51 protein-coding genes (1 of these 51 running past the window's edge) are annotated in these 57288 nt (G+C 61.5%); 30 read left to right on the plus strand and 21 right to left on the minus strand.

Going from position 1 to position 57288, the window contains the following annotated elements:
• Positions 1–267 precede the first annotated feature (267 nt).
• From R2R70_RS12235 to R2R70_RS12280, 10 genes are all read left to right on the plus strand, one after another.
• A complete protein-coding gene (locus R2R70_RS12235; RefSeq protein WP_410978137.1) occupies positions 268–1035 on the plus strand; it encodes an extensin family protein in 768 nt (255 codons plus the stop codon).
• Between the two features lie 387 nt (positions 1036–1422).
• Positions 1423–1803, plus strand: a complete 381-nt coding sequence (locus tag R2R70_RS12240) for a hypothetical protein (protein WP_199852355.1) — start codon at positions 1423–1425, stop codon at positions 1801–1803.
• Between the two features lie 87 nt (positions 1804–1890).
• Positions 1891–2637: an SAF domain-containing protein gene (locus R2R70_RS12245; RefSeq protein ID WP_131431879.1), complete on the plus strand. Its 747-nt coding sequence runs from the start codon at positions 1891–1893 to the stop codon at positions 2635–2637.
• A 134-nt stretch (positions 2638–2771) separates the two neighbouring features.
• Complete coding sequence (locus R2R70_RS12250; protein ID WP_131431880.1) at positions 2772–4727, plus strand: pilus assembly protein N-terminal domain-containing protein; 1956 nt, start codon at positions 2772–2774, stop codon at positions 4725–4727.
• Between the two features lie 10 nt (positions 4728–4737).
• On the plus strand, positions 4738–5505 hold the full coding sequence (locus tag R2R70_RS12255; protein WP_410978138.1) for a tetratricopeptide repeat protein: 768 nt from the start codon (positions 4738–4740) through the stop codon (positions 5503–5505).
• A 122-nt stretch (positions 5506–5627) separates the two neighbouring features.
• Entirely contained in the window at positions 5628–6935 is a 1308-nt protein-coding gene (locus R2R70_RS12260; RefSeq protein ID WP_159055744.1) for a CpaF family protein, read from the plus strand.
• A gap of 1 nt (position 6936) precedes the next feature.
• Positions 6937–7800 carry a type II secretion system F family protein gene (locus R2R70_RS12265; RefSeq protein WP_159055743.1) on the plus strand — a complete coding sequence of 288 codons (864 nt, stop codon included), beginning with the start codon at positions 6937–6939 and terminating at the stop codon, positions 7798–7800.
• Complete coding sequence (locus R2R70_RS12270) at positions 7797–8678, plus strand: type II secretion system F family protein (protein WP_410978139.1); 882 nt, start codon at positions 7797–7799, stop codon at positions 8676–8678. The genes R2R70_RS12265 and R2R70_RS12270 overlap by 4 nt, the downstream gene beginning before the upstream one ends.
• Positions 8679–8728: 50 nt before the next feature.
• Positions 8729–9895 (plus strand): hypothetical protein, encoded by a 1167-nt coding sequence (locus R2R70_RS12275; protein WP_131431882.1) that lies wholly within the window; start codon positions 8729–8731, stop codon positions 9893–9895.
• 331 nt (positions 9896–10226) lie between these two features.
• Positions 10227–10664, plus strand: coding sequence for an Sbal_3080 family lipoprotein (locus tag R2R70_RS12280; RefSeq protein WP_131431883.1), 438 nt, complete (start codon positions 10227–10229; stop codon positions 10662–10664).
• 153 nt (positions 10665–10817) lie between these two features.
• Here R2R70_RS12280 and R2R70_RS12285 read toward each other — a convergent pair whose 3' ends face one another.
• Positions 10818–11240, minus strand: a complete 423-nt coding sequence (locus tag R2R70_RS12285) for a hypothetical protein (RefSeq protein WP_410978140.1) — start codon at positions 11238–11240, stop codon at positions 10818–10820.
• 278 nt (positions 11241–11518) lie between these two features.
• Between R2R70_RS12285 and R2R70_RS12290 the strand changes: the two genes are divergently transcribed.
• The 4 genes from R2R70_RS12290 (at position 11519) to R2R70_RS12305 (ending at position 16490) form a co-directional block, all read left to right on the plus strand.
• On the plus strand, positions 11519–12244 hold the full coding sequence (locus tag R2R70_RS12290; protein WP_410978141.1) for an SCO family protein: 726 nt from the start codon (positions 11519–11521) through the stop codon (positions 12242–12244).
• Positions 12241–12717 (plus strand): hypothetical protein, encoded by a 477-nt coding sequence (locus R2R70_RS12295; RefSeq protein WP_410978142.1) that lies wholly within the window; start codon positions 12241–12243, stop codon positions 12715–12717. The genes R2R70_RS12290 and R2R70_RS12295 overlap by 4 nt, the downstream gene beginning before the upstream one ends.
• Before the next feature lie 108 nt (positions 12718–12825).
• The gene (locus R2R70_RS12300; RefSeq protein ID WP_410978143.1) at positions 12826–14355 is read left to right on the plus strand and encodes a PepSY-associated TM helix domain-containing protein; all 1530 of its coding nucleotides are present in this window, start codon (positions 12826–12828) and stop codon (positions 14353–14355) included.
• Complete coding sequence (locus tag R2R70_RS12305) at positions 14352–16490, plus strand: TonB-dependent receptor domain-containing protein (RefSeq protein ID WP_410978144.1); 2139 nt, start codon at positions 14352–14354, stop codon at positions 16488–16490. The genes R2R70_RS12300 and R2R70_RS12305 overlap by 4 nt, the downstream gene beginning before the upstream one ends.
• 148 nt (positions 16491–16638) lie before the next feature.
• On the opposite strand, the gene R2R70_RS12310 is transcribed toward R2R70_RS12305, so the two are convergent.
• Together R2R70_RS12310 and R2R70_RS12315 are read right to left on the minus strand one after the other, a co-directional pair.
• Entirely contained in the window at positions 16639–17223 is a 585-nt protein-coding gene (locus R2R70_RS12310; protein ID WP_410978145.1) for an NAD(P)H-dependent oxidoreductase, read from the minus strand.
• 134 nt (positions 17224–17357) lie between these two features.
• The gene (locus tag R2R70_RS12315; RefSeq protein ID WP_107334977.1) at positions 17358–18341 is read right to left on the minus strand and encodes an aldo/keto reductase; all 984 of its coding nucleotides are present in this window, start codon (positions 18339–18341) and stop codon (positions 17358–17360) included.
• Between the two features lie 47 nt (positions 18342–18388).
• Between R2R70_RS12315 and R2R70_RS12320 the strand changes: the two genes are divergently transcribed.
• Positions 18389–19378, plus strand: a complete 990-nt coding sequence (locus tag R2R70_RS12320; protein ID WP_410978146.1) for a LysR family transcriptional regulator — start codon at positions 18389–18391, stop codon at positions 19376–19378.
• Here R2R70_RS12320 and R2R70_RS12325 read toward each other — a convergent pair.
• Both R2R70_RS12325 and R2R70_RS12330 read right to left on the minus strand, forming a co-directional pair.
• On the minus strand, positions 19375–20649 hold the full coding sequence (locus tag R2R70_RS12325; RefSeq protein ID WP_410978202.1) for a Y-family DNA polymerase: 1275 nt from the start codon (positions 20647–20649) through the stop codon (positions 19375–19377). The two genes, R2R70_RS12320 and R2R70_RS12325, sit on opposite strands and share 4 nt — an antisense overlap.
• 8 nt (positions 20650–20657) lie before the next feature.
• The gene (locus tag R2R70_RS12330) at positions 20658–21119 is read right to left on the minus strand and encodes a LexA family protein (RefSeq protein ID WP_410978147.1); all 462 of its coding nucleotides are present in this window, start codon (positions 21117–21119) and stop codon (positions 20658–20660) included.
• Positions 21120–21380: 261 nt separating this feature from the next.
• Between R2R70_RS12330 and R2R70_RS12335 the strand changes: the two genes are divergently transcribed.
• Complete coding sequence (locus tag R2R70_RS12335; RefSeq protein WP_410978148.1) at positions 21381–22616, plus strand: glutamate carboxypeptidase; 1236 nt, start codon at positions 21381–21383, stop codon at positions 22614–22616.
• Between the two features lie 112 nt (positions 22617–22728).
• Here R2R70_RS12335 and R2R70_RS12340 read toward each other — a convergent pair whose 3' ends face one another.
• From R2R70_RS12340 to R2R70_RS12350, 3 genes are all read right to left on the minus strand, one after another.
• Positions 22729–23040 carry a putative quinol monooxygenase gene (locus tag R2R70_RS12340; RefSeq protein ID WP_043332154.1) on the minus strand — a complete coding sequence of 104 codons (312 nt, stop codon included), beginning with the start codon at positions 23038–23040 and terminating at the stop codon, positions 22729–22731.
• A 196-nt stretch (positions 23041–23236) separates the two neighbouring features.
• Positions 23237–24727, minus strand: coding sequence for a CoA-acylating methylmalonate-semialdehyde dehydrogenase (locus R2R70_RS12345; RefSeq protein ID WP_043332153.1), 1491 nt, complete (start codon positions 24725–24727; stop codon positions 23237–23239).
• 161 nt (positions 24728–24888) lie between these two features.
• On the minus strand, positions 24889–26238 hold the full coding sequence (locus R2R70_RS12350) for an aspartate aminotransferase family protein (protein ID WP_043332339.1): 1350 nt from the start codon (positions 26236–26238) through the stop codon (positions 24889–24891).
• Between the two features lie 191 nt (positions 26239–26429).
• Between R2R70_RS12350 and R2R70_RS12355 the strand changes: the two genes are divergently transcribed.
• Together R2R70_RS12355 and R2R70_RS12360 are read left to right on the plus strand one after the other, a co-directional pair.
• Entirely contained in the window at positions 26430–27416 is a 987-nt protein-coding gene (locus R2R70_RS12355) for a LysR family transcriptional regulator (protein WP_410978149.1), read from the plus strand.
• Complete coding sequence (locus tag R2R70_RS12360; RefSeq protein ID WP_410978150.1) at positions 27413–28480, plus strand: LacI family DNA-binding transcriptional regulator; 1068 nt, start codon at positions 27413–27415, stop codon at positions 28478–28480. Before R2R70_RS12355 ends, R2R70_RS12360 begins: the two co-directional genes overlap by 4 nt.
• A gap of 36 nt (positions 28481–28516) precedes the next feature.
• On the opposite strand, the gene R2R70_RS12365 is transcribed toward R2R70_RS12360, so the two are convergent.
• From R2R70_RS12365 to R2R70_RS12385, 5 genes are all read right to left on the minus strand, one after another.
• A complete protein-coding gene (locus R2R70_RS12365; RefSeq protein ID WP_410978151.1) occupies positions 28517–29653 on the minus strand; it encodes a hypothetical protein in 1137 nt (378 codons plus the stop codon).
• Positions 29654–29825: 172 nt separating this feature from the next.
• A complete protein-coding gene (locus R2R70_RS12370) occupies positions 29826–31301 on the minus strand; it encodes a sodium:solute symporter family protein (protein WP_410978152.1) in 1476 nt (491 codons plus the stop codon).
• Positions 31302–31816: 515 nt separating this feature from the next.
• The gene (locus R2R70_RS12375) at positions 31817–32245 is read right to left on the minus strand and encodes a GNAT family N-acetyltransferase (protein ID WP_410978153.1); all 429 of its coding nucleotides are present in this window, start codon (positions 32243–32245) and stop codon (positions 31817–31819) included.
• A gap of 64 nt (positions 32246–32309) precedes the next feature.
• Positions 32310–32972, minus strand: coding sequence for a helix-turn-helix domain-containing protein (locus R2R70_RS12380; protein WP_410978154.1), 663 nt, complete (start codon positions 32970–32972; stop codon positions 32310–32312).
• 364 nt (positions 32973–33336) lie between these two features.
• Positions 33337–34482, minus strand: coding sequence for an aminomethyltransferase family protein (locus R2R70_RS12385; protein ID WP_107334968.1), 1146 nt, complete (start codon positions 34480–34482; stop codon positions 33337–33339).
• A 674-nt stretch (positions 34483–35156) separates the two neighbouring features.
• Here R2R70_RS12385 and glnT point away from each other — a divergent pair.
• The 8 genes from glnT to R2R70_RS12425 all read left to right on the plus strand — a co-directional run bounded on the left by glnT (position 35157) and on the right by R2R70_RS12425 (position 44427).
• Complete coding sequence (glnT, locus tag R2R70_RS12390) at positions 35157–36491, plus strand: type III glutamate--ammonia ligase (RefSeq protein WP_410978155.1); 1335 nt, start codon at positions 35157–35159, stop codon at positions 36489–36491.
• A gap of 117 nt (positions 36492–36608) precedes the next feature.
• On the plus strand, positions 36609–37526 hold the full coding sequence (locus tag R2R70_RS12395; protein WP_054555958.1) for a class II glutamine amidotransferase: 918 nt from the start codon (positions 36609–36611) through the stop codon (positions 37524–37526).
• Positions 37526–38212: a protein glxC gene (locus R2R70_RS12400; RefSeq protein ID WP_225996411.1), complete on the plus strand. Its 687-nt coding sequence runs from the start codon at positions 37526–37528 to the stop codon at positions 38210–38212. Before R2R70_RS12395 ends, R2R70_RS12400 begins: the two co-directional genes overlap by 1 nt.
• Positions 38213–38226: 14 nt before the next feature.
• Positions 38227–39567 carry an FMN-binding glutamate synthase family protein gene (locus tag R2R70_RS12405; RefSeq protein ID WP_107334964.1) on the plus strand — a complete coding sequence of 447 codons (1341 nt, stop codon included), beginning with the start codon at positions 38227–38229 and terminating at the stop codon, positions 39565–39567.
• 656 nt (positions 39568–40223) lie between these two features.
• Positions 40224–40910 (plus strand): dimethylamine monooxygenase subunit DmmA family protein, encoded by a 687-nt coding sequence (locus R2R70_RS12410; RefSeq protein WP_410978156.1) that lies wholly within the window; start codon positions 40224–40226, stop codon positions 40908–40910.
• Positions 40895–41839 carry a PDR/VanB family oxidoreductase gene (locus R2R70_RS12415; RefSeq protein ID WP_107334962.1) on the plus strand — a complete coding sequence of 315 codons (945 nt, stop codon included), beginning with the start codon at positions 40895–40897 and terminating at the stop codon, positions 41837–41839. The genes R2R70_RS12410 and R2R70_RS12415 overlap by 16 nt, the downstream gene beginning before the upstream one ends.
• Before the next feature lie 39 nt (positions 41840–41878).
• Positions 41879–42934: a heme-dependent oxidative N-demethylase family protein gene (locus R2R70_RS12420; protein WP_410978157.1), complete on the plus strand. Its 1056-nt coding sequence runs from the start codon at positions 41879–41881 to the stop codon at positions 42932–42934.
• An 89-nt stretch (positions 42935–43023) separates the two neighbouring features.
• Positions 43024–44427, plus strand: coding sequence for an ammonium transporter (locus tag R2R70_RS12425; RefSeq protein ID WP_107334960.1), 1404 nt, complete (start codon positions 43024–43026; stop codon positions 44425–44427).
• A 243-nt stretch (positions 44428–44670) separates the two neighbouring features.
• On the opposite strand, the gene R2R70_RS12430 is transcribed toward R2R70_RS12425, so the two are convergent.
• The 7 genes from R2R70_RS12430 to purU all read right to left on the minus strand — a co-directional run bounded on the left by R2R70_RS12430 (position 44671) and on the right by purU (position 53004).
• Positions 44671–45516 carry an IclR family transcriptional regulator gene (locus R2R70_RS12430; RefSeq protein WP_410978158.1) on the minus strand — a complete coding sequence of 282 codons (846 nt, stop codon included), beginning with the start codon at positions 45514–45516 and terminating at the stop codon, positions 44671–44673.
• 141 nt (positions 45517–45657) lie between these two features.
• Positions 45658–46353: a hypothetical protein gene (locus R2R70_RS12435; protein ID WP_410978159.1), complete on the minus strand. Its 696-nt coding sequence runs from the start codon at positions 46351–46353 to the stop codon at positions 45658–45660.
• 1 nt (position 46354) lies between these two features.
• The gene (locus R2R70_RS12440) at positions 46355–49363 is read right to left on the minus strand and encodes a 2Fe-2S iron-sulfur cluster-binding protein (protein ID WP_410978160.1); all 3009 of its coding nucleotides are present in this window, start codon (positions 49361–49363) and stop codon (positions 46355–46357) included.
• Complete coding sequence (locus R2R70_RS12445) at positions 49360–49671, minus strand: sarcosine oxidase subunit delta (protein WP_054555966.1); 312 nt, start codon at positions 49669–49671, stop codon at positions 49360–49362. The genes R2R70_RS12440 and R2R70_RS12445 overlap by 4 nt, the downstream gene beginning before the upstream one ends.
• Positions 49672–49766: 95 nt before the next feature.
• Positions 49767–51008 (minus strand): FAD-dependent oxidoreductase, encoded by a 1242-nt coding sequence (locus R2R70_RS12450; protein ID WP_192838123.1) that lies wholly within the window; start codon positions 51006–51008, stop codon positions 49767–49769.
• Between the two features lie 38 nt (positions 51009–51046).
• Positions 51047–51994 carry a bifunctional methylenetetrahydrofolate dehydrogenase/methenyltetrahydrofolate cyclohydrolase FolD gene (gene folD / locus R2R70_RS12455; protein ID WP_410978161.1) on the minus strand — a complete coding sequence of 316 codons (948 nt, stop codon included), beginning with the start codon at positions 51992–51994 and terminating at the stop codon, positions 51047–51049.
• A 131-nt stretch (positions 51995–52125) separates the two neighbouring features.
• Positions 52126–53004: a formyltetrahydrofolate deformylase gene (gene purU, locus R2R70_RS12460; RefSeq protein ID WP_107334956.1), complete on the minus strand. Its 879-nt coding sequence runs from the start codon at positions 53002–53004 to the stop codon at positions 52126–52128.
• A 453-nt stretch (positions 53005–53457) separates the two neighbouring features.
• Here purU and R2R70_RS12465 point away from each other — a divergent pair, with 453 nt between their 5' ends.
• A complete protein-coding gene (locus R2R70_RS12465; protein ID WP_410978162.1) occupies positions 53458–53781 on the plus strand; it encodes a hypothetical protein in 324 nt (107 codons plus the stop codon).
• A 91-nt stretch (positions 53782–53872) separates the two neighbouring features.
• Here R2R70_RS12465 and R2R70_RS12470 read toward each other — a convergent pair whose 3' ends face one another.
• A complete protein-coding gene (locus tag R2R70_RS12470) occupies positions 53873–54775 on the minus strand; it encodes a LysR family transcriptional regulator (RefSeq protein ID WP_043332149.1) in 903 nt (300 codons plus the stop codon).
• A 122-nt stretch (positions 54776–54897) separates the two neighbouring features.
• Here R2R70_RS12470 and R2R70_RS12475 point away from each other — a divergent pair, with 122 nt between their 5' ends.
• The 3 genes from R2R70_RS12475 to R2R70_RS12485 form a co-directional block, all read left to right on the plus strand.
• Entirely contained in the window at positions 54898–55188 is a 291-nt protein-coding gene (locus R2R70_RS12475) for a putative quinol monooxygenase (protein WP_043332148.1), read from the plus strand.
• 99 nt (positions 55189–55287) lie between these two features.
• Positions 55288–56016, plus strand: coding sequence for a glycine betaine ABC transporter substrate-binding protein (locus R2R70_RS12480; RefSeq protein WP_410978163.1), 729 nt, complete (start codon positions 55288–55290; stop codon positions 56014–56016).
• A 138-nt stretch (positions 56017–56154) separates the two neighbouring features.
• A protein-coding gene (locus R2R70_RS12485; RefSeq protein ID WP_410978164.1) for an L-dopachrome tautomerase-related protein crosses the window boundary here: on the plus strand, positions 56155–57288 show its 5' portion. It continues 33 nt past the right edge of the window; only the first 1134 of its 1167 coding nucleotides appear in the window; the start codon lies at positions 56155–56157; its stop codon lies beyond the right edge, outside the window.

The following is a 57288-nucleotide window of genomic DNA, read 5'->3' on the forward strand; positions in this document are numbered from 1 at the left end:
CTCCTGATAGCGGATTGGCGTGCAGAGAGCAGCCGAGGCGTGGCCCCTCAAGGGCATGTGGCTGGTCTGCTGGAAGGCGTCCAGCATAGTGGACAGCCGCGTCTCTGACAGCGCCTCGCCCTTCATTTCACTGTTTCTGATATGGCATATATGAGGCGGTCGATACGTCATGCCATTCACGGTGGTCAGTAACCCTGGTGCAGGCGAAGCCTGGGGCAGGCGAAGCCTGGGGCAGGTGAGGGCCTGCAACGTGTACAGGAGGCGAACATGAACGGTTTGCAGCACAAGCAGCGCCGCAAAGGTATGGGGCTCACATTGATATGCCTGGTGCTCATCGGCCTGGGCGTTGCGGTCCAGCGCGACATCATCGTGCTGGAGCGCTGGATACCCGCTCACTATCTCCCATGGGCGCCACTGCAATTGGAGGACCCGCCCGGCATGGCGACCGGCTGGAAGCTCTCACGCTTGAACGAGAACCCGGCCGCCTGCCGCGCATTTCTCGAGCGGGAAGCCCCGCAACGGGTGACCTTCCTGCCGGACCGCCCCAGCAACAACGGCTGTGACCTCATCAACAGCGTACGCATGCATTCGGCGTCAGGCGCGAGTGGCGAGCAGGGTGTTCGCTTCAACCAGTCCTTCATTGCCAGCTGCCCGCTGGCGGTGAGCTGGCTGCGCTTCGAGCGCCATGGGCTCAAGTCAGCGGCGCAGGAGGTCATGGGGAGCGAAGTGACGCAAGTGTCCCATGTGGGCAGCTACGCCTGCCGCAACATCTACGGACGAGAGAACGCACGTCGCAGTGAACATGCCACTGCGGATGCGCTGGATGTCACAGGCTTCACGCTGGCGGACGGCCGTCAGGTTCGCCTGCCGCGCGACTGGACGGTGCCCGAGGATGAAGATGCCCCGGGCCGCTTCCTGCGTGCCGTGCAGGACGCCGCCTGTGAGAGTTTCGGTACCGTGCTGGGGCCGGATTACAACGCCGCCCATCGTGATCACTTCCACCTCGGCACGCGGGGCTGGCGATTCTGTCGCTAGACGCCGTGTTGCAGTTCGTGTGTTGCAGTTGCTGCGTCTCAGCCACTGCATCGTCAGTCTCTCACGACATTGAAAAGGTTCTCTTCAAGGCTGCCAATATTGACTAAAGAAAGGCACTGATGCGACCCGCATAGTGCCTTTTTTGATTGTCATTTTCCCACTTCTCACGTGCATATCTTCAGCATCGCGAAAGCCTCGCCTTGCTTTTTCTTATTCCGGACACCCTTGATGTGACATTTATCGACACATTGGTTTGCAGTTGGATTTCAAAAAACCGGTTAGTCTTCAATTCGTGGGCAGTAGGTGCAGACAAGTCGCTGCTTGTGGCCACGATCCATTGAACGGGAAAGTGCAGCTGTCGAAGATATCCTCACTGGAGATTCACAGATGAAAAAGACAACCAAGAAGTCCCAGGCAGGTTTCGTGATGACCACCGAGCTGGTGCTGATCCTCTCGGTCATGGTGATCGGCATGGTAGTAGGTCTGGTAACCATGCGCGATTCACTGACTGCTGAAATGGAAGATGTTGCAGAAGCCATCGGTCAGCTTGATCAATCCTACGCTTTTGATGGGTTGGTCAATGCAGAAGGGACCGCCTTCCTGGAAGGATCCGGCTTCGTTGACGCGACTGATGCCAATGCTGGCGACCTCGTAACCTTCGACTTTATCGCAGCGGATTATAGTGAAGCGGCTACCAATGCTGGGGCCAATACCACCGCGGGAAGTGGTGCAGAGAATGCTACCGGTGCGAGTGCCTTCACGCCGTAATAGCTACTCTTGAGGTCGGGGAAGATCGAAGTTTCTCCGACCTTTTTCCCATGATGAGCAACCGTGATGTCCATCAAGGAGGTTGACATGAATATACGTCTCAATGGCAGCACGACGGTCGCCATGGTCGTTTTTCTGGTGTCGACCTCGATGGCAAGCCTGTTGGGGTACCGTCAGTACGAGCGTGTGGGAGCAGAAGAGGTGCTGGTGGCCAATGACCTGATCGCGCAGGGGCAGATCATCACGCCTCAGATGCTGGAGCTCAAGATGATGAAAGATGTGGCGGGAGGGCTGCAGGACATGAGCATGGCGATCGGCAAGGTCATGACACGTAATCGTCTACCGGGGGATGTCATTCAGCCTCAGGACCTGAAGCCCGTGAAACGTCAGAGTCTCTCGCAATATATCCCCGAGGATAGGGTGTTGTTCTCACTCCCAATGGCGAGTCATTCCTTCCCTGTTTCACAGATAAAGCCTAGCGATACCTTTGATGTAATCGGTAGCCTCAACGGGCGAGTACGCGTGATTGCGGAACAGGTTCGTCTGATGGGGACGATGAACAACAATCAGCCGGCTCCAGTGGCGAGCGGTCCGCTGGCATCACTGTCGCCGCAATCCACTGGCAAGCAGACAACCCAGTCATCGGGTCTGGTCATCGCAGCATTACCGAAGGATATCTTTCGCCTTGCAAGCTTGAATTCTCAGGAAAGAGTGTCGTTGGTGTTGCATGGCAGAGATGTCAAACTCCGTCTCCCGATGGCGCCTACCTTGCACACGCGTCAGATCGAGATTTTTCAAGGATTACAGCGCAGAAAGGTGGAGATCGAGTTGTGACTCCTTGGTCGATATTGCGGTGTCATGAGAATGCTTGGCTGGTTTTGAATTTCTGAAAAAGTACCAGAATTTCCCTTTCTTCTGATCGCTTTCCTGGGTCATCCCCCGCCGGATCATCATGGCCTGGAGATAATATGAGCAAACCTTCTGCTTTTCTCGCTGAATGCTCTGGCTTCATCCTGTGCCTGTCGCTTGCCTGCGCGAGTGCAGGCCAGTCTGCCGTTGCCGCTGACGTGAGCGTCGACGCGGTTGACGCTGTCAATCCTGCTGCCGGGCTCATCAATGTGGATACCGCCTACAGCAGCGGCAATTCCCGCTCTCGCACTCTGGTGCAGTGGACTCATGCGCGCCTGGCCTTCGGCAAGGACATAGAGCGCATTGCCGTCGGCAAGCAGAGCATCATCGAGGTCGAGGTGATCGGTGGTCGAGAAGTCCTGATGTTGGGCAAGGAAGTCGGGCGAACTACGGTGATGGTCTGGTACGTCGATGGCAGCAATGAGTCCTTCCTGTTCAGTGTCAGTCCCGACCTGAGCGTATTGAGCAGCGCGCTGCGCGAGATTCATCCCTCCATTTCCATTCACTCCGCGCCGGATCGCCCCGTGCTGGTAATGCGTGGCAAGGTGCCCACGGCGGAGTATCGACAGGCTGCGCAGCAGGCAGCAACGGACTACCTGCTCTCAGGGCAACGCGGTGCGATGCCCTCGATGGCAACCCCCGGCATGCCGGCGGGTGCGAGCACGATGAACATGAATGCGAACATGACGAGCCCGGTGATCAATCTCATCAAGGTGACCCAGAAGCCCAAACCGATTACCGACAAGCTCAAGGAAGCCATTGCGTCCTTGGGCGGGGAGGAGGTCAAGGTAAGGCGGTTGCAGTTCGGTGAGATGCCCAACGACCTCTTCGATACATTCCTGCTCGAAGGCGAAGTGCGCGATCAGGTGGCATTGACGCGGATTCTGAACGTGGCAGCGCGAGTCGTTGGCGGTAGCCCACTGGCCGGAGGAGAAGCCGGGATTGATGTGCTGGCGGATGAATCCGGTGCCTTGATGGGCGATAACGTTCGCTCCAGCAGTTACGGAGGCTCCATCACCTCCGGTAGTGGTGTCGGTGGTGGTGATCTCAGCAACAACATCCGCAACAACATCGCCCGTTCCAAGGTGCTTTCCATCGCTGGCGGACGGCTGATCTCGATGATCGAGGTACGTGATGTGCCCCAGGTGCGAGTGGCGATCCAGATGCATGAGGTCAATCGTTCGCGCATGAAAGCCTGGCGTCCTGACCTGAGCATCATGACTAACGGCTACAACGCCAGTGGGCCGCTGGCACTTGGGGAGACCGGTGCAGCCGGAGCCTCGGGACTTGAGAATGCGCTGCAGATTCTGGACGGGACTCTCATCAACAACCTTCAGATCGGTGGTAGTGACATCGCCTTCGACCTGCTGTTCAGCCTGATGGAGAACGAGGGGATTTCACGCACTCTGTCACGTCCGACATTGACGGTGCTGGCCGGTGAGAGCTCGGTCTTCCAGGTCGGGGGCGAGATTCCCGTACCTTCCGCGTTCGCGCCATCAGGCGTCGGTCAGGATGACACCCTGGGTGCCAATACCAACGGGGTGTTCAGCGGTACGGACTTCAAGTCGTTCGGCGTCCAGCTCAGCGTGCGCGCCCTCGTCGATGAAAATGATCGCATCACGTTGGATGTGTTGCCGACCATCTCGACACCGGACACGCTTCTGACACAACAGATTGCCGACAGTACCGGTTCCGACCTCAACAGCACGGCCTTCAATGTGCGCAGCCTGCGTACCACCACGCGTCTGCGCGATGGCCAGCCGCTGATTCTGGGCGGTCTGGTCTCGCGTGACATGAGCGGCCAGGAAGACCGCGTGCCCGGCGCCAGCGATGTCCCGCTTCTCGGCTGGATGACACGTTCCTTCAATCGTTCCGATGTCGACAAGGAGCTGGTCATCATCGTGACTCCTACCTTGATTCGAGAGCCGATCAACGAAGTCGCCCAGTGGAGTTTCCCGGATGGCGTCAGTCGCCTTGCCGACATGCCGCTGAGCCGCCTCCCATCTTCGCGTTGAGGAGTACGCCATGAACATTCGTGAATCCGTGTGTCGTCTGGGTGTGCTGGGAGTGATGGTGGGCTGGTTGGCCGGCTGCAGCTCTATTGACAGCATGCGGGAATCCCGTCCGGACGCAGGTGATCGCCTCGAGTACCTCAACGAGCGGTATCAACAGTTGATGGTGCAGGGCCGGACCTGTCTGGAGCTGGACGATGTGGCAAGTCCGATGGTGGATTGCCAGCGCCTGTTGCGAGAAGCGGAGCGGCTGCATGTCGAGTATCCGCGCAACCCGGAAGTCCTGTATTTCAATGCGTTGCTGAGTCATGCGGCGGGGCGCGGCGACAAGGCTCAGTTCTTTCTCGACCAGATGAGCATCGGGCCTTCACACCCGCCGGAGGCCTTCGTGCTGCGCAGCCAGCTGGCGCTGGAGGAAGGCAACACGACCCTGGCACGCAACGTGCTCGATCGCGGCATGTTGCTGCTTCCCAATTATGCCGGTCTTTATGAAGGATTGGCGGCCGTGGGCTATGTCGAGGGTCGCTATGATGATGCAGAACAGCAGCTGACGTTGGCGTCCCGCCTTGGGGCTCCCGATTGGCGGGTGGACTATCATCGCGGCTTGATCAATGAAGCACAGGGCCACCTGGCAGATGCCTGCCACCAATTTGATACCAGTCTGGCTCGCAAGCAGGACCACCAGCCCGCGCGAGCACACCTGCTGCGCCTGGCGACAGCGGGGCACTGCCGGGGGGATGCCCTGAAGCAACCGGCCAGTGGCGTGAGGGTTTCCTCATGATTGGCCCATTGTCGCGCATGCGCCGTGACCGAGAGCCCTCGCGTCATGACCCGGCCTCTCAGGTGGACGCTTGCGGGAGTGAAAATGCGTCGAGCTCACGCCTTTCCATCGCGCCGGAGGTCATGGACCGCCTGAAACGTGTGCTGGTCACCCGTCTGGCAGATGAGCAGGGGCAAGCATTGCGCCGTAGCCACTCGACACCACGACATGAGATGGAGAGGGATGAGCAGGGCGGCATGGCAGACGTTCAGCAACGTCTAGCGGATGCCTTGACCACCGTGTGTGACGAGTACCAGATACCTCTGGACCCTGAGAGTCGCCAGCAATTGCTCGATACGCTGACCAACGACCTCTGTGGCTTCGGGCCGCTGACGGAGTTGATGGCCGATGAAGCCGTCAGTGACATCCTGGTCAATGGGGCGGGGCAAATCTGGGCTGATCGTGCCGGAAGTCTGGACCCCACCGAGCTTGCCTTTGATGATGAGGCGCACCTGCAGCGCTTCGTCTCGCGATTGATCGCCCCGCTTGGCAAGCATCTGGATGCCTCCAGCCCGATCGTTGATGCGCGCCTGGCAGATGGTAGTCGTCTACATGCGGTATGCGCGCCATTGACACCGGATGGAACGCTGGTCTCCATTCGCAAGTTTCGACGTCATTACCTTGATCGTCAACGCCTGGTCGCGACGGGCTTCATGAGTGACAGCCTTATCCAATTGCTGGGGGCTGCAGTGGCCGCGCGCGTCAATATCATCATCAGCGGAGGGGCAGGTGTCGGCAAGACGTCATTGCTCAATTATCTGGCAGGGCATATCAGTCATGGCGAGCGCCTGGTCAGCGTCGAAGAGTGTGCGGAGCTCGACTTGCATCATCCGCATGTCGTCAGACTTGAAAGCTATCCGGTGGCAGGGGATTCTCCCCGTCCTCAGGGGCTAGGCGAGTTATTGAGAGCCGCGTTGAGGATGCGGGCCGATCGCATCATCGTCGGCGAAGCACGGGGTGGCGAGGTCTTCGAGATGTTGCAGGCCATGACGGTCGGTCACGATGGCAGTCTGACCACCCTGCATGCCAACAGTGCACTGGACGTCCCTGTGCGAATGCTGTCATTGGCCTTGATGAGCAGCGCTCACCCCGATCGTCAGGTCATCGAGGAGATGGTACGCCTGAGTGGAGCGCTGATCGTACATCTCGAACGCGACGCCGAGGGACATCGCCAACTTGCCAGCCTAGCCTGGTTGGGGGAAGAGCGCCCTCGTGAGCTGCTGCACCGTCGCGCGACCATGACGCCCGGTGAGCCCTGCGGCGAAGAGGCCTATCAGGCCAACCCCGATGTGCTGGATGCCTTCATCGCTCATCTCGAGGCACGTGGCGCCACTCTGGCGCCTGGCGTCAGGGACGGTTGGTGTGAAGGTGTGTCACGACAGGAGGGCTGACATGCTTATCCTGCTGCTGGTCTGCATCGCGCTGTCTTCGCTGTGGTTGATCATCAGCATGATCAGGGCACAGCGTTTCATGGGAGCGGATATGACCCTGGGGCTGATGCACCGCCGAGAGATGTCGCGTCTCGAACGTCTGCTGGCCTTGTTGGACATCAGCATGCGTCCAGTGCTGTTCGTGGCGGGCGTGTGGGGAAGCAGCGTGATGATCTTCGTGATCTTCCTTGGCTGGTTTCCCGGCAACCTGCTGCTCGCGTCCCTCGCGCTGATGACCAGCCTGTTGCTGGTCGGCTTCCTGCTCCACGAATTCGCCAGTCGGCGCATCTTCCGTTTCGAAGGCGATCTGATTCAGGCGCTGGACATGCTCGAGGCCAGTCTGAAATTGGGCGATAACCTGCGTAATGGGCTACGTCTGGCGGGATCATCCTCTCTCAAGGCCGCACGGCGCGAGTTGATGCAGCTGGTCTATCGGCTGGACATGGGCCTGTCACTGAATGAGGCCTGCGCGCGAATGCTGCGTCTCTATCCCTGTGAGAGCGTCAGACTCTTCACTGCTGCAATGATCAGCGCCGAGCGGCGTGGCATGAGCTTCGCCAGTCTGCTTCCCTCGCTGCTGCCCACCCTGCATGAGCGTTACCAGATGCGGCGTCAGCTGCGTGCCGAACTGTCCGGTGCGCGCTATTCCCTGTTGGTCATCGCTCTGCTGCCTTACGCCATCGTTCCCTTCATCCTCTGGAAGGAGCCTGACTGGTTGATACTGCTGCTGGACCATCCTCTGGGCAGCGTACTGTTGCTGGGAGCCGTGTGCTGTCAGATTCTCGGCTTTGCCTGGTTGCGTCAGATGATGAGGAAGCAGCCATGAATGTCTTTTCCGGTATCCCGTCCTGGACGTTTCCCGAGGCTTATCTGCCGGACATCATCATTCTGTGCATGCTTGGCGCTCTGCTGGCGCTCTATCTGGCCTTGCACAGTACTTTCAAGGTGCGCCTGGAGGAGAGCGGAATTGCGGATGTATTACAGGAGCTGTTGCGTAACCCCGATAACATCAGCCAGAACAGATCACTCACTCCGCGTCGGCGCATGCGTCAGGCTGGCCTGAACCCGCGGCGCGTGATCTGGTGGTGGGGGCTCCAGCTGTTGCTGCCTGCCATCCTGGCCTTGCTGATCCTGCGCATGACGGGGGCAAACCTCGGGGGGCTTGCGGGCATGCTGCTCGGCATCGTAGTGCCGCATCTATGGCTGGGACAGCGCAGGCGCGAACGCCAGATACACATCGCGGCTGCTCTAGGACACCTGCTGGCCGTATCGCTGGCGTACCAGCGCCATGGCCTGTCTCTTGCCGCTTCACTGAGGGAGGCCGCGCGTCAGGCGCTGCCACCTCGGCATCCGCTGGCCTTTGAGCTTGAGCTGTTCAGCGCTGAGCTGGAAGGCGGATTGTCGCTCCAGGAAGCTGCTACGCGCATTTCCAGACGAACCGGAAGCCGTGAATTGCATCAGTTCGCCATGTTGCTGGTCGCCGGCAACAGGATGGGCAATCCCTTGCACGATGTGCTGGAAGCCTTCGCGGCCCAGCTGGCGCGTCAACAGAATGAGCGGCAGCGCAAGGCCATGCAGCAACGCAGCGTCAAGGCACTGTTTCCGATGTTGCTCGTCGGTGGCCCATTGTTCTTCGTGCTGGTGATCTTTCCGGCCAGCCTGCGCGTTCAGGAGGTGCTGATCCTGATGAGGGAGCTGTGGTGAGGCGTCAAGGTGGGCATCTTCGCAAGCGCAATCGTCTCGGGAGAAGGCATATGGTGGCAGGACATGATTCGGTCACTCACGCGTGTCGCACACGTCGCAGGCAGGGCGGTTTCATCATTACCATCGAGTTGATCCTGATCACCTCGATTCTGATCATCGGCTCGCTGGTCGGGCTGGCGGCGATACGTGATGCACTCTTCAAGCATTACATGACCCAGCAGTCCCGTGAGCTCGTTGTCGAGGACGCCAATGGACGAGCACTGGGAGAAGTCTTCGATGTCGATGAACATGACGCCCCGCGGATTCTCTATTTCGATCGCAGCCCACCATCTGGCATCAACCGTGCCTTGATCGGGATTCGCGATGACCGCTTCTCCAGTCGAGAACCACTTTATTACGCCACTCCCAATTGCAGTGGAGATCCTTGCATCAAGTCTGCCAGTGATGAAGCGACGGACAGTCGCGACATAGCCGGTGATGTGAATGCTGGCAGTGTCAGCTACCTGCATGCGCTGCAGGGCGGGCCTGTCTATGCCATCGGGCCTGGCGATCCTGCTGCCTTGCCGGGCTTTCTCTATCGCGGGACACCCCAGCAGTGTCCTTTCGATGGCGTTGATGTGCAGTCGCGCTGGATATCGCAGAAAGTGATCGCGGGGGCTCCTTGCGAGCAATTCACCCTGGATGACCCGCAATCCGTCCAGGCTGATACCACCTGTCTGTTGAGCACCGGGATTGTAGATCTATGTACTCCACCCCCCGGCACGGTCGCTCAAGACGATATATTGAGCAACTATATCGGGCCGGTGGATGCTTTGGTGGATACTACCCTGGGTACCGTCAATGCCTTGCCCACCTGCGCATTGCTGGGGGTTTGCGTTCCTGAAGTGGAAGTGGGGACATTGTATTGCCCCGCTGGCACGTCGCTGGATGAGGATGGCGATCTTGTCACAGCGCTGGTGCGTACACTGTTTGATCAGTTGCGTGCCACGACGGACCTGGGGTTGATCGAGCCGCTGCTGGGGGCGGTAACGAACACCTTGCCCGGCGAGTTGACCTGCTCGGCAGTGGAAGATTTCCAGCTGGCAGAAAGTGTTCCATCTGCTGATGACCCGACACGCAATGCACTCGACGCGCTGGTGGCCCCATTCCAGCTACGTGCTCCGACGACGGCCTCCAGTAACTGGATTCGTACGCCGCCCGATGGAGAAGGGCTGTGAGTCGGTACTGTCGAAAGGCACAACCAAGGAGAGGGGAGGATGTCGTGCTACGTATTGAGGCGTATTGAGGCGTATTGAGGCGTCTTGAGGAGTAGTCACGCCATTGCCCTGATGATGGAGATGTTTGCCATAGAGCGAACCGAGAGTAGGGCGTGCAATAAGGACTAAAAATCGTCGATTTCATGATGCATAAATTCTCTCCATTACCCTGAATCAGAATGACTGGCAGATTCCTCGCATTTATTTGTTTTCACTAATACCCTGCGGGCAAGCATACCTTCCATGGCATCTCTCGCGATAAAGCCTCTTGTTCAATGACAGGGAGTCAAGAATGACAGGGATGACGAAGGCGTTATTGGCAGCTTCCATCACCTTCGTGATGGCCGGCTGTACCTCGGTGCAGGTTCAGCCTCTGGAACGCATGTCCTATCTGGATACCGTGTGCATCGAGCGCAATGAGGCCGTGATCGTGCCCGGCTTCCTGAGTGTGATCAAACGGGGCTTCAGTCGCAATGGCTTGAATACGCGAGTCTATGACGCTCCGGTCCCCGGCCATTGTGAAGTGATATTGACGTATACCGCTTTGCGCTCCTGGGACGTCACGACTTATCTGTCACACGCAGAACTCTGGCTCAATGATCCGTATGGCGATGAAATCGCCTATGCGCAATATCATCTTGTCGCAGGAGGTGGCCTGACGTTCTCCAAGTTTGCCGGAGTCGAAACCAAGATGAACCCGGTCATCGATGACTTGCTGGTCAACTACTGACGCCTCAGCCGTGATGGGCATCCAAGCCTTTTCCTTGCACGCCTCACCGGAACGTCATCTCTCGCCATGATGGCGCACTTGATAGCGGGGCCGGCGCTTGTGTCATGCGCCGGCCCCAGCGGAGACTCTCGAGCCATCTGGTGTGCTGGAATCTCAGGGTGCCATGCCCATGCCTCGGCTGATCGTCGGAGCGCAGCGCTCGGGGTTGATGCTGACCACGCGTAGGCGATGCCCATCGGGGAGCACGCAATCGAGCACCTGCCAGGCACAGCCGGGGGCGCTGCTGCCGTGACTCTCGATCAGATGCGCTCCCTGGGCCTGCCATTGTTCGCGGAAGTGGGCAAAGTCCGTTCGCTCGATCTCAAGCGTCAGCTGGCGGCTGTCGGGTTGCTCGGCACTGCGCTGCAACAGCAATACGCTGGTCTGCTTGTCTCGGCGATGGTTCAGCTCCAGGGTCGCGCTGGTGGCGTTGCGCAACAGGATGGGCAGGGCGAGTGTTTCGGTGAAGAAACGGCAAGCGGCATCGAGGTCGCGCACTTCAAGGATGGCTGGGTGCAGGGAAAGGCGCTGAATCATGGCGAAGCCTCATGGCGTGAGGGGAAGAAGGGGTTGGGGGACTGGCTCAATTGCAGGAGCATGGAGATAGTGTCGTGTTCGTCCGGGTGAGACGCACTTTGAATCTGATGATGGTGGTGATGGCTTTACGCTATCTGGGGCCTTGTCGCGCTCGCGAAGGCCCGGGGCAATCGCTGTGGCAACTTGTCGCATTAGTGGTTTCACGGGTGTGAATGGTTAGCATCCCTGTCATCGACCCTGCTGCCTTTACCTTCTCTGCACGCCACGCTGGAGTGTTCATGTCGCCGCGCAAGCTGATCCTGATGGGACTCAGTGCTTTTGCCCTCGTCATTATCGCGTTGATCACGGGGCTTTCTGCTTCGCATCAACCGCGTGATGCGTGGCCGACGACGCTCGAGCTGCCTTCCACGCGGGGACTGCTGCACGCGGACACCCTGTCTCGGGGGGAAGCGGGTCACCTGAGCGTGCTGATTCCCGGCTTTACGCATTGCCCGGACATCTGCCCGTTGTCGCTTGCCCGGCTGCAGATGGCCTGGCAACGCCTTGACGAGACTTCACGTGCGCATCTGCATCCGATGTTTCTGACGCTGGATCCGGCGCGCGACACCCTGCCCGTGCTGTCACGTTATCTGTCTGCCTTCAGCCTGCCGGTGACCGGCCTTCGCCTCCCGTCACAGGACGACACGCGTCTGGAGGAATTCACTCAGCGGCTCGGTATCCAGTTTCAGCGGCGAGAACCCGAGCAGAGTCATCCCCCTGAACACGCGCAAGCGCAGGCGTCGGCCGGTGAGGCCGATTACATGATCGACCACAGCGTGGCGATCTTCGTGATCGACGAGCAGGGAAGGCTGCGTGACACCCTGCCGCTCAGTCAGACGCCTGCGCAACTTGCCGATCGACTGACGTTCCTGCTCCAGACCGTGGCCGCAGCGACGTCTTCTGACAGTGTTGCGACCGTCAACACGAGCGCAAACGCGAACGTGCCGGCCACGGGGGGCGCATGACAGCGACTTGTCCCTCGACTCGCCACGCCAGGCGTGAATCCGTCTCCTATCATCGCGCCCTATCGCGCCTGACTACGGCCAATGGGCATGTCGTCTTCGTGATGCTGATCGCGTTGGCTGCCATGCTGGTCATGCCGCTGGCGGCCCCGCGTGTGGTGATGGTCAACGACCATGCCGTCTTCGAGAGCGTCGGTACCGGGCGTTGGGTGAGTGCCGATAGCGACTGGATAACGCGTGCCGCTCGCGAAAGCGGTTCGCAGGCGCAGATCACCCACAGTTCCGCTGCCTCGGATTGTCCGTTGGCCAGCATGGCGGCCTTCACGCTGGCATTGGTCGCCGTTGCCCTGTTGCTGGCGTTGGGGCGGTTGTCTCGCGCCGCGGCCCCGCGTCCCTGCCTTGTCGCGTTTCGCGACATCAATGTCTATCTGCGTCCGCCCGGGCGCGCGCCACCCCACGATTCCCTCGCGCCATGAATTGCTGGGCCACCTCGCGGTGGCTCTCCATAGTGTTCGGTGACCTCACGTTGACCGGCGGACAAAGTATCCGTCGCGCGTCGTGGCACCTGTCGATGGGTAATCGAGATGAGTTCAACGACCAATACCGACACCGCGGGTCGCGCCGCTCGCGGTTTCAGCGATATCTACCGTGCCGTGTGGCGCTGGCATTTCTATGCCGGCCTGCTGGTGCTGCCTTTCCTGACCTTGCTGGCCGTCACCGGCGGTCTCTATCTGTTCCGTGAAGAGATCGACCACTTCGTGCATGCCGACCTGATGAAGGTCAACACGCCGGTGGTGCAACAGGCCAATGGCCAGGCACAGGCGAGTGTCCAGCTGAGTGAGCAGGTGCGTGTCGCCGTGCAAAGTCTGCCCGGCAAGGCCGTGCGTGTCGTGCCGCCTGCGGCCAGTGACTTGACCACGGAAGTCGATATCGTGGCAGCCGATGGCAGTGGCAAGCAGGCGGTCTACGTCAACCCCTACAGCGGTGAAGTGCAGGGGCAGATGGCCTACCGTGACAGCATCATGTGGACGGTGCGCAATCTGCACAGCCTCGCGATCACCGGCCCCATCGGCAATGCCGCGATCGAGATCGCCGCCGGCTGGAGCATTCTGCTGGTACTCAGCGGCCTGTATCTGTGGTGGCCGCGGGGCCAGAAGGGTGGCGTCGTCACGCTGCGTACCACGCCTGCGCGTCGTCTGTGGTGGCGCGACCTGCATGCCGTGTGTGGCATCTTCGCCGCTGGTTTCATCCTGTTTCTCGCCGTGACCGGCATGCCGTGGTCAATGGTGTGGGGTGCCAAGGTCAACGAGTTGGCCAACGGGCATAACTTCGGGTATCCCGATGGCGTGCGCGTGAATACGCCGATGTCCGATACGCGGCTGGTGGACCAGGAGCGGACGACCTGGTCGCTCGAACAGGCCGTTATCCCGTTATCTTCCTTGCCGGCTGCAGCGACAAGCCCCGTCGTGGACGAGGGAGAGCATGCCGGGCATGGCGGTGGGGGCAGCAAGTCTGGTGCCGAGCAGGCCTCCGGTGCCGCGGGCGTGCCGCTGAGCGCCGCCGCGATTGCCCATGCCGATATCGGCCTCGATCAGGCTGAGCGCATCTTCGCTCGCGAAGGCCTGGCGCCGGGCTATGCCATCAATCTGCCGGGCTCGCCGCAGGGCGTCTACACCGGCTCCATCTATCCGGATGCGCTGGAGCGCCAGCAGGTGGTGCATGTGGATCGCTATTCCGGCGATGTGCTGCTGGACATGCATTACGCCGATTATGGCCCGCTGGGTCGAGCGCTGGAGTGGGGCATCAATGTCCACCTGGGGCAGCAGTACGGGCTGATCAACCAGCTGGTGCTGTTACTGGCCTGTATCGCGATGGTGATGATGAGCGTCGGTGCGGGCGTGATGTGGTGGAAGCGTCGTCCGGTGGGCGGTATCGGTATCCCGCCGCTGCCCAAGGAGCGCAAGCGTATCGCCGGTGTCTGGGGTTTGATGATGATCATCGGTGTCATCTTCCCGCTGGTCGGCCTCTCGCTGATCGTGATGGGAGCCCTGGATTGGGCGTGGATTCGCCTGAGCAACAACAACGACAAGACTGCCATGGAGGCCAACGCATGACACTTTTCCACGTCGTTTCTCGTACTTGTTCACACCGCATGATCCGGGAGGAGCGCCCGTCGCGCTGCCGCCTGCCCATGGCGATCGCCGCTGCCATTGCCGGCAGCAGCGTGCTGCCGGCCTGGGCGGATGATGACAGCATCAGCGTATTGCCACTGATCAATGTCGAGGCGCAAGCGCCGATGGCCAGCCCCGTCGTCGATGTCAGCCAGGGCCATGCCAAGGGCAATCTGGACCTTGGTGAACAGCTGCGTGAGGTCAATGGCGTCAGTGGTTCGCGGCTTGGCAGTCATGGGGTTTCCGCCATCTTCCGCGGCCAGTCCGGTGAGCGCCTGATTCAGGAGGTGGATGGCGCCACGCTCTACCCGGCCTGTCCGGGTGGCATGGATACCACGCTTGGGTATGCCACTACCGGCAGCCAGTCGGATCTCACCCTCTACAAGGGCGCACAGACGGTCAGTCGTGGTCCCAACTTCGCTGCGGGCACCCTTGAGGTCACGCGTCAGACACCTTCACGTGATGACGACGATGGAGTGCACGGCACAGTGGGCGTCGGTTGGCGCAGCAACGATGATGCCACCAGTGAAAATCTGTCACTGACGGCCAAGCAGGGTGACTTCTGGGCGGCAGTGGATCTGGAGCATTCCGAGCGCAACAACTATGAGGACGGCAACGGCGATACCCAGTACGGAGGCTATCGCAGCGACAATGGCAGCCTGCGTGTCGGCGCCTTCGCCACGGAAGATGTCGCCATCGAAGCAGGCGTCGCCGTGGTGCGCATCGATGATGCGCTGTACCCCACGATGGATGCACCGCGCAGTGACATGGACCGCCAGTTCCTCAAGTTGACCGTCGACAACGTCGGGCCTTTCTCGCATACCGAGACACAGATCAACCATGCTCGTGTCGTGCACGACATGGACAACGTCACGCTGCGTGACTTTGATGATTCCAGCTCGAGCATGGACATGAGCTCGGACATGGACATGGACATGGACATGGACATGAGCGACATGGCCATGTTCTCCAGCGCGACCACCGAGACCTGGTATGCCAGCACCCAGGGTGATATCCCGCTGACCGTCGGTGGGCATGACGCGACACTGACACTGGGTGCCGATGCCGAACGGCTCGAGAGCAATACCCACTCCCAGATGGGCATGTCACTGGATAGCCTGTCGGATAGCCAGACCTGGCCAGATGTCGTGCGGACGCGCGGTGGGGTATTCGCGGAACTGGATACCGCGCTCGATGCCGACAATCGATTGGTGACGGGTGCGCGCTATGACGTCTCCATCAGTGATGCGCGAGATGCCGATGAGGTGGTGGGCAGCAATGCCTCGGCCATCTCCGCCTGGCGTACCCAGTACGGCGATGATGTAGAAGCCAAGCAGCGTGACGGGGAGTTCAGTGCGCTGGCGCGTCTGGAGCATCGCTTCAACGATGACCTCAAGGGCTACGCTGCGCTCAGTCGCAGTGTGCGCTTCCCGACGGCCAGCGAGCGCTATTACAACTATCAGTCCGACTCCGACGGGTGGCTGGGCAACCCCGAGCTTGACCCCGAGATCCATCAGCAGCTGGAGCTGGGGCTGTCGGGCCAGCAGGGGGCCTGGCATTACTCGGCGGACACCTACTACAACCGCGTGCATGACTGGATCGAGCTGACGGAAGGGGATTCACTGACCACCTACGACAACGTCGAAGCCGAGATCTATGGGGTGGAGCTGGAAGCCAGTTGGCAGCAGCATGGCTGGCGGCATTCCGCTGGCGTTGCCGCCACGCACGGCACCAACCTGACAGACAGCACTCCGCTGTCACAGGTTGCCCCCTTCAATGGCTATCTCGCCACGCGTTATGACGCGGATCGCTGGTGGGCGGGAGCAAGGTTTGACGCGGCAGCACGCCAATCGCGTATTTCCGACAGCGAAGACGCGACGGCAGGCTTCGGCATCGTCGGCCTGGAGGGCGGCTATCGTGCCACCGACGCCATCGAGCTGAGCGCCGGCATTTCCAACCTGTTCGACAAGGCTTACGCCTACCACGTCAATCGCTTCTACGACGATCCGTTGCAGGGCGATGTACAGGTCAATGAGCCGGGACGTATCTTCTGGACGCACGCCAGCTGGAGCTTCTGAGACCTGTACCCTCTCAATAGTGAGCGCTGGTCGCCGCGATTCACTAGCGCGCGAGAAGCCCGCCATCGGTCATGTCACCGGTGGCGGGCTTCTTGTGTTACGAGCGGGCTCGAGTGCTTTCAGCGCTCGCAACTCATCTCTCGAGCCTTCAGGCGCGGCCGATGTGCTCGCGCAGGTGCTCACGATAGGCCTGGGTGTAGGCGGCGATATCCGGGTTCTTGATCACATCAGTGGCCAGGTAGGTCGGCAGGGCTGTCATGCCGAGGAATTCCATCGCCTTGTGCACCGGGAAGTAGACGCCATCGATGCCCTTGCCCTCGAAGAAGTTGCCTTCTTCATCAAAGGCCTCAAGTGGCGCATTCCAGGTCAGTGACAGCATGTACTGGCGACCCTGCATCAAGCCGCCAGTGCCGTAGCCCTGGGTCGGGCTGGTGCGATGACGACCATCGCTGGCATACAGAGAGCCGTGGCCCTCAGTCAGGATGTCATCGAGATACTTCTTCACGGTCCACGGCAGACCCATCCACCAACCTGGGGTCTGATAGATGATCAGATCCGCCCACAGCTGCTTCTCGATTTCCGCCTTGGCCTCGAAGCCTCCCTCGATGACGGTTTCACGCACCTCATGACCCAGCTCGGCCAGCTCACCGCGCGCCAGTTCATGCAGCGTCGCGTTCAGCTCGCCATTGGAATGGGCAAAGGCCTTGCCGCCGTTGATCAGTAGAATCTTCATGCCGGGTACTCCACAACTGTTGGCTTTTCAGCAATGGCGCACAGCATGAGTGTTCGCAAGTCATTGATAAAGCGGCACTGGCGTAAAACACCTTTGCTGTGGGTGCAACAATCCAGGCGGATTGCGAGCGATATCTATGCATTCACTCCCTTCATGCCCTCTGCGGTGTAACGCTCCCCGATGATGGGTATCTGAGCTGTGGCTTCTTCCAGTAGACGTTGCTCTTCAGGGGTGAGGATAAATGTCGTGGCAGCGGCATTCTCCATGAGATAGCGCTGCTGCTTGGTGCCGGGAATCGGTACGATGTCAGTTCCTTTCGATAGCAGCCAAGCCAGCGATAATTGCGCGGCAGTACAACCCTTTTGATTTGCCATATCGGCAATCACCTCGGCCATCCGGCGGTTGGTTGCCATTGCCTCATCGGAGAAGCGGGGTAGGCCTGAACGGAAATCACCTTCACCGAAGGCATCATTGTGTTGAAAGCGTCCGGTGAGATACCCACGACCAAGTGGCGAGTAGGGAACAAAGCCGATGCCCAGCTCACGACATGTCGGCAAGATGCTTTGCTCGACATCCCGCGTCCATAGTGAGTATTCGGTCTGCACTGCCGTGATCGGGTGTACTGCATGAGCACGGCGCAGTGTTTCCGCATTTACCTCACAGAGTCCGATATGGCCGATCTTGCCTGCCTTCACCAACTCTGCCAACGCAGTGATGGTTTCCTCAATCGGTTGATTGGCATCGACACGATGCACGTAATAAAGATCGATCTGTTCGATACCAAGGCGCTTCAAGGACGCATCGCAGGCAGTACGTATGTACTCGGCGCTGTTATCCAGGCGACGTGCATATTCGCCCGGGTTGCGCACGATGCCGAACTTGGTGGCAATGCGTATCTGTGCTCGATGTTTGGCCAGAACATCCTTGAGTAACGCTTCGTTGTGATGTGGCCCGTAGCAGTCGGCGGTATCCAGGAAGTTGATGCCAAGCTCGATAGCCTGATCAAGAACGCGCAATGACTCAGTGTCATCGCGGGGCCCATAGAATTCGCTCATTCCCATGCAGCCGAGGCCGATGGCGGATACTGACAGGCCATTACCGAGGATTCGATGTTCCATTCGATGTCTCCTTGAGCGTTGGAGTGACAGCGTGCCACTATCCTGGAATGAAAAAAATTGACGAGTTGGATAAGTCGTTTTCCAGAAACGGAAGGCAAGGTTCACGCGGCTGGGTCTGGGATGACACGCGGGTGTTTCTCGCTGTCGCTCGGCTAGGGACTTTGAGTGCTGCTTCACGCGAGCTGAAATTGGGCATAGCGACGTTGTCGCGCCGCATCGAGCGACTTGAACAGGCGCTGGGGATACCGCTGTTCGTGCGTCAGCAAACGGGCTATCAGCTCACGGAGGAGGGGGAGGATCTGCTTGATAAGGCCGAAGGGCTGGAATCAGCGGCCTTGGCTTTTGCTTCGGAGGTCACTACCCAAGCGCAGATCAGCGGGAAGGTACGCTTGGCAACAGCAGAAAATCTAGCTACGGAATTGATCCTGCCGGCATTGCCAGCCTTTTATCAGCGTTATCCTGAGCTATCGATTGAATTGATGACCGATAGTACGACCGTCAATCTTCATCGCCGGGATGCCGATCTTGCACTGCGCATGCTCAAGCCGGAGCGCGGAAACGTGACACTGAGGCGGTTGGGCGTCCTTGGCTACGGGCTCTACAGCAGCGCTGAGTATGCAAGTCAGAGAATCGAGGAGATCAGACCTCTCTCAGCGTCAGGAGTCATGGATTCATGGGCATCTCAATCGTTTTTCCGCGATAGCTTCATCACCTGGAGTGATCATTACTCACACCTACCTGCCTCACAGTGGATCGAGACTGCGCTACAGGGACGAGAACCGGCATTGAGAACGACGTCTCTGAGGTCTCAGGTCGTCGCTGCGCAAGCAGGACTTGGTATCGCGTTATTGCCGCATTTCATTGGCCGTGAGGCTGATTTATGTTGCCTGTCAGCCGTGACGGCAATCGATCAAGACATTTATCTGGTCATGCAGACAGACTTGGCGCATTCACGTCGTGTCCGTGCTGTCGCTGATTTTCTGGTGGAGCTGGTCAAGGACAATGCGACGCGACTGAGTGGCGAGTATTGGCACTAACGCAACCGCTTCAATTCCTTCCAGTTAGTGGTGTAGCGGGCGCTGCGGTGGGCGCAGCGCAGTTGCCAGGCGGCGTCGGGGCGTGCGACGCCCAGGCGCACGGTGCCGCGGCCCATCTTCTGATTCATGGCGTCCAAGGTCGCCATCAGCTGCTGACTGCGTTCACGCCTGGCGATATCCGCTTCGTCGTCGAGTAATGAGAGTTGCTCGCGTGGCTGGTCGATGAGATCGAGCAGCATCACGCCAGCCTTCATGAAGCGATAACCGCGCAGGTAGATATGCTCCAGCGCCTGTTGCGCGGCGGCGAGTATCTCGCGGCTGTCATTGGTGGGGGCGGGCAGCTCGACGATGGTGCTGGGTGAGTATTGCGGCAGGTCGGGTCGGTGGCGATTGCTCTTGAGGAAGACCAGCACGGCGCGTGTCAGGCTGCCTTGGTGGCGCAGTTTCTCGGCGCCGCGTTGGGCATGTTGGCAGATGGCGTCCCTGAGTTCATTCAAGTCACCGGTCATGCGCCCGAAGGAGCGCGAGGTCATGATGCGCTGGCGAGCGTCATCGGCATCATTCATCTCGAAGCAGGGCGTGCCTTGCAGTTCGCGCGCGGTGCGTTCCAGTACCACGGAATACCGCTGGCCGATGGCGCGCGGGTCGGCGCAGCGCAGGTCCCAGGCAGTGTGCAGGCCTTGCAGTGCCAGGCGTTCGACCAGTCGTCGGCCCACGCCCCAGACATCGCCAAGTGGCGTGTCGGCCAGCAGGCGCTGGGTGCCGACTTCATCGGGTTCCAGCACGCAGACACCGCCGAATTCCGGACGCTTCTTGGCAGCGCGATTGGCCAGCTTGGCCAGCGTTCGAGTTGGTGCGACCCCGACACACACGGGAATGCCGGTGAACTTGCGGACATTGCGGTGCAGGGTGCGGCTCAATGTCAGCATCGAGTTGCGATCAAAGCCATCGAAACGCACGAACATCTCATCGATGGAGTAGGGCTCGACCCCGGCGGAATATTCCTCCAGCACCTCACGCACGCGCGCCGACATGTCGCCATACAGCTCGTAGTTGGAGGAGAGCAGGTGGATGCGCCCCTCACGGACGAGTGGCTGTAGCTGGAAGGCGGGGGTGCCCATCTCCACGCCCAGCGCCTTGAGTTCGTTGGAACGCGCGATCACGCAGCCGTCATTGTTGGACATCACGCCGACAGGGCGGCCCTCCAGACGCGGGTCGAACACTCGCTCGCAGCTGGCGTAGAAGTTGTTGCAGTCGACCAGTCCGATCATCGGCGTATTCATACCGCGTATTCGTGGATGACGGAACGCACCACCCCCCAGACCTGGCATTCGAGGTCGAAGATCGCGACCGGCGGATACAGGGCATTGCCGGAGCTCAGATAGGGGCGCTGACCGATCAGCTCATAACGCTTGACCACCACCTCACCCTCGACCAGTGCCACCACGATATGCCCGGGACGGGCATCGATGGAGCGGTCTACCACCAGGGTGTCGTCCTCATAGATGCCGAAGCCTTCCATGCTGTCACCCGCCACCGTCATGAAGAAGGTCGCTGCCGGACGCTTGATCAGCCGCTCGTTGAGGTCCAGCGTGCGCCCCGCGTAATCCTCGGCCGGCGAGGGGAAGCCGGAAATGCCAGCGCGCCCCGTGATGTGAGGGTGCGGCAGCGCACAGGGCTCCGGTGCTGGATGAGGGCGAGCCAGCGAGGCGTGGGACGGTTGAGCGGCAGATACGGTCATGGGTGAGGTCTCCTTTCGATACTGTATTTATATACAGTATCGGCGCTGAGAAGCCCTCAGGCAACCGGTAATCCCTGCGAGTGCTGCACATTCACGAGACGCAGATCAGATGAGGTGCACCTGTGTTCAATGGTGGACGGCAGGTAAAGCTGCTAGCGGGGAAAATTTCCCGGTAGGCCTCGCGTTTGCGTTTGCCTGATATCCGCCTTACCTTCGTTATCCCTTATATAACAATATTAGAGGTGGAAAATGCGGCTTCAGATGTTGGCGGTGGGTTTGGCATGCGGTATGTGCAGTGCCGGTGCGCAAGCGGCGGACTATCAGGATGTGCAGGATGCCGTCGAGCAACAGCGAGCGCCTCTGCTGGAGACGCTGGAAACACTAGTCAACGTGGATTCGGGAACGGGCTACCGTGAAGGCTTGAATGACGTTGAGGCAATGCTGACTCAGCATCTCGAAGCGCTTGGCGCACAGGTGGAAACGCACCCTGCCAAGACCTATGGCGGCAATACGATTGTCGGTCGCCTGCAGGGAGATGGCAGTCGCAAGATCATGTTGATGATTCACTACGACACCGTCTTCGATGAAGGCGTCGCCACGGAGCGTGCCTTCCGTATCGAGGATGGGCGTGCCTATGGCCCGGGCGTGGGCGATGCCAAGGGTGGCGCAGCCGTTATTCTGCACAGTCTCGAGGCGCTGAAGACGCTCGGGTTTGATGACTATGGCCAGGTGACGGTTGTCTTCAATCCTGATGAGGAGAAGGGCTCGCCGGGCTCGCATGACCTGATTCATGAGCTATCGGCAGATCAGGATGCCGTGCTGGTATTCGAGCCTACCTTCGCTGACCCGGGAGTCGATGCCGTCACCGTCGTCACCAAGGGCATCAACTACGCGTTTCTCGAGGTGAAGGGCCGTGCCTCCCATGCCGGTGGCGCACCAGAGGAAGGACGCAACGCCATCATGGAGCTGTCTCATCAGCTGCTGCAGTTGAATGAGCTTGATGATGCGGACAAGGAGACGACGCTCAACTGGACGATCGTCGAGGGCGGCGTCAAGCGCAACGTGATTCCGGAGCATGCCAGGGCGGAAGGTGATATGCGCTACTTCGATAGCAGCGAGTATCAGCGTGTCCTGGAAGAAGCGCAGGCCATCACGAAGAACCAGTTGATCGATGATACCGAAGTGGAGTTTCACCTAGAGAAGGGGCGTCCGCCGCTGCCTGACAATCCGCAGAGTCAGCAGCTGGCCGAGCAGGCCCAGAAGATCTATCAGGAGTTGGGGCAGACACTGCAAGCGGTCGAGATCGGTGGCGGCACCGATGCGGCCTACGCCTATCATGCAGATTCCGATAAACCGGCAGTGCTCGAATCCCTGGGTCTCGTCGGCGGCGGCTACCACAGTGATCAGGAGTTCGTGCTGGTCGATAGCGTCGTGCCACGCCTTTACCTGACGACGCGCATGATCATGCAGTTGTCCGAGGATCAGCCGCAGGAGTGAAGCCGGGATTGTAGCGGTAAATGATATGCTGTCATGACAGCAAACCCGATAAAAAAGCCCGGCCTCCAGGAGGCCGGGCTTTTTTGGGTCTTTCCCAATGCTGTTCTGTCTATCAGCCCGCCGGGCTCAGGATGCGGATATCGCCATCGGCGATCCAGTCACCGGCGTTGTCGCGGAAGCGCTGCATGTGTTCGGTCTCACGGTGGGCCTGCAGCGCATCGTGGGATTCCCAGGCTTCCACCACGGTGATGGTGTCGGGGCGTGGGTCGTTGTCCTTGTCGGCGGCGCGTTCGGAGTCCAGGCACGGGTGGTAGGCGTGGCAGCCATCTTCCTCGCGCACGGTGGGCGCGACGGCGCAGAGTTCATTGAAGACATCCTGAACGTGGCCTTCCTTGGCGGTAACGGTGGCGATTACCCAGATCATCTTGGCTCCTTGTGACGGTGCTGACCGCCGATGTTGTCGGAATTCTCGTGATGAGATGTCCTGACTATGTGGAGCCGTTTCTGGCCACTGCAAGGGGCAGGGGCTGTCTGCCGGCATGACCCCGCGTGATGAGCACACGAAAGCGCCGGACAGCAGGGCTGTCCGGCGCAGTTGTCATCAGACGATGATCAGCGGATCAGGACGGGAAGGCGAACTGGGCGCCTTCACGCAGACCGGCGGAAGGCCAGCGCTGGGTGATGGTCTTGCGGCGGGTGTAGAAGCGCACCGCATCCGGGCCGTAGGCGGACAGATCGCCGAACAGCGAGCGCTTCCAGCCGCCGAAGCTGTGATAGGCGACCGGTACCGGCAGCGGCACGTTGATGCCGACCATGCCGACCTGGATGTGATCACTGAAGTAGCGGGCGGCTTCGCCATCGCGGGTGTAGATGCAGGTGCCATTGCCGTATTCGTGATCATTGATCAGCTGCATGGCGGCTTCCATCGAATCGGCGCGCACGACCAGCAGCACCGGGCCGAAGATCTCTTCCTGGTAGCAGGTCATCTCCGGGGTGACGCCATCGATCAGGGTGCCGCCGACGAAGAAGCCGTTCTCGCCGCCTTCGACCTGCGGATTGCGACCATCGACCACCACCGTCGCGCCTTGCTGCTCGGCGCTGTCGATGTAGCCGACCACCTTGTCGCGATGGGCTGCGGTGATCAGCGGGCCGAAATCATTGCCCTTGTCGCTGTAGATGCCGACCTTGAGGCCTTCCATCTGCTGCTTCATCTGCGCGATCAGTTTGTCGGCGGCGTCATCGCCCACGGCCACCGCGACGGACAGTGCCATGCAACGCTCACCGGAAGAGCCGAAGGCGGCGCCATTCAGTGAGTTGGCCACGTATTCCATGTCGGCGTCCGGCATCACGATGGCGTGGTTCTTGGCGCCACCGAGGGCCTGGCAGCGCTTGCCGTTGGCCGCGGCGCGGCTGTAGATGTATTCAGCGATCGGGGTGGAGCCGACGAAGCTGACCGCCTGAATGCGCGGGTCGTCCAGCAGCGTATCGACGGCTTCCTTGTCGCCATTGACGACATTCATGACGCCGGCCGGCAGACCGGCCTCCATCAGCAGCTCAGCGATGAACAGCGTGGAAGTCGGGTCGCGCTCGGAGGGCTTGAGGACGAAGGTGTTGCCGCAGGCGATCGCCATCGGGTACATCCACAGCGGCACCATGGCCGGGAAGTTGAACGGCGTGATGCCGGCAACCACGCCCAGCGGCTGGAATTCGCTCCAGGAGTCGATGCCCGGGCCGGTATTGCGGCTGTGCTCGCCCTTGAGCAGTTCCGGGGCGCTGCAGGCATATTCGACATTCTCGATGCCGCGCTGCAATTCGCCCAGCGCATCGTGACAGATCTTGCCGTGCTCCTGACCGATCAGGCGGGCGATCTCGTCGGCGTGTTCTTCCAGCAGCTGCTTGAAGCGGAACATCACTCGGGCGCGCTTGATCGGCGGCGTGTTGCGCCATTCCGGGAAGGCGGCCTCGGCGGCCGCGATGGCTTCCTCGACCGTCGCCTTGCTGGCCAGGCGCACCTGACCGCCGACTTCGCCGGTGGAGGGATTGAAGATGTCCTGGGTACGGCCTTCGCTGTGATCGATGTTGCCGTTGATGAGGTGTCCGAGCGTCTTCATTGGGTGGGCTCCCTGAGATGACTTGTGAAATGAATGGCGATGAATGAAGTAGTGTTGATCGTCAGTTCTGAATGTTGAGCGTCAGTCTTGAACGTCGATCGCCAGCCTTGAGCGTCGACCGTCAGCCTTGAGCGTCGACCGTCAGCCTTGAGCGGCAACCGTCAGTCCTGGGCGGCGAAGGCATCGCCGAGGGCATTGATCAGGCGGTCCAGCTCGTCGTGTTCGGTGATGAACGGCAGGCCCAGCTGGATGGTGTCGCCGCCGTAACGCACATAGAAACCGGCCTTCCAGCAGTGCATGGCAATCTCATACGGGCGCCGCGCCGGCTCGCCGGGATAGGCCTCGACCTGCAGGGCACCGGCCAGGCCGTAGTTGCGGATGTCGCTGATGTAGCGCGTGCCCTTGAGCTCGTGCAGCTTCTTCTCGAATACCGGACTCAGCTCGCGGACACGGGAGATGAGCTGGTCGTTCTCGAGCACGTCGAGGGCTGCCAGCGCCGCGGCACACGCCACCGGGTGACCGGAGTAGGTGTAGCCGTGGGGAATCTCCATCATGTAGTCGGGGCCGCCGTTGTCCATGAAGGTCTGGTAGATGTCGCCCTTGACGACCACGGCGCCCATCGGCACCGCGCCATTGGTGATCTGCTTGGCGACGTTGAGGATGTCCGGCGTGACCCCGAATTCCTCGGCGCCGCTCATGGCACCCATGCGTCCGAAGCCGGTGATGACCTCATCGAAGATCAACAGGATGTCGTGCTGGTCGCATATCTCGCGCAGGCGCTTGAGATAGCCCACTGGCGGCGGCAGCACGCCGGCGGAGCCTGCCATCGGCTCGACGATGACAGCGGCGATATTGGAGGCATCATGCAGCGCGATCAGCTCCAGCAGCTCATCGGCGCGCTCGGCACCGGTCCTGGGCATGCCGGGCGTGAAGACATTTTCCTTGAGCAGGGTATGCGGCAGGTGATCGGCATCGACCCCCTGACCGTAGAGCGAACGGTTGGCCCCGATGCCACCGACACTGAAGCCCCCGAAGTTGACACCGTGATAACCCTTGCTGCGCCCGATCAGCTTGGTCTTGGTCGGCTTGCCTTTCTTGCGCCAGTAGGCACGCGCGATCTTCAGTGAGGTGTCGGCACTCTCGGAGCCGGAGCCGGTGAAGAAGACGTGATCCAGCCCCTCGGGCATCAGCGTCTTGATGCGATGCGCCAGCTCGAAGGCCTTGGGATGGCCGTACTGGAAGGCGGGCGCGTAATCCAGCTCGCGCAGCTGCGCGCTGACCGCCTCGGCGATTTCCGGGCGGCAATGGCCGGCACCGCAGGTCCAGAGGCCCGACAGGCCATCGAAGATCTGGCGGCCCTGGGAGTCCGTGAAGTAGGCTCCCTGCGCCTTGGTGATGATGCGCGGGTCCTGCTTGAACTGGCGGTTGGCCGTGTAGGGCATCCAGTAGGCATCGAGCTGCTCCTGGCTCAAGCCTGCCTGGGCGGAAGGGGATGTATCGAAGGCGGTCATGATGTCTCCCACAGAGTGTGTTGTTGTTGGTTCTCGGCTCCTGTCCAACGAGATTAGGAAGTCCTTTTGGTAAGATAAATGCCATTGTCTTTATCTTCAGGAAAGCATTTACTTAACTTTCCGCTGGCGTTCGCTACGCCATCTCGGCGCCGTCTGGCGCGGAACCGTTCAACAACAGGAGGCGCGGGCCTATGCGAGGCGAGGTCATGCGGGGGCAGCTCGGCGATACCGACCTGCGTCTGCTGCGTATCTTTCGCAAGGTAGTGGAGTGCGGTGGCTTCTCGGCGGCCGAGATCGAGCTCAACATCAGTCGCTCCGCCATCAGCATGGCAATGAGTGACCTGGAGACGCGGCTGGGCCTCAAGCTCTGTCAGCGCGGGCGCAGCGGGTTTTCTCTCACCAATGAGGGGCGGGAAGTCCACGAGGCCGCGATGCAGATGCTGGCGGCGGCAGAGGGCTTTCGCACACGCATCAATGGTCTGCATGCCTGGCTCAAGGGCGAGCTGAACATCGGCATCACCGACAATCTGGTCACCATGCCCGAGATGCACATCACGGATGCGCTGAGTGCGCTGAAGGGTCACGGCCCGGAGGTGATGATCAACATCCGCATGATTCCCCCCAACGAGATCGAGCGCGCCGTGCTGGATGGCCGCCTGCATACCGGGGTGATCCCGACGCTCAAGACGCTGCCGGGGCTCGAGTATCGCTCGCTCTATGAGGAAACCTCCTGCCTTTACTGCGCGCGGGGCCATGTGCTGTTCCGTGAACCCCGGGCGGGCGATACCCTCGCGCGGGGGCGTCCGGTGGGCGAGGAAGAGATTCGCCAGCATGATGCGGTGCTGCCGGCCTACGCGCAGACGCCTGCGATCAAGGCGCTGCACGAGCCGCTCAAAGCCGCCGCCTCCGCGACTGACCGCGAGGGCATCGCCTTCCTGGTGCTTTCCGGGCGCTATCTGGGCTATCTGCCCACCCACTATGCCGAGCGCTGGGTGCGCGATGGCCAGATGCAGGCGCTCAGCCCGGTGGCCAACTCCTATGTCACCTATTACAGCGCCATCACGCGCAAGAGCCGCCCACCCAATCTGGTGCTGGAGCGTTATCTGATGGAGCTGGATGCCCTGCGCCAGGCGAAACCGGCCCGAAGAACGCAGGCGGCGAGGGAGAGCAAGCCATGAACAAGCCTAGGCGTGCCGGGGTCAGGGAAGTCGCCCAGCTGGCGGGGGTGTCGGTCGCGACGGTCTCACGGGTACTCAACAACCCCGAAAAGGTGGTGAAGAAGACCGCCGACAAGGTGCTGGCGGCGGCCGACGCGCTCGATTTCCTGCCCAACAATGCTGCGCGTGTACTGTCTCAGCATCAGTCGCGCACCCTGGGGATCGTGATCCCGACCTTCGAGAACCCGATCTACGCCAAGTTCATCGATGCATTGGAAGGCGCGCTGGCGCGGGCGCACTACAGCCTGCTGGTGACGACTACCCAGAAGGGGCGGGTGACGGAATTCGACAAGGTACGCGAGCTGGTCAACATGGGGGTGGACGCCGTGATTCTGCCCGGTGGCAGTCATGCCGCCGAGACACTGGACTACCTGTCACGCTTCTCGGTGCCGGTGGTCTTCAACAGCATCTATCTTCCGGACTCGCCGTTGATCACGGTGGGCTATGACAACTACGGCTTGGCCAAGGCACTGGCGGAGTATCTGATGTCCTTGGGTCATCAGCGTATCGTTATCCTCTCCGAGCCGCTTGCGCACAACGACCGCGCGCGTCTGCGCTACGACGGCGCCGTTGCCGCGCTGCAGGCGCTGGAGGCCGCCCGCGCCGATCGCGAGCATGATCAGTTCGTCGATGTCACCACCGCCGGTGCGAGTGCCGCGATAGGCGAGCTTTCTTGTGAGCCTGGGGGTGCGCTCGATGGCGAAGGGCAAGGCGGCCTGCGGGATGGCATCACCGCCGTGATGTGTCTCAATGACGTGCTGGCCAGTGGTGCCATGCTGGCGCTGCAGCGGCGGGGAATCCGTGTGCCGCAACAGGTCTCGGTGGTGGGATTCGATGACCTGGAAATGGCGGAGTTCCTCAATCCGCCGCTGACGACGGTAGACCTGCCGGTGGAGGAGATGGGCGAAGTGATCGCCCAGGCGTTGATCCGCCATCTCGAGGAAGACGCGCCCTTGACGTCACGCCTGCTGGACGCGTCGCTGGCGATTCGTGGCAGTGCAGGCCCGGCGCCCAGCCAGGGCTGAGCACCTGTTCACGGGACCTGACTGGTAGCGCCTGACTCACAGCGTCTTGTAGTCGACCCAGCCCGGACCATAGATCGGCTGCAACCAGGCGCGGTGCAGGGAGTTGTCCGGCGACTCGGCCTGAAATCGCACGTACTTCCAGTCGCCGTCCAGTTCCAGCTCCCACTCTGCAGCAGCGGTGGGGGCCGTGATCTCGATCAGCTGCGGCGCGTCTGGCTCGCCTGCGCCTGTAGGGTCCACGCCTCGCTGCACCATCGCCTTCCACTTTACCTTGCCCTGTGCGCTGACACGAAAGGTGTAGCGCCCCTGCTGTTCAGACATTGCCAGTGGCGTATCGGCCAGCATCACCCCGGTGCTGGCATAGAAGCGGTTGCGCTTCACGTTGCGCAGGATATCGGCCTCGTTGAGCGCCGCGGCCACCATGATGAAGCCCAGTGGCGCGTAGTTCTCGTAGAAATATTGTTCGCGATAGAACTCGTCGTTGCCGGCAAAGCCTGCACAGCGCACTCCCTCACACAGAAGATCATCCCAGCAGGGCTCTGCCATGTGCGGCGCATAGGGCCTGGCCCCCATGTGTTCCTCCAGGATGGAAAGGCCGTTGTAGACCTCCATGCCCATGATGTTCATCTCCGCGAGGCGCGCACAGGGGTTGAGGAGCGTCTTCTTGATCTGTGTCCACTCGCCCCCCTCGCGCGGGCGGGTGGTCTCGAAGAAGTTGGGGTGGGCGCAGATCGACAGGCCGCCGACCTTGCCCATGCTCAGAACATGCAGATATTTCGAATGCTCGCCGGCGAAATAGCCGTCGAGATAGCCGCCATCGTCGATGGTGTCGTTCTGGATCTCGCGTCCCGGAATCACCACGAAGTCATCACGCTGCTCGCCGCGTGAGAACAGCTCGATGTTGTTGAGGTAGGGGTGAACCGACGTGCACACGAAATCGAAGTGGAAGGGAGCGGCCTGCGAGCGCCGGATCACTTCGTCATGATCCTCGCCATGAATCCGGTCCATCGAAATGCTCTCATCGAGCGCTTCGCGGGTATGCACATGGATATTGCCCTTGAGCCAGCGCGTGCCGGGCTGAGGCTCTGACTCGCTCAGCGGGGCGTAGGGATTATGGACACGATGGGCGGCTGGCCTGTCGGCGCTGGGGGAAGTCGGTACTGCTCGGGTCATGTGAGTCATCCTTGTCATGACGGCGTGCCAGAGAGAACTCTGCTGATCAGTCAGCGGGTGAAGAGATCACAAGCAAGCGGCAAGCCAGGCACCAGGGGCGGTGAAATGGCTCGTGGCAACGACAAGCCCCGAGTCATTTCCTGTCTTCATGGGCCTGGTGATCCGGTGTCGCTCAGATGGCCTTCGAGGCCAGCGCGATATCCGGCTTGGCGGCGTCCGGGAGAGCGCTTGCGGCGTGTGACTCGGCACCATCCCAGTAATAGGCCGCGACATCCTCGCTGGGGCTATGGCGGGTCAACTTGCTGACGACCACCAGCACGACCAGCGAGGTCAGGAAGCCCGGATAGGCGGGGTCGATGCCAGTCGACAGCAGTGGCCAGAGGGCGGTGACACTCAGGGCGCTCGCCATGCTGCTGATGCAGCCCCGGGACGTCGCAGGCTTCCAGAACATCACCGCGAAGAACGGGAAGATCAGCGTGGTGGCCGAGATGCGCAGCGCCCATTGATAGGCCGAGATGATGTCGGTCATCAGGAAGGTGACGCCAAGTCCCAGCACGCTGATGATGACGACACTCAGGCGTGCCGAGGCCATCTTCTGCTTCTCGTTGGCGTGACGATTGATGAAATTGCCATAGAGATCATGCGCCAGATTGGAGCTGCCCTGCAGGATGTAGGAATCCGCCGAGGTCATCAGGGCGGCCAGCAGGCCGACGATGACCAGCCCGCCGATGGCCGGGTGCAGCAACTGCATGGTGACGTAGGAGAAGACGAGATCGGCCGAGGTATCCAGCGGCACGAATTGACGCGCCAGCACGCCGATGCAGTAGGGCAAGAAGGAGATCAACATCACGATGGAGAAGCCTGACACGCCGGCCTTGATGGCCACATCTTCACTTTCGGAGGCGAAGATGCGTTGCCAGGTGCACTGCCAGACGAGGTAGAACGGCGCCACCGTCAGCGCAAAGGTCACTACCTCCATCGTCTTGCCCTCGGGCAGCAGGGCGAGGAACTCGATCGGCGTATTGAGCAGGGCATGTTCCAGCCCCCCGGCATAACTCAGGGCAGTGAAGCCCAGCACCATGATGCCGGCGATCAACAGGATGCTCTGCAGGGCATCGGTGACGATGGCCGCTTCAAGGCCCCCCAGAATGGTGAAGCCGAGAATCAGCGCAAAGGACACGAAGATGGCGGTATTGAACTCCAGCCCCAGCACCACGGTGAGAATGGTGCTCATGCCGATGATCTGGATCGCGGTGGCAGGCACCGAGTAGACGAAGGCTGAGAAGAAGGAGGGAAACAGACTGGCCTTGCGGCCGAAGCGGCGCCCGAACAGGTCCGCCAGGGTATAGAGCTTCTTGCGACGCAGCGGGCGGCTGAAGAAGATGACCAGCATCAGGCTCGCGATGATGCCGGGCAGGGCGAACATGAAGTACCCCGAGAGCCCCTTGGAAAAGCCCATCCCCATCCAGCCGATGAAGGCAGCCGCGCCACACCAGGTGCTGATGGTGGTGCCGGTGATCTTCCAGTAGCCCATGTTCCAGCCGGCAATCAGATAGCTGTCAGAGGTCTTCACCTTGCGGAAGTAGTAGTAGCCGATCGCGAACATGATCACGAAATAGCCAATGATATAGGAGTAGTACCAAGCCATTGTCGAGTCTCCGTTTATTGTTGATTGTTCTATGAAGGTCATGCATGGAGCAGGGCGTACGTGGCGTAGCAGGGACTGAAGCGACCCTCTGATTGTTGGGGATGATGCAGTGGGGCAGGTAGCGGACATGGCCGGGGCAACCATGTCTGGTCTTCGAATGTAACCCGTTACATCGACTCAATCTAGCCGAGAAAAAGGCACTGTCAAAAACATATTTCACCGGCGGACGAAAGTCTCATGCCGGCGCGATGGCAAGATTCTCGTGGGGAGGGATGTCATGCAAGAAGCGTCATCCTCATGCCTCTTCGCGCAGAAAACAGGTGCCGTAGCTGGAGGAAACGACGAAAACTCTGCCGCCATTCAGGCGATACGACTGCCAGAGGAATGAAGAGCTATACAGGTCGCGTCTCGCAACGCTGTCATGGCAGACGATTTTTTCTTCGGCCTGCAGTGGATGATAGCGGGGCGTACTCAGTCCGGAAGGCGGGCGAGCTCGATCAGGAAGGCGTACAGAATCACGGAGTCATCTGAAAGACGCACTGTGTCTTGACCAGCGTAAAGCCGCAGGCGGCATAGAATTTCCTGGCGACATCGCGCGCCTCATGGGTGCGAACCCGCAGGGTCAGCGCCTCGTCGGATGCCCAGGCGATGGCCTGCCTGGCCAATGCCCGCCCTGCGCCTTGTCGTTGCGCCTCTTGTGCGACGGACAGGCCCAGGATCTCGATGAAATCGGCTGAAGCGACACGAAAGACATGCTGGGCATGCAGCCAGCCAATCACTTCGCCCGCCTGTTCCGCCACCCAGATGCGGTCATGGCGTGACGCCAACAGGTGCTCCAGTCGCTGCAGGATCAACGCATCATCGTCGTGGGGCAGATAGCCCAGTGCGGACGCAACGCGTGAAATTCCCTGAGCATCCTTGGGTGTGGCAAGGCGAATCTTCATTGATGTTGTCCAGTCCCCATGACGATGATGATGGATGTTCGAGGGTCTCATTCGTCAGAGAGGCTCATGCATCGTCGTAGTGAATGATCGACAGCAGCTGAATCGGTACCTCGTTCAATTTCTCGGGGCCATGCGGCACACCGGCATCGAAAGCCAGGCTGTCACCGGGCCCCATGTCATAGAACTTGTCACCATGACGGTAGGTGAGGTTGCCGGAAAGCAGGTAGATGAATTCATGCCCGGCATGACAGAAGTTGGGGAAGACTTCGCTGGCGTCATCCATGGTGATCAGGAAGGGTTCGTAGCGCTTCTTGGGGCCTTGTTTGTAGCTCAACAGTTGGTAGGCATGGCCGACTTCCGTGCCGGTGCGCACTACCTGCATGCCTTGTCCGGCCTTGATGTGCTGGGCACCACGCCCGTTGACATCGTAATCGCTGAACAGCTTCGAGATCGGCAGGCTCAAGGCATTGCACAGCTTGTTGAGGGTATCGAGGCTGGTGGATACCTGGGCGTTCTCCACCTTGCTGATCATGCCTTGGCTGACACCGGCGATACGCGAGACGTCGGAAATCTTGTAGCCCTGCGAGACTCGCTGCTGCTTGAGCGCGCGCGCAATGTGCTGCTCGAGTCCCAGGCGTGTCTCGTCGGCTGCCGCGGTGATGGTCTCCTTCACCTCGGACTGCGCGACAGGTTCCGCGGCCAGCGAAGGCGCTTTCGTGTCAGACACTTTCGTGTCAGGCGCTGTCGGTTGAGGTGTATCGGAGGAATGTGAGGATTCTCGCGGCATGGATAACTCCTGTGGCGGAGGTGAATGCGATAAGGACAATGATCAGGCGGGGTGAGAATACGCGTCCTTGTGGGAGTCGTTGCGCGTCACCCGCGTGCGAATATCGGGTGACATTATCAAGTTTACCGCCAACCCTCATCCACGTTTGTGGCCAGTCCTCGGTCTGACTCCATGGCATGTGATGCAAGAGGCCTCCTCGACGCCATGCCGAGGAGGCCTCTCAGGTTTCACGCTATCCAGCATCACGCGATTCGCGCTGTCGCCGCGGGGCTTGAGCTTGTTGCCTCGTGGCTGTGGCGTGCGATCAGCCGCGAGCCAGTCGCTTGGCCTTTTCCGGGTCATCGAAGGGCAGGGAATGGCTGATGGCCGAGAGGCTGGTCTCGCCGTCAGTGCCGGTCTTGAGGGTCAGCGGGGTGCCATGCTCGGCATAGCCGGGCTCGAGACGTGCCAGCGCCATGGAACGATCGCTCAGGCGCGAGTACATGCCCTGGGTGATGACACCGACACACTTGCCGTCGGCGTAGACCTTGTCACCGATCTGGGCGACGTCTTTCGAATCCAGCAGCACGCCATAGACCTTGACGCGCTCCTTGCCCTGCAGCGCGAAGTGTTCGCTGGCGCCACGGAATTCGGTCTTGCCCGGCGAGACGGTGAAGTCCAGGCCCAGCTCCCACAAGGTGTCGCCCACCGGCTGGTCGGGGTACGGGTAGGTTTCGGAATTGTCCGCCGGGTAGAACAGCAGGTGGCTCTCGACCCGCAGCCAGTCAAGGGTACCGAAGCTGCACGGCTTGATGCCCATGTCGGCACCCTCCGCGAGGATCTGTTCCCACAGAGAGGGGGCATCCTTGGCCTTGCAGAAGATCTCGTAGCCACGCTCGCCGGTGTAGCCGGTGCGCGAGATCATCACGTGGCAGCCGAACAACTGGGTCTGCAGATGGTGGAAGTAACGCAGCTCACGGATACCCGGCACGTGACGCTCCAGGAAATCCACCGCGACCGGACCCTGCAGTGACATGTCATGCATGTCGTCATCGAAGGTCAGGCTGACGGCGCGCCCCAGGGCACTCTTGGCCAGCATTTCATTCGCGGTGCCCGTGCCGTGCACCACGAGGTAGGAGTTCGGCGCCAGGCAATAGACGATGCAGTCGTCGACGAACTTGCCGGCCTCATTCAAGACGCTGGCATACACCGACTTGCCCGGATACAGCTTGGACATGTCCCGCGTGGTGACGTAATCCAGCACGGCCTGAGCATGCGGGCCATTGCAGTGGATCTTCTTGAGCCCCGAGACATCCATCAGACCGGCGCGGGTGCGAATGGTCTCGTGGTCATCGGCCGTGTCCGAGACGGCGTAATTCCAGGCGGTGCCCATGCCATTCCAGTCTTCAAGCTCCGCGCCCAGCTTGCGGTGTTGTTCGGCCAGTGCCGAGATGCGCCATGAATTCGCCATGCGTCCCTTTCTCCTGTGAGTCGTGCTGCCTAGCGTAAATGGGGGGTGCCGTAGTCCTGCTGATGCTGGCGATGATGTCGCGCAAGACGCGCATCCGCCGCAGGAGGTGTTGTTGTTCTTTCGCCTCTTCAGGCGCTTCACCAGGGCTTGTGCCTGCTGCTTGCCTTGCCTGATCGCACGAGAGTCGATTCTTGGAAGGAAAGAAACATTCCCCATAGTTAAGCAAGGGGCTTGCCAATTCCGTCAAAGGCCATGGCCACGGCAGCCCTTGAGCGAGTCAGACGCCGATTGGCAGCACGAATCAGGGCGTGAATATTAGCGCTTTGCGTCATGATGGTGCGAAGAGAGGGCTTTGGGCACCGAAATGATGCCTATTTCGAGAAACGGGCAGGAATTCACTCAGGATCACTTGGCGTTTCCTGTGGGGTAAAACGAGCTTGGAAAATAAATTTACATGTAAAACAGGAGGTTGGTGAAAAGCTCTGGGCGGCAACTGGCGAAATGGCATGCTGCATGCTTTTCTTTGGGGGAAATAAAGTTGACCAGCAGGAATCACAAAAACTCGTTTCATCCGCTATCTTGACGTGGCGAGTCACCACAAGGGGTCAGGTTTCCCGGGGTGGCAGACAGTGTCGAGGGAGATGGAACCCGGTCCGCTCTCAGAGGAAACCCAGATGTCACCCGAAAACGCGCAACAGTTCATCAAGGATCACGACATTCGCTATCTGCTGGCGCAGTTCGTGGATATTCATGGCGCTGCCAAGACGAAGTCCGTGCCGGCCAATTGCCTGATGGATGTGGTCGAGAAGGGCGCCGGCTTTGCCGGCTTCGCCGTCAGTGGTCTCGGCATGTCGCCGGAGGGGCCGGACTTCATGGCGCGGGGTGATCTGAGCTCGTTGTCGCTGGTGCCGTGGCAGCCGGGCTATGCGCGCATGGCCTGTGATGGCTACGTCAATGGTCAGCCGTTCGCCAACGACAGCCGCGTGGTGCTGCTCAAGCAGCTGGAGCGCCTGAAGGAGAAGGGCTGGACGCTCAATAGCGGGCTGGAGCCGGAATTCTCGCTGTTCCGCAGGGGGGAGGCGGGTGAGCTGTTGCCGGTGGACGAGAGCGATACCCTCGCCAAGCCCTGCTACGACTACAAGGGCCTGTCGCGTTCGCGTGAATTCCTCGAACGTCTGGTCGAATCGCTGCAGGCGGTGGACTTCGACGTCTATCAGATCGATCACGAGGACGCCAACGGCCAGTTCGAGATCAACTACACCTACAGCGATGCGCTGACCTCGGCAGACCGCTTCACCTTCGTGCGCATGGCCGCCGGCGAGATCGCCAATGACCTGGGCATGGTGTGCTCCTTCATGCCCAAGCCGCTGGCGGACCGCCCGGGCAATGGCATGCACTTCCACCTGTCCGTGTGCGATGACACCGGCCGCAACCTGTTCGGCGATGATTCCGACGCCCAGGGCATGGGCCTATCGCCGCTGGCGTACCACTTCCTCGGCGGACTGCTGGCACATGCTCCGGCGCTGTGTGCCTTTGCCGCGCCGACCGTCAATTCCTACAAGCGTCTGGTCGGTGGTGGCAGCACCAGCGGCGCGACCTGGGCGCCGGTCTTCATCGCCTACGGGGACAACAACCGCTCGGCCATGGTGCGTGTGCCCTACGGTCGCCTCGAGTTCCGCCTGCCGGACGCCGGCTGCAACCCCTATCTCGTGCACGCCGCCATCATCGCGGCGGGGCTGGATGGCGTAGCGCGCAAGCTGGACCCGGGCACGCCCCACAACATAAATCTCTACTCGCTGACCCCGAGCGAATGCGCCGAGAAGGGCATCGAGAAGCTGCCGCAGAATCTGGCGCTGGCCATCGATGCGCTCGAGGCGGACAGCATTCTGCGCGAGAGCCTGGGCGAGGGAATCTGCGCCGAGTTCATGCGCCTCAAGCGCGAGGAATGGCTGGATTACAACGCGCAGGTCAGTGCCTGGGAAGTCCAGCGCTACGCCGAATTCTTCTGATCTCATCCGGCGGCGCTCGCGGATCTCGCGGGGCATGCCAGACGAGGGTCGCCACTGTCACCACCACGCTCAAGACATCAGGCAGGAGACGCCTCCTGCCCGTGAGAGGACATCACCATGTGTGGAATCGTAGGGCTTTATCTCAAGAACCCGGCGCTGGAATCGCGCCTGGGGGAGCTGTTCGAGCCGATGTTGATCGCGATGACCGATCGCGGCCCGGACAGCGCCGGCTTCGCCATCTATGGCGACGAATTTGACGCTGGCATCAAGCTGACGCTGCAAAGCGATGGTGCCGATGAGGATTGGGAGGCGATCGCCAAGGGCCTGGGCGAGCAGGTCGGCACGGTGGCGGACTGGTTCAGCAATGCCAGTGTCGCGGTATTCAAGATCGCCGGGGAAGAAAGTGCCGTGCGCAGCTGGCTTGCCGACAGCGCCCCGCAGATTCGCGTGCTGAGCGTGGGGCAGAGCATCGAGATCCTCAAGGCGGTGGGCCTGCCGGCCCATATCGCCAGCCTCTATGGCCTCAAGGGCATGCAGGGCAGCCACATCATCGGCCATACCCGCATGGCGACCGAAAGCGCCGTGACCCTGCAGGGCAGCCACCCGTTCTCCACCGGGCGTGATCTGTGCCTGGTCCACAACGGCTCGCTGTCCAACCACAACTGGCTGCGCACCAAGCTCAAGCGTGAGGGCATCAGCTTCGAGACCGACAACGATTCCGAAGTCGCCGCCGGCTACCTGACCTGGCGTCTGGAGCAGGGCGACAGCCTGGAAGCCGCGATCACCGGCGCCCTGAAGGACCTTGATGGCTTCTTCACCTTCACCATCGGCACGCGTGATGGCTTCGCCGTGGTACGTGACCCGATCGCCTGCAAGCCTGCCGTGATCGCCGAGACCGATGACTACGTGGCCATGGCCTCGGAATACCGTGCCCTGGCCAGTCTGCCGGGCATCAAGGATGCCCGCGTGTGGGAGCCGGAACCCGGCCGCCTGTATCTGTGGGAAAAAGACACCGCCCGTTCGGAGGCCGCGTAATGATGAAGACACACGATCTGGCCGTTGAAGGGCTGCGCGAATTGAACCAGGCCCTGCACGATGCCGACACCCTGAAGGACGCGCGTGAGTGGCGAGTGGTCAATTCCGACGGCGCCCACAACATCGCCTGCGGCATCAATGACGACATCAGTGTCGATATCGATGGCCATGCGGGCTATTACTGCGCGGGCATGAACCAGAAGGCCAGCGTCACCATCCACGGCAACACCGGGGTCGGGGTGGCGGAAAACATGATGTCCGGCTGCGTGCGGGTCAAGGGCGATGCTTCCCAGTCCGCGGGCGCGACCGCCCACGGCGGCCTGCTGATTATCGAAGGCAATGCCTCGGCGCGCTGCGGCATCTCGATGAAGGGCGTGGATATCGTCGTCAAGGGCAACATCGGGGCCATGAGTGCCTTCATGGGCCAGGCGGGCCGCATGGTGGTCTGCGGCGATGCCGGTGAAGGCCTCGGCGATTCGCTCTACGAAGCGCGAATCTACGTGAAGGGCACGGTCGCATCGCTGGGCGCGGACTGCATCGCCAAGGACATGCGTGCCGAGCACCTGGAAGAACTGGCGGAGTTGCTGGCGAGTGCCGGAATCGATGAAGACCCGGCCAGCTTCACGCGTTATGGATCCGCGCGTCAGCTCTATCACTTCAAGGTCGACAACGCCTCAGCCTACTGATCAGGATGCTCAACATGACCGACGAGACTCAAACACAGCCCTACAACCCGGCACTGCGGGAATCTGCCACCTTCGGCCGCGATGTCATTCATGAGATCCAGCGCGCGGCGGAGACGGGAATCTACGATATCCGTGGCTGGGGCGCCAAGCGCAAGGTGCCGCATTTCGATGACCTGCTGTTCCTCGGCGCCAGCATGTCGCGCTATCCGCTGGAAGGCTATCGCGAGAAGTGCGAGACCGAAGTCGTGCTTGGCACGCGCCATGCCAAGAAGCCGGTCGTGATCAGCACGCCGGTGACCATCGCCGGCATGAGCTTCGGTGCCCTGTCCGCCCAGGCCAAGGAAGCGCTGGGCCGTGGTGCCTCGGAAATCGGCACCTCCACCACCACCGGCGATGGCGGCATGACCCCGGAAGAGCGCGGCCAGTCCTCGCGCCTCGTCTATCAGTATCTGCCGTCACGTTATGGCATGAACCCGGACGACCTGCGCAAGGCCGACGCCATTGAAGTCGTGCTCGGCCAGGGCGCCAAGCCAGGCGGTGGCGGCATGCTGCTGGGCCAGAAGATTTCCGAGCGGGTCGCGGGCATGCGTACGCTGCCGCAGGGCATCGACCAGCGCAGCGCCTGTCGCCACCCGGACTGGACCGGCCCGGATGACCTGGCGATCAAGATTGCCGAACTGCGCGAGATCACCGACTGGCAGGTGCCGATCTACGTCAAGATCGGCGCGACCCGCACCTACTACGACGTCAAGCTGGCGGTGAAGGCGGGTGCGGATGTCATCGTGCTGGATGGCATGCAGGGCGGCACGGCCGCCACCCAGGATGTCTTCATCGAACACGTCGGCATTCCGACCATGGCCGCCATCCCCCAGGCCACTCAGGCACTGCAGGAGATGGGCCTGCACCGTGAGGTGCAGCTGATCGTCTCCGGCGGGATTCGCAACGGCGCAGATGTGGCCAAGGCGATCGCGCTGGGTGCCGACGCCGTGGCCATCGGTACCGCCGCCTTGATTGCGCTGGGCGACAACCATCCGCGCTATGCCGATGAGTATCAGAAGCTGGGGTCCGCCGCCGGTTTCTATGACGACTTCCAGGATGGCAAGTGTCCGGCCGGTATCTCCACCCAGGACCCGGAGCTGAGCCAGCGACTGGACCCGGTCGCAGCCGGCAAGCGTCTGGCCAACTACCTGCGCGTGCTGACGCTGGAAGCCCAGACCCTGGCACGTGCCTGTGGCAAGTCGCACCTGCACCATCTGGAACCGGAAGATCTGGTCGCCCTGAACGTGGAAGCCGCGGCCATGGCCCGGGTGCCGCTGGCGGGCACCAACTGGGTGCCGGGCCAGGGCGGTTACTGATGGCACGATCTCTCTTGTGAGTGTTTCATTGCGCATGATTGTCATGGCAAAGCTGCGGAGCCTTTTGTCAGCAAGCTCGCCGCAATGTTGTCCAGGAAAGCTGTCGCAATGACAGTAACTATGCTCCGGTTGATATGGAGAAATGTGACCTGACGTCATCGAGTCATTAGAGCGCCTCACCCCTTCGGTGAGGCGCCTTATTTTGTGCTGAGTCAAGTCAAGGAATACGGCCAATATAATGCAAGGGAAAGCGCGTCAGAATGCTGGCTGTGGAGTAGCACATGGTGTCGTGTCGATGGAGAGGTCGTGATTTTCTAAAGGCAGATTTTTTCCATTCTTTCAGGATCTTGTGGGTATTTCATGAGAAAGATGTCAGGCGTAGAGGTTGGCTTGTGAGGTGAGATTGAAACAGAGCAATAATGGTGAATAAAAGCCGTTTTACTTGAGCTGAATGTTCTGTTTTGGTGCGTGAATGTCTCGATTAATTTTTCATGTGTGAAACGGAGTTTTCAGGCGATTTTATCGAGTATGTAGGGCAATGATTTTGCCGTCAATGGCACGAAATATGCTCAAGAAATTGGGTGGTAGTCGGATGCACGTCATCGTCAAGACGGCGGCATTACAACAAGGACAATTTCTCAGAGCAGGGTCGTGTCATGAAAAGCCCGCAATCATCCTCTGTCACTGCCGGGATTCGAAGTCGGCAACACTATCCACGCATCGAGGCGCTGCCCGATGCTCAACGCTATCTGGTGGCGTGCCAGTCTCCCGAGAGCCTGCCAGGCACTGGTGAGGCGGCGGGCAACGCCCGTCAGCAGCTGCAGATGCATTGTCAGCTGATCAGTACGCTGCTTGATCAGCTCGGTAGCCGCGAGGTGGGAGGCGCCGTGCAATCCGCCCCGGCAACAGAGGCGTTGTCCACGGGGCCCGCCGTCAACACCCGCCTGCATCGCTGGTATGACGTCGATGACCGCCCGAAGGCCTGCGACGCACTGGTCGGCGCCATCAGCGAGATCGGTGTCGCGGGGTGTCTGGTCATCATCGGCAGTGAGCATTTCGTGTGGCAGGTCGCCAATCTGGCTCAGCAGCAGGGGCTGCTGCTGGATGACATGGTGATGTTGCCGGTCGCTGCCCTGGGGCGGCATGTGTTCTGCGTGCACTGTCAGCAGGTCAGTGAGCATGTCATCCACTCGCCGGCAGCCTGTGATGGCTGCGGTTTGATGCTGGAAGTGCGTGATCATTTTTCCAAGCGTCTCGGCGCCTACATGGGCGTGCGAATCGATGCGGAAGCCCCGGGAGAGATTCCCCCACAGGAGGAGGTGGCACCATGTCTCGCTTCATGAAGGCGCGGGTCGCCGCGGTCGATCAGCTCAGCAGCAGTGTGCGCCGTCTCACTCTGGTGCCTGCCGATGAGGCGTCCCCCTTCAGGCCGTTCTCGCCGGGCAGTCATGTGGTGCTGGGCATTCCGGGAGAGGGGCGGGTGTGTCGCAACGCCTACTCATTGATCAGCCCGCCGGATGATCCCTCGCATTACTGCATCGCGGTGCGTCGGCAGCCGGTCTCGCGTGGTGGCTCCGAAGCCATCCATTCCCGCGTGCAGGTCGGCGACGAGCTGGAACTCAGCCCGCCGGCCAACCTGTTTCTGCCGCATTGGCAGGCGCGCCACCACCTGATGCTGGCAGGCGGCATCGGCATCACGCCGTTTCTCTCCTACCTGCCGGAGCTTGAGCGGCGTGGCGCCAGCTGGGAGCTGCACCTGCGCAGCCAGGACCTCGACGTCGCCCGCTTCCCGGAGGCCGCGCCCTATCTGGCGAGTGGCAACATCACCCAGCATCGTCTCGAACGCCCGAACCTGAAGGCCTTGCTGGCGCGTCAGCCCGCCGGTACGCACGTCTATCTCTGCGGCCCGCAGGCCATGATCGATGCCGTGAAGGAAGCGGCACGCGAGCTGCACTGGAGTCTCGCGCGCATCCACCACGAGGTCTTTGCCGCCCCGGAACCGGGGACTCCCTTCACGGCCGTGGCACGCACCAGCGGCGTCGAAGTGTCGGTTGGCGCCCAGGAGTCGATGCTGGAAGCGCTGGAGCGCAGCGGTGTCGAGGTGACGAGCCTGTGCCGTGGCGGCGTCTGCGGGCAGTGTCGGGTCGAGATGCTGGAGGGGGAGGCGGAGCACCGTGATGCCTTCCTCGATGAACAGGAGCGGGCCAGTCAGCGCTGCGTGATGCCCTGCGTTTCCCGGGCACGCAGCCAGCGGCTGGTGCTGGATCTCTGAATACGTCTTTCGCGAGATGGACCCCCAAGGAGCAGGAACATGCAATTTTCCCCGCGAGATGACCAGGCGTTTCATGGTCTGTTCACCTTCAAGAATTCCGATCACGCCATCCAGCGTTTTCCCTTCCCGTTCCCGGAAGATGAGTACCGTTACTCGGTCAATATCGAGCCGCATACCTTGCCCGGCAAGCCGGGTTCCATCACCGAGCACATGCTGGATATCGATGAGCACTATCTGAGCGAGATCGCCGAGCGTGAGCGGGTGCTGGCCAAGGACCCCAGACGCTGTCTGGTGATGCCGCACATGCAGCCGGCCGCCTGGGACTTCCTGGAATTCGTGATGACGCATTACGCCCGGGACTATCCCGAGGCCTTCAGTTTCGAGCGCGACGGCGATGACTGCGTGTGGCGCAATCATCTGCTGGGACTGGAGCAGGCCTTTTGCATGGGCGATGACGCCAGCCTGCCATTGCCGCCGCTGGACTATATCGGCCGTCAGATGCAGGGCGATATCGCGCTGCTCGACCAGCGCGACGGTGACCTCTTCATGGACGCCGGCATGATCACCTGTCCGGCGGACTGGTCACTGGCCTTCGACGCCGGCATGAGCTTCAAGCAGTGGCATGGCCCGGTGCCGCTGGCGCATGAGATGGGCGTATTCGATCGCGCGCTCAAATACCTGTGCGCCATCCAGGTCGGCGGGCCGGTGCGGCGCCTGAACTGGACCATGACCATCCATCCGCGCATGGACAGCTCCCCGGAGACCTACGCCGAGTGGGGCAGTGATCGCACCACCATCACGCCAGAGAATGCTGGCCGTGATGTGCATCTGCGGGTCGAGCTGCAGACGCTGGTGCGCATGCCGCGCAGTCATGCGCTGTTCTTCGGTATCCGCACCTATCTGATCAGTCTGGAAGACCTGTGTACCAACCCGGTCTGGCAGACGCGGCTGTTGAAGGTGCTGAAGACCCTGCCGGCGGAGCTGATCGACTACAAGGGACTGACGCGCTATCTGCCCAGCGTGCTCGAGTGGCTGGAAGCCCGCGAGACAAGTGTCGCGGCCAACGCCGAAGCGACGGCTCAGGCAGCGGTCTAGGCCACGATCTCGGCAAGCTGCTTCTGGCAAACCGCTCCTGATAAAGAGCTCTCGGCAAACAACTCTCGGCGCCGAGGGCGTGACAGGGAATGGATCGCAAGCCACCGACCACAGCGCTTGCGGATAACAACAAAGGGGAAACGCTGGTGAATATCGATGTGCTGCAACTCAGCTACGCGCTGGATACGTTCTACTTCCTGATGTGTACCGCGCTGGTCATGTTCATGGCCTGCGGCTTCGCGATGCTGGAATCCGGGCTGGTGCGCTCCAAGAATACCGTCGAGATCCTGACCAAAAATGCGCTGCTCTACGGCATCGCCTGTCTGGTGTTCCTGGTGGTGGGCTACAACGTGATGTACCCCGGTGACAACGCCATCAGCAGCGTGATTCCGGGGCTTTCGTTCATGCTCAGCGCTGACAATAGCCTCAGCGACATCAGTGCTGGCGAAGGCGCCGCCTATTACTCCAGCATGGCGGACTTCATCTTCCAGGCGGTGTTTGCAGCCGCGACCATGTCCATCGTCTCGGGGGCCGTGGCGGAACGCATGCGCCTGTGGCCGTTCCTGATCTTCGCAGTGGTGATGGTCGCGGTCATCTATCCGGTGGAAGGCTACTGGAAGTGGGGCGGCGGCTTCCTGGATGCGATGGGCTATCAGGACTTCGCAGGCTCGGTGGTCGTGCACATGGCGGGCGCGGCGGCGGCATTGGCGGCGGTATTGCTGGTCGGTCCGCGCAAGGGTCGCTACGGCGTTGACGGCAAGGTGCGTGCCATCCCGGGCGCCAATCTGCCGATCGCCATGCTGGGCATGTTCATCCTGTGGATGGGCTGGTTCGGCTTCAATGGCGGCTCGATGCTCAAGATCGCTAGTCTCGATGATGCCAACAGCGTGGCGCGTATCTTCGTCAACACCAATGCGGCGGCCTCTGCGGGCATGGTGGCCGCGGCACTGCTGTCACGCGCCATGTTCGGCAAGACTGACATGACCATGGTGATGAATGGTGCTCTGGCCGGTCTGGTCTCGATCACCGCGGAACCGCTGCTGCCGTCTGCCGGCCTTGCGGTACTGGTCGGCGCAGTGGGCGGCATCATCGTGGTGCTGTCGGTGGTGGGGCTTGATCGCCTCAAGATCGATGACCCGGTCGGTGCGATTTCCGTGCATGGTTCCGCAGGCCTGTGGGGCATCATGGCAGTGCTGTTTTCCAATCCGGAGGCGGACTTCGGCACCCAGATCCTGGGCACGCTGATCATCTTCGCCTGGATGTTCGGCGCAAGCTTCGTGGCGCTGCTGGTGATCAAGAAGGTCTGTGGTGGCCTGCGTGTCAGCGAGGAAGAAGAACTGGAAGGCATGGACATGCACGAATGCGGCATGGGTGCCTACCCGGAATTCGTCAACATGTCCTCGCCGTCACAGGGGGAAGGCAATGTGTCCGGGCACGCCGGCAAGGCGAGCGCTGCGGCCTCGGCTGCGGTACTCAAGGGGGCGACGCGTTGAGCCCGCACCCCAAGTGCTGGAGTCTCATAGTCTGATGATTCAGAGGCGCAGAATTTGATGATTCAGAGCGTGATGCGCCCCGCCAGCATGTGATACGAGAAGGCCCGCCAATTGGCGGGCCTTCTCGTGTTCCAGGGCGAACGGAGGGTGAACGGCGGGGGAAAGGATAGGGTAAAGGAGGCGGTAACAAGAGGGATGATGAAGGGCCCGGGATGAACAAGCCGCGATCAGACGGACACGGCGTCAGCGGCGGTGCAGGCCACCCAGCTCATGATTGATATGGCGGGCGCAGTCCATCAGCGCGCCGCGCAACAGCAGGCGGCGGCGCTCATCGGCCATCATCGCATCAGGGCCCGAGATATTGATGGCGCCGACCAGATGACCGGTATGGTCATACAGTCCCGTGGCAATGGCGGTGGCGTAGTCAGAGCGACTCTCCACCCATCCCTGGCGGCGAGCTTCCTCGATGGCATCCTTCAGGGCAGGCAGATTCTGGGGTGCCGGCGGTGGGTAGTCATCCAGCCGAATCTGGCGGTAGAGCTGCTGCAGTTCATCCTCGCCCAGTACCGTGAGCAGAATGCGCCCCATGGCGCTGACATGGCACGGCAGGCGGGAACCGATGGGGATGTTGACCGATATTCGCTGTGCGGCGAAGGCGCGGTAGAGATAGATGGCGTCCGTGCCCTCGCGAACGCTCAAGTGGCACGACATGGTGGTCTGGTCGCGCAGGGTATCCAGGTGGGGCGCGACCACCTCGACCAGGTCACGACTGGCCAGATAGCTGAAGCCCAGCGAGATGACCTGTGGCCCCAGTTCATAGGTATTGCGGGCGATCTTCTTGAGATAGCCCATGTCGGTGAGAGTGATGACGATGCGGTAGATGGCCGAGTTGCTGGTGCCCAGCTCCTCGGCGAAGTCGTTGGTGGTCAGCACCTTGCGACTGCTGCTGAACATCTCGAGGATTCTCAGCCCGCGAAACAGCGCCGGCACGGTGTAATCGTTCTCGCGCGATGCCGCGAGCGAGGAAAGTGCTGTCGGGGCGCTCGCGACATCTTGCCCGCTGGACAGCGACACTTGGGAATCGGACATACCTGGTTCCTTTGGCAACGTACGACAGGCGGTTGGCGAAACGCAGCGTCCCCGTCGCGGCCTGTGGGTCAGGCAGCGACGGGGAGCGGGTGATAAAGCGAGAGGCATCCGCGGGCGGATACCGATGTCGCGCCGCAATCGCTAGCCGTGATGATGGGCCAGCAGGGCAGCGGCTGTCACTTTCTCGCCGGAGTATTCGCGCATGGCATCGAGCATGACGCCCCATAGATAGTGGCTGGAGGCGATGTCGAACAGCAGGTGGAAGCAGGGACACGCAAGGCTCCCCGCATTGACGATGATGGCATTGGTGCGTGCCACCGAGGTCTGGGCGACGCTTCCCGGCGGGAAGGCTTCGCTGCGCAGATCCACCCCGCACAGCTTGGCCATCAGGGCGGGCAGGGTGCTGCCGCTCAGGCTGAACCAGGCGTGGGAATCACGCCGTGGCAGGGAATGCACGCGCATGCCCTGGGCCAGCGCTTCATCCGCCTGTGCGATGAGCGGCAGCTCGGCCACGCCCGCCTGTGGGGGGATGGTCGGCGCCAGGTGCAGAAACTCACCCACTGACAGCCTGACCAGCCAGCTGCCGTCTGACTGAAGCGTTGCCGCATTGGGCGCGCCCGGCACCGTGAAGCCCAGTGCGGCCAGCCAATCGGCGGCGTCGCGGCCGCGCACGCCTGCGCGTCCCAGAGCGCTCATGTCGGCGAGCGCACAGTGACTGAGGGCCGCCGTCGAGACATCTGCCGTCGCGGTCGTCATCGGGCTGACCAGGCTCTCGGGCAGTGGACAGCGTGCCAACGCCGTGGCGCCGCCCAGCGTGTTCGTCATGGTTGTCGTCATCTCACAGCTCCTGGCGGGCAGACTCGGGATCGAAGAAGGGCAATGCGACGACGTCGGCCTGGACCAGTACGTCGCCCTGCGTGCGGATGGTGATCTTGCTGCCGGGCGTACTGCTGTCGAGTCCGGCGTAGGCCAGGCCGATGATGGCACCCAGCGTCGCGCTGTACTCGCACGAGGTCACGTTGCCGGTGATGTCGCCGCCGGGCTTGGCGGCGTCTGCGCTCTGTTCACCTCCGCTGAGCACCAGCTGACCTTCCAGCGGTTGCGGGCTGTCCTTGGGCAGCATGAAGCCGACTAGCTTGCGGGTCTGGGGCTGGGCGGCAAGAATCTCGATCGCCCGCCGTCCGACACAGAAGGGCTTCTTGTGGCTGACTGCCCACTCAAGGCCGATCTCACCGGGATGGCTCATGCCATCGGTGTCCTGACCAATGATGATGTGGCCTTTCTCCAGACGCAGCAGACGCTGGGCCTCGACACCGAAGGGGCGGATATCGGCCTGCTCGCCTGCGAGCATCAGCAGGTCCCACAGCGCTTCGCCGAAACGGCTCGGCACATGGATCTCGTAGCCCAGCTCACCGACGAAGCCGACCCGCAGCAGGCGTGCCGGTATGCTGCCGGTGGTGCCCAGCAGCTCGGTCTCGATGTGGCCGGTGCGCAGCTCAAGATAGGGGAAGGCCTGGGGGCTCAGGTCGATATCGCGGCACACCTTGCTCAGCACCTCGCGGGCTAGGGGGCCGGCCAGATTGACGGCGCACCAGGCCGTGGTGACGTTGGTGATATCGACATCCAGCCGCCACTGGGCATTCCACTTCAGCATCTGCTGGTAGACCCGGTCCACGCCGCTGGTGGTGGCGGTGACATAGAAGTGTTCCTCACCGAGGCGACACGAGACGCCGTCATCGATGATGACGCCTTGCTCGTTGGCCATGGTGGCGTAACGCGTGCGGCCTACCGGCTGCTTGAGGAAGGCGAAGGTGTAGAGGCGGTTGAGCAGTTCGGCGGCGTCCGGCCCGCGCAGCTCGATGCCCCCCAGGGTCGAGACATCGATCAGGCCCACGCCATTGCGCACGGCCAATGCCTCGTTCTGCATGGCGTCATTGCGCTCCTCCGGGCGGCCATAGAAGGCCGGGCGCGCCCAGTGGCCGGCCGGCATCATGGTGGCGCCCAGATCCCGGTGGCGCTGATGCATCGGTGTCTGGCGGTAGGGGTCGAAGCTGCGACCGGCCAGCAACGGCAGCGGTTCGGCCACGAAGGGCGGGCGCGCGGTGGTCACGCCGGTTTCGCTGACGGTGCGCTGGGTGGCTTCGGCGACCAGACGCGCGGCCGGCAGTGCCGAATGACGGCCCTGGGAGGGGCCCATGCCCAGCGTCGAGAAGCGCTTGACCAGCTGGATGTCGCGATAGCCGTGGCGGGTGGCATTGAGGATGTCGCGAATCTGCAGGTCTTCATCCAGATCGACGAATTCCTTGCCCTTGGGGTGCGCGAACAGCGGCCAGCCATGCTGACGGAAGGGACGTGACGGCGTGATGGCCGCCGGCTCATTCGCCTCAATCGTGACATCCACGACCTTGCCTGCGGCGGCAAGCCCGGCCAGTGCAGATCTGGCGGCACGCTGGCCATCGGCCATCACGTCCTTGAGGTGATAGAGGCCATTGGCAGAGCCCGCCATGTGCAGGTGTGCCGGCAGGCCGCTGAGGCTGAAGCGTGCATCGTCATCCAGATAGGAGAGCTTGGCACCCGCCTGGCAGGCCAGCTGATAGACCGGCATGTAGCCCGCCGTCATGCAGACCAGATCACAGGGAATCACCTCTCCCTCGGCGGCCAGTTCGCCGCGCGCGACGATCCTGCGTACTTCGACGCCCGTGACGTGATGCAGCGACTTCTCCGCCTGCGCTTCAAAGATGGCGTGCTCGAGCTTCAAGGCGATGCCGCAGTGGCGCACCGCATCGGCCAGACTTTCATCATCGGGCTGAGCGCGCATGTCGAGCAGGGCGACGATGTTGACGCCGTGCTCCATCAGCTCCAGCGCCGCCAGATAGCCATCATCGCTGCCGGTGATCACCACCCCTTGCTTGCCCGGCAAGACGCCATAGTGCTGCATCAGGCGCTGGGCGGCACTGGCGAGCATGATGCCCGGCAGGTCGTTGTTGCGAAATACCACCGGCTGGTCGAAGGCGCCGCTGGCGAGAATGCACTCCTTGGCCCGCACCTTGTAGAGGCGCTTGCCGCGGATCACCGGCAGGTAGTTGTCGGTGAACCAGGCATTGCAGGTCGCCTCGGTCATCACGTCGATGCGCGGATGCGCCGTGATGGCCGCGCCAAGACGCTCAAGCGTCTGGCTGGCCTCATGTCCTTCGGCATCGAAGCGTGCGTAGGTCAAGGCACCGCCGAGCAGACGGCCCTGTTCGACCAGCAGCACGTTCGCGCCACCCTCGGCCGCCTTAAGCGCGGCCGTCATGCCGGCCGGGCCGGCGCCTACCACCACCACGTCATGGAACAGATAGGCTTTGTCGTGATAGTCGCCGCGCACGTCCAGATTCAGCGTGCCGAGCCCGGCCTTGCGACGAATCAGCGGCTCCCAGTACTTCCAGACGCCCTTGGGCTTGTAGAAGGCGCGGTAATAGAAGCCCACCGGCATGAATTTCGAGAACTTGCCCAGCCGCATGTCGCGGTCGTTGTCCAGGCTGCCAGTGACGTTCTGAGCAGTGACTTCAAGCCCCGGGCTGATCTGGCGCTCATCGCCCAGCACGTTGGGCTCATCCGGCAACTGCACCAGGGTATTGGCGTCCTGGCCGGCGAAGGTCAGGGCGCCACGCGGGCGGTGATACTTGAAGGAGCGCGACAGCAGCCAGCGGCCATTGGCGGCGAGGGCACTGGCGATGGTGTCGCCGGCAAAGCCCTGATAGCTCTTGCCGTCGAAGCTGAAGGTCACGGGCGTGTCACGGTCGATCAGTCGGCCCATCGGGGCCGGCAGACGTGCGCCTCGGGTCATGGGGACTCTGGCGTTCATGCGCGTTCTCCCGAGCTATCCGTGGTGTGCAGTGGGAACTCCACGCGCTGGGTGAAGCGCTCGGAGGGGTCGAAGGTGCGCAGGATCTCGTCGGTCACGGTGTGACGCTCGGCGAGGAACCAGTAGCTGGAGGCCGCGTGCATCCACCATTCGGTGACGACACCGGCGGTGTTGTCGCTGAAGAAGACGTAGTCGGCCCACTCGCGATCACTGCAGGTATCGGGGTCTGGCATGTCGGCAAGCTCGCCGCCATACACGAATTCGCTGATATTTCGGGGCCCATTGAGTGGGCAGGGCATGATCTTCATCGCGGAAATCCTTGACCGTTGTTCTTGTACATCCACCGTGGGGTGCGCATACCCGGGCAGTCATCGAGCCTTGTAGGTCGAGCCGTCGCGAGGCATCAGTGGCTGGCGGCAGTCGCGCCCATCTCGTTGACCTGACGGAAGCGCGCGAAGCGTTCCAGCGCGAAGGGGGCAATCAGGTCCGGAGTCTTGCCGCCGGAAGCGACCAGCTCGGCCATGGTCTTGCCGCAGATCGGCGTCGCCTTGAAGCCCCAGGTGCCCCAGCCGGCATCCAGGTAGTAATTCTCGACGGGGCTCTCGCCCATGATCGGGCTGTAGTCCGGCGTCATGTCGGTCGTGCCCGCCCATTGGCGCATCAGGCGGGCCTGGGACAGGAAGGGGAACATCTCCAGCGCTGCGGCGATCAGGCTTTCCTTGAGGTCCAGCGTCGAGCGGGTGTTGTAGAGCGGGTAGGGGTCGGAGCCACCGCCGAACACCACCTCGCCACGGCTGGTCTGCTGCACGTAGCAGTGCAGGGCCGAGGAGCTGACGAGCGGGTCGAGGAACGGCTTAAATGGCTGGGTGACCATCGCCTGCAGCGGGTAGCTGATGATGGGCATGGTGAAGCCGGCCTTTCTGGCGAGTACCGAGCTGTGCCCGGCCACCGCCTGCACCACGCAGCCGCACTGCACGGTGCCGCGATTGGTCTTCACGGCGCGAATCTTGCCGCCTTCGACCACGAGGTCCTGCACCTCGGTGAGCTGGTGGATCTCGACGCCGCGCTTGGCGGCCTCCTTGGCGTAACCCCAGGCGACCGCATCATGCCGCGCGGTGGCGCCATCGATGTGCCACAGGCCCGCCATGACCGGCAGGTGGCCGGGGTCCAGATTCAGGGTCGGTACCAGCTCGCGGATCTGCTGGCGATCCAGCATCTCGGTGCGCCCGCCGAAGTGGGTGTTGACCTCGGCGCGCTGGCGGAAGGCGCGCACGGTGGAATCGGTGTGCGCGAGGGTCAGCTGGCCGCGTTCCGAGTACATGATGTTGTAGTCGAACTCGTTGGACAGTCCCTGGAACATGCGCACCGATTCGCTGTAGAAGCGCACGCCTTCCGGCGTCAGGTAGTTGGAGCGAATCACCGCGGTGTTGCGCGCGGTGTTGCCACTGCCCAGGTAGGCCTTTTCCAGCACGGCGATATTGGTGATGCCGTGATACTTGGCCAGATAGTAGGCGGTGGCCAGGCCGTGCCCGCCGCCGCCGATGATGACCACGTCGTAGCGGGACTTCAGCTCCGTGGGCGGGGGGAGGTCGACTTCGGCCGGATACTCGGAGGACAGGCCGTACTTGAGCAGGGAAAAGGGCATCGGTGACTCCCGGTACGCGCAAACGTACCTCTAGTGGTTCAGGCCGACTGGCGACGCGCGGCAGTCAGGGTGTTGGCGAGCAGGCAGGCGATGGTCATCGGGCCGACGCCCCCCGGGACAGGCGTGATGGCGCCGGCGATCTTGCTGACCGCAGCGAAGTCCACGTCCCCGACCAGGCGGGTGCGTGCCTTGCCGGTGGGGCTTTGCTCGGCGGACTGCGCGATGCGATTGATGCCCACATCGATGACCACGGCGCCGGGCTTGATCCAGTCGGCGCTGATCATGTTCGGGCGCCCGACCGCGGCCACCACGATATCGGCCTGGCGACAGAGTTCGGCGGGATTCTGGCTGCGCGAGTGCAGCTGGGTGACGCTGCAGTTGGCGGCGAGCAGCAGACTGGCCATCGGCTTGCCGACGATGTTGGAGCGGCCGATGATCACCGCGTGCAGCCCGGAAAGGTCACCGCCGCGCTCGGCAAGGGTGTCGCGCAACAGGCGCATGCAGCCGGTGGGCGTGCAGGGCGCCAGGGCATCGGCGCCCTGCACCAGCGCCCCGACGTTCATGCGATGGAAGCCGTCGACGTCCTTGGCGGGGTCGATGGCCTCCAGCACCGCGTCTTCCTGGATATGCGCCGGCAGCGGCAGCTGGACGAGGATGCCATGCACCTCGGGGTCTGCATTGAGTCTGGCGACCAGGGCCAGCAGCTCGGCTTCGCGGGTCTCGCTGGGCAGCACGTGCTCGAAGGACTGCATGCCACACTCGACGGTGCGCTTGAGCTTGTTGCGTACATACACCTGGCTTGCCGGGTCTTCGCCGACCAGCACGACGGCAAGCCCCGGTATCACGCCCTGTTGCGCGAGGCTTGCGACCTCTGCCGTGACTTCCTTGAGCAGTCGCGCCGAGGCGGCCTTGCCATCGATCACGGCGGCGGTGGGCTGTGCGAGTGTCTCGTCCGCGCTCGCGGTGGGTGTCGCTTGGGTATTCATGACTGCGCTTCCTCCCTTGGGTGACGGCCGATGATTCACACGTGGTCTGTCTTGAAGGCTTGTGTGACGCCTTGCTTGAAGACTTATCTAACGCCTTGCTTGAAGACTTGTTTGACGCCTTGCTTGAAGACTTACTTGAAGATCACGGTGCGATCATTGGCGAGGAAGACGCGGTGTTCGATGTGATAACGCACGGCATTGGTCAGTGCCTGGGTCTCGGTATTGCGGCCCGCTGCGACCAGATCTTCCGGGGCAAAGTTGTGTTCGACCCGCTGTACGGCCTGATCGATGATCGGCCCTTCGTCGAGATCCGCTGTGACGTAGTGAGCGGTGGCCCCGATCAGCTTGACCCCGCGGGCATGGGCCTGGTGATAGGGCTTGGCGCCCTTGAAGCCCGGCAGGAAGGAGTGGTGGATGTTGATGGCGCGCCCGGCCAGCTTCTGGCACAGCTCATCGGAGAGAATCTGCATGTAGCGCGCCAGCACCACCAGCTGAGTGCCGGTCTCGTCGACGATGTCCATCAAGGCCGCTTCCTGGCGCGCCTTGGTGTCCTTGGTGATCGGCAGGTAGACGAAGCGGATGCCTTCGCGCTCGACCATCGGGCGCAGGTCGAGGTGATTGGAGACCACCGCGGTGATCCGCATGTCCAGCTCACCCTTGCGGTAGTGATAGAGCAGGTCGTCCAGGCAGTGGTCGAACTTGGAGACCATGATCAGCACCGGCATCTTGTCCTGGCCACCGTGGATCTGCCATTGCATCTCGAAGGGAGCCGCCACGTCCTCGAAGGCCTGACGCATCTGGGCGATATCGCCTTCGACGCCTTCATTGAAGCGGAAGCGGGCGCGGAAGAAGAACTGCCCCTTGTCCTCATCATCGTATTGCGCCAGCTCACTGATGTAGCACTCATGGGTGGTCAGGAAGGTGGTGATGGCCGCCACGATGCCGGACGTCGCCGGGCAGCTGATGGTGAGAATGAAGTGATCGTCTGAGATGCAGGTCGCGTGAGGCATTCTGGGCTCCGATGTCGGCAGAGAGGCATTGTTGTTGTGATGTGAAGAATGTCATTCACTGACGTGGCTGTGGTTCGGTTATTTCCTGTCAGTGACTTAATTTTCTTCTCAAGTAAATAACAATGTTTTTCTGGCGCTGGGTCAAGCCTGATCGACGCGCCGGCCGGCGATAGCACCCATGAAATGAAGACAATTATTCATTGATGAATTTTTACCGCTTTGGGGGAGTGCGGCGCAGGGTGAAACCATGAGGCGGATAAGGGTGGGAGAGGTGCCAGATGAGACACGCTCGTCTCGGGATGGCTACAACTTTCGGATAAGGTGAAAGAAATCGTCATGTCAGGGATCGACAATTGCGAGCTTGAATATCAACACGTTAGTGTCTGCTCATGACAAACCTCGAGGGACGCCCTCCAGGACTCGCTATTCATGCAAGATGACGAGGTAGACACGATGCGCAAGTTGACGATCGCAGCACTGATGGTGGCCAGCATGGCCGGTTCCTCCGTGGCACTGGCCGGTAATCCGACGCTTGAGGCTCACAAGGACAGCGCCAAGTCTCAGTACTCCCAGTCCAAGGACAGCGCCAAGTCGTCTGCCAAGTCTGCCGCCCAGTCCCACAAGGCCACGGCAAGCAGCAAGGCATCGACCAAGACATCACACGCCAGCCAGGTGGCCAAGTCAGCCAAGTCCAGTGCCAGCAACAAGGCGAGCGATACCCAGTCTCGTTACCAGAAGAAGAGCTACGCCGACGTGCTCAAGAACGAGCGCCACTGAGGCATGACATCGCTGCCCGATGGCAGCTGAGTGCCCCGAATGATAAAAGCTCCCCGCAGCCTTTGGTTGCCGGGGGCTTTTGCGTTTCAGGCTATTGCGGATGCGATAGTGATTCGCTGAAGGTCTCGACCAGGTGCTGGGCAAACGCCTGGACGCGACGCGGTTGGGCGCGCGCCGGCGGAAACAGCAGCTGCAGCGGTGAGGGCGGCGCGGCATGTTCCGGCAGCAGCTCGATCAGGCGACCCGCACGCAGATCCTCCTTCACATCGACTTCCGATTTCAAGGCGATGCCCAACCCTTCCAGGCACCACTGACGCACCAGTTCGCCGTCATTGGCGATCCGGTTGCCACTGACGGTGACGATCTGCGGCACCTTGTGACTGCCGAAACGCCATTCGTTGTCGAGGCTCTTGCCGAAGCGCATCACCAGGCAGTTGTGGTGCTTGAGGTCCACCGGCGTCAGCGGCGCAGGATGCTGCGCCAGGTAGGCGGGGGAGGCGCATAGCAGGCGGCGTTTCTGGCCCAGATGCCGCACGCGCAGCGTACTGTCCATGATGGTGCCGAAGCGCAGGGCAAGATCGATCCCCTGGCCGACGATATCCACGTAGCTGTCCGACAGCAGCAGTTCTATCTCGATGGTGGGGTGCAGATGCTGGAATTCGGTGATGGCGCGTGACAGGGCATTGCGGCCCAGGTCGCTCGGCGCACTGACGCGAATGCGGCCGGTGAGGGTCTGGGCGCCCAGGCGGATGCGGGTCTCCAGTTCCGAGACGCTGTCGAGCAGGCCGCGAGCTTCTTCCATCAGTGTCCGGCCTTCTTCGGTCAGGCTGATGGCGCGCGTGGTGCGATTGAGCAGCACCACCCCGTAATGGGCTTCCAGCGCGGCGAGGCGCTCGGACACGGTGGTGGGCGACAGCCCCGTCTCGCGTCCTGCGGCGGTCAGGCTGCCTTTCTCGATGATGGTCAGGAACAGGGCGATATTATCCAGCAGCATTGTACGGTTTTTCCGAATTATCTTTGCGTAAGTTGGATATTTATACGGATGAGGCTTGTGGCTAGGATGACCACATCGCTTGCGCAACTCAAGCTTCCCGATCACGCCACGGAGTGTCCTTCATGACCCAGCTGACCATCATCGCCAATATCCATGCCAAGCCGGACCAGATCGAGCAGGTCAAGGCAGCGCTTCTGGCACTGGTGCCGATCACCCGTGCCGAGGAAGGCTGCCTTGGCTACACCCTGCACCAGAACAACGATAACCCGGCGCACTTCACCTTTCATGAGAATTGGGCCTCGCGGGAACTCTGGCAGCAGCACATGCAGGCCCCGCACCTGGAAGAGTATGTGGCAGCAACCGAAGGCGCGGTCAGCGAATTCACCCTGCATGAAATGACGGCCTTCGACTGAGAGGCGGGCCAGGGCCCTGGATATGGGTCCTGGCTTACCACCGCGGCCGTGCAGGCCTGCTCGCTTTCTTTCCCCTTCAACAATCCAATTGAGGCAGTCATGACAGACCCCATCCGTATCGGCCATATCGCGTTGTCCTTCCATGAGGCCAGTGCTCGGGAAGTGGCACGTGTTCTGGAGAGCCACGGCCATGAGGTGACCTTCGCCTCTGCTCCCCACGAAGAGGCCTTCGCGATGCTGGGGCGAGGGGAGGTCGACATTCTGGCCTCCGCCTGGTTGCCGTCGAGTCATGAGACCTACCTGGCCCCCATGCTGGAGGACGTCGACAAGATCGCCGTCATCTATGAGCCGTATTGCATCTGGGGAGTGCCGGATTACGTGCCACAAAGCGCGGTGGCAAGCGTCACGGACCTGCTGCTGGAACCGGCGCTCAGCAAGATGGAGCTGATCATCCAGGGCATCAACCCGGGGGCCGGCATCAGTCGCTTCTCGGCCGAGATGATCAAGCAATATGGTCTGGACGCCGCCGGGTATGTCTTCCGCACCGGCAGCGAAGCGGACTGCTTCGATCGTTACGAAGCGGCGGTGGCGCAGGGACGTTGGGTCGTGGTGCCGCTGTGGCATCCACAGTTCCTGCATCACCGCTACCGGATTCGCGCCCTCAAGGAGCCCAAGGGGCTTCTGGGCACCCTGGATGACGCCACGCTGGTGGTGCGCAAGGAGGCTCGCCTGCGCATCGGCGCCGCGGCCCTCAAGGGCCTCTCCCAGCTCTACATCGGCAATCCTCGCTTGAGCGAACTGGAAGACGACCTGCGTCGCCGCGCCTGATTTATCGCACCTGAATCTTCTCACCTGAATCTCGACAAACCCCGCGCGATGGCCACGTCACCGCCCAGTCTCTTCATCTCATCATCATCGACCCTGCCGGCCTGGTGCACAGCGCCAACCGGCGGGCAAGGAGCCCCCATGCCGTTTTCTCGCCTCAAGACTGCCATTCTCATCGCCTCACTGGGCGTTGCCACTGTCGCCAGCGCCGCGCAGGCGGCCGCTGACAGCTCGGCCGTGACCCCCCAGAATGCGAAAGCCGCCTCCCTGCGCGACGGCACGCTGACCACCGTCGCCGAATATTCGGACACCCGCCCCGGCAACATCACCTTCACGCCGGATGGCCGCTTGATCATGTCCCAGCAGCCACTCGATGCACCGGCACTGCGCGTGGTCGAGATCACCCAGGACGGCAAGCGTGTGCCGTTCCCGAACCTGGACTGGGCCGATGGCCCGGAAAAGGGCGAGGTCGGCATCGCCTCGATCATCGGCGTGCACTCCGACAGTGAGGGCGTGGTGTGGATGCTCGACATGGGCAGCCAGGACATTGCGCCCAAGCTGGTGGGCTGGGATACCCGCAGTGATTCGCTCAAGAAGGTGATTTCGCTTGCCGGTGACAGCGTGCTGCCGATCTCCTTCCTGCAGGATTTCGTCATCGATGAGCAGCGCGGCAAGATCTATATCGCTGACATGACCTTTACCGCGCCGGCCTCCAGCATGAAACCGGCTTTCGTGGTGGTGGATATCGCCAGCGGCAAGACGCGTCGCGTGCTGCAGAGCGATGAAAGGCTGATGCCGGTGGAACACGACATGGTCATCAATGGCCATCTGATGGCGGCCAAGGGCGACAAGAATGGTGAGCCGAAGCCCTGGTACCTGGGCTTGAACGCCATCGCCTTCGATCCGGCAGATGACGTCGTCTATTTCGGGGGCGTGAACGGCAGTGAGATCTATCGCCTGCCGGCGGCTGAGCTGGCCGATGACACTGCCACTGAGGCGGAACTGGCTCGCGCCATCACGCCTTACGCCCCCAAGCGCCCCAATGATGGCTTCATCTTCGATGGCCGCCGCGGCGGCATCATCGCCGGTGACGCGGAGCACAACGCACTGACCTTCTCATCGCCGGAGGGCATGTCGGTGATCGCCCAGGATGACGAGCGTCTGCGCTGGCCGGATGGCTTCGCCTTCGCGCCGGATGGCAGTCTCTACCTCACCACCAACCAGTTGAATGCCCATCCGGCACTCAATCAGGGCGTGGACGGCAGTGACAAGCAT

It is taken from the genome of Cobetia sp. SIMBA_158 (assembly GCF_046566945.1).
GTDB lineage: Bacteria > Pseudomonadota > Gammaproteobacteria > Pseudomonadales > Halomonadaceae > Cobetia > Cobetia amphilecti.

What these genes read in the sequence shown, in the direction of transcription:
- R2R70_RS12235 (WP_410978137.1), top strand. Translation starts at nt 268, where the DNA reads ATGAACGGTTTGCAGCACAAGCAGCGCCGCAAAGGTATGGGGCTCACA.
- R2R70_RS12240 (WP_199852355.1), top strand. Translation starts at nt 1,423, where the DNA reads ATGAAAAAGACAACCAAGAAGTCCCAGGCAGGTTTCGTGATGACCACC.
- R2R70_RS12245 (WP_131431879.1), top strand. Translation starts at nt 1,891, where the DNA reads ATGAATATACGTCTCAATGGCAGCACGACGGTCGCCATGGTCGTTTTT.
- R2R70_RS12250 (WP_131431880.1), top strand. Translation starts at nt 2,772, where the DNA reads ATGAGCAAACCTTCTGCTTTTCTCGCTGAATGCTCTGGCTTCATCCTG.
- R2R70_RS12255 (WP_410978138.1), top strand. Translation starts at nt 4,738, where the DNA reads ATGAACATTCGTGAATCCGTGTGTCGTCTGGGTGTGCTGGGAGTGATG.
- R2R70_RS12260 (WP_159055744.1), top strand. Translation starts at nt 5,628, where the DNA reads ATGGACCGCCTGAAACGTGTGCTGGTCACCCGTCTGGCAGATGAGCAG.
- R2R70_RS12265 (WP_159055743.1), top strand. Translation starts at nt 6,937, where the DNA reads ATGCTTATCCTGCTGCTGGTCTGCATCGCGCTGTCTTCGCTGTGGTTG.
- R2R70_RS12270 (WP_410978139.1), top strand. Translation starts at nt 7,797, where the DNA reads ATGAATGTCTTTTCCGGTATCCCGTCCTGGACGTTTCCCGAGGCTTAT.
- R2R70_RS12275 (WP_131431882.1), top strand. Translation starts at nt 8,729, where the DNA reads ATGGTGGCAGGACATGATTCGGTCACTCACGCGTGTCGCACACGTCGC.
- R2R70_RS12280 (WP_131431883.1), top strand. Translation starts at nt 10,227, where the DNA reads ATGACAGGGATGACGAAGGCGTTATTGGCAGCTTCCATCACCTTCGTG.
- R2R70_RS12285 (WP_410978140.1), bottom strand. Translation starts at nt 11,240, where the DNA reads ATGATTCAGCGCCTTTCCCTGCACCCAGCCATCCTTGAAGTGCGCGAC.
- R2R70_RS12290 (WP_410978141.1), top strand. Translation starts at nt 11,519, where the DNA reads ATGTCGCCGCGCAAGCTGATCCTGATGGGACTCAGTGCTTTTGCCCTC.
- R2R70_RS12295 (WP_410978142.1), top strand. Translation starts at nt 12,241, where the DNA reads ATGACAGCGACTTGTCCCTCGACTCGCCACGCCAGGCGTGAATCCGTC.
- R2R70_RS12300 (WP_410978143.1), top strand. Translation starts at nt 12,826, where the DNA reads ATGAGTTCAACGACCAATACCGACACCGCGGGTCGCGCCGCTCGCGGT.
- R2R70_RS12305 (WP_410978144.1), top strand. Translation starts at nt 14,352, where the DNA reads ATGACACTTTTCCACGTCGTTTCTCGTACTTGTTCACACCGCATGATC.
- R2R70_RS12310 (WP_410978145.1), bottom strand. Translation starts at nt 17,223, where the DNA reads ATGAAGATTCTACTGATCAACGGCGGCAAGGCCTTTGCCCATTCCAAT.
- R2R70_RS12315 (WP_107334977.1), bottom strand. Translation starts at nt 18,341, where the DNA reads ATGGAACATCGAATCCTCGGTAATGGCCTGTCAGTATCCGCCATCGGC.
- R2R70_RS12320 (WP_410978146.1), top strand. Translation starts at nt 18,389, where the DNA reads ATGAAAAAAATTGACGAGTTGGATAAGTCGTTTTCCAGAAACGGAAGG.
- R2R70_RS12325 (WP_410978202.1), bottom strand. Translation starts at nt 20,649, where the DNA reads ATGATCGGACTGGTCGACTGCAACAACTTCTACGCCAGCTGCGAGCGA.
- R2R70_RS12330 (WP_410978147.1), bottom strand. Translation starts at nt 21,119, where the DNA reads ATGACCGTATCTGCCGCTCAACCGTCCCACGCCTCGCTGGCTCGCCCT.
- R2R70_RS12335 (WP_410978148.1), top strand. Translation starts at nt 21,381, where the DNA reads ATGTTGGCGGTGGGTTTGGCATGCGGTATGTGCAGTGCCGGTGCGCAA.
- R2R70_RS12340 (WP_043332154.1), bottom strand. Translation starts at nt 23,040, where the DNA reads ATGATCTGGGTAATCGCCACCGTTACCGCCAAGGAAGGCCACGTTCAG.
- R2R70_RS12345 (WP_043332153.1), bottom strand. Translation starts at nt 24,727, where the DNA reads ATGAAGACGCTCGGACACCTCATCAACGGCAACATCGATCACAGCGAA.
- R2R70_RS12350 (WP_043332339.1), bottom strand. Translation starts at nt 26,238, where the DNA reads ATGACCGCCTTCGATACATCCCCTTCCGCCCAGGCAGGCTTGAGCCAG.
- R2R70_RS12355 (WP_410978149.1), top strand. Translation starts at nt 26,430, where the DNA reads ATGCGAGGCGAGGTCATGCGGGGGCAGCTCGGCGATACCGACCTGCGT.
- R2R70_RS12360 (WP_410978150.1), top strand. Translation starts at nt 27,413, where the DNA reads ATGAACAAGCCTAGGCGTGCCGGGGTCAGGGAAGTCGCCCAGCTGGCG.
- R2R70_RS12365 (WP_410978151.1), bottom strand. Translation starts at nt 29,653, where the DNA reads ATGACCCGAGCAGTACCGACTTCCCCCAGCGCCGACAGGCCAGCCGCC.
- R2R70_RS12370 (WP_410978152.1), bottom strand. Translation starts at nt 31,301, where the DNA reads ATGGCTTGGTACTACTCCTATATCATTGGCTATTTCGTGATCATGTTC.
- R2R70_RS12375 (WP_410978153.1), bottom strand. Translation starts at nt 32,245, where the DNA reads ATGAAGATTCGCCTTGCCACACCCAAGGATGCTCAGGGAATTTCACGC.
- R2R70_RS12385 (WP_107334968.1), bottom strand. Translation starts at nt 34,482, where the DNA reads ATGGCGAATTCATGGCGCATCTCGGCACTGGCCGAACAACACCGCAAG.
- glnT (WP_410978155.1), top strand. Translation starts at nt 35,157, where the DNA reads ATGTCACCCGAAAACGCGCAACAGTTCATCAAGGATCACGACATTCGC.
- R2R70_RS12395 (WP_054555958.1), top strand. Translation starts at nt 36,609, where the DNA reads ATGTGTGGAATCGTAGGGCTTTATCTCAAGAACCCGGCGCTGGAATCG.
- R2R70_RS12400 (WP_225996411.1), top strand. Translation starts at nt 37,526, where the DNA reads ATGATGAAGACACACGATCTGGCCGTTGAAGGGCTGCGCGAATTGAAC.
- R2R70_RS12405 (WP_107334964.1), top strand. Translation starts at nt 38,227, where the DNA reads ATGACCGACGAGACTCAAACACAGCCCTACAACCCGGCACTGCGGGAA.
- R2R70_RS12410 (WP_410978156.1), top strand. Translation starts at nt 40,224, where the DNA reads ATGAAAAGCCCGCAATCATCCTCTGTCACTGCCGGGATTCGAAGTCGG.
- R2R70_RS12415 (WP_107334962.1), top strand. Translation starts at nt 40,895, where the DNA reads ATGTCTCGCTTCATGAAGGCGCGGGTCGCCGCGGTCGATCAGCTCAGC.
- R2R70_RS12420 (WP_410978157.1), top strand. Translation starts at nt 41,879, where the DNA reads ATGCAATTTTCCCCGCGAGATGACCAGGCGTTTCATGGTCTGTTCACC.
- R2R70_RS12425 (WP_107334960.1), top strand. Translation starts at nt 43,024, where the DNA reads ATGGATCGCAAGCCACCGACCACAGCGCTTGCGGATAACAACAAAGGG.
- R2R70_RS12430 (WP_410978158.1), bottom strand. Translation starts at nt 45,516, where the DNA reads ATGTCCGATTCCCAAGTGTCGCTGTCCAGCGGGCAAGATGTCGCGAGC.
- R2R70_RS12435 (WP_410978159.1), bottom strand. Translation starts at nt 46,353, where the DNA reads ATGACGACAACCATGACGAACACGCTGGGCGGCGCCACGGCGTTGGCA.
- R2R70_RS12440 (WP_410978160.1), bottom strand. Translation starts at nt 49,363, where the DNA reads ATGAACGCCAGAGTCCCCATGACCCGAGGCGCACGTCTGCCGGCCCCG.
- R2R70_RS12445 (WP_054555966.1), bottom strand. Translation starts at nt 49,671, where the DNA reads ATGAAGATCATGCCCTGCCCACTCAATGGGCCCCGAAATATCAGCGAA.
- R2R70_RS12450 (WP_192838123.1), bottom strand. Translation starts at nt 51,008, where the DNA reads ATGCCCTTTTCCCTGCTCAAGTACGGCCTGTCCTCCGAGTATCCGGCC.
- folD (WP_410978161.1), bottom strand. Translation starts at nt 51,994, where the DNA reads ATGAATACCCAAGCGACACCCACCGCGAGCGCGGACGAGACACTCGCA.
- purU (WP_107334956.1), bottom strand. Translation starts at nt 53,004, where the DNA reads ATGCCTCACGCGACCTGCATCTCAGACGATCACTTCATTCTCACCATC.
- R2R70_RS12465 (WP_410978162.1), top strand. Translation starts at nt 53,458, where the DNA reads ATGCGCAAGTTGACGATCGCAGCACTGATGGTGGCCAGCATGGCCGGT.
- R2R70_RS12470 (WP_043332149.1), bottom strand. Translation starts at nt 54,775, where the DNA reads ATGCTGCTGGATAATATCGCCCTGTTCCTGACCATCATCGAGAAAGGC.
- R2R70_RS12475 (WP_043332148.1), top strand. Translation starts at nt 54,898, where the DNA reads ATGACCCAGCTGACCATCATCGCCAATATCCATGCCAAGCCGGACCAG.
- R2R70_RS12480 (WP_410978163.1), top strand. Translation starts at nt 55,288, where the DNA reads ATGACAGACCCCATCCGTATCGGCCATATCGCGTTGTCCTTCCATGAG.